General features: G+C 67.2%; 54 protein-coding genes, 1 tRNA gene and 4 pseudogenes (1 of these 59 only partly in view). 38 read left to right on the top strand and 21 right to left on the bottom strand.

The window, feature by feature from the left end:
• On the top strand, positions 1-258 hold the 3' portion of the coding sequence (locus tag NKF06_RS03295; RefSeq protein ID WP_058827728.1) for an N-acetyltransferase. The gene continues 159 nt to the left of window position 1, outside the view; 258 of the gene's 417 nt are visible here — the last part of the coding sequence; its start codon lies beyond the left edge, outside the window; its stop codon occupies positions 256-258.
• A gap of 33 nt (positions 259-291) precedes the next feature.
• Here the strand turns inward: NKF06_RS03295 and dnaG are convergent.
• Together dnaG and NKF06_RS03285 are read right to left on the bottom strand one after the other, a co-directional pair.
• Positions 292-1,697: pseudogene (gene dnaG, locus NKF06_RS03290) on the bottom strand (DNA primase DnaG).
• A 213-nt stretch (positions 1,698-1,910) separates the two neighbouring features.
• A complete protein-coding gene (locus NKF06_RS03285; RefSeq protein ID WP_253244510.1) occupies positions 1,911-2,660 on the bottom strand; it encodes a sugar phosphate isomerase/epimerase in 750 nt (249 codons plus the stop codon).
• Between the two features lie 211 nt (positions 2,661-2,871).
• Between NKF06_RS03285 and NKF06_RS03280 the strand changes: the two genes are divergently transcribed.
• From NKF06_RS03280 to NKF06_RS03235, 10 genes and pseudogenes are all read left to right on the top strand, one after another.
• On the top strand, positions 2,872-3,087 hold the full coding sequence (locus NKF06_RS03280; protein WP_004042215.1) for a DUF3311 domain-containing protein: 216 nt from the start codon (positions 2,872-2,874) through the stop codon (positions 3,085-3,087).
• The gene (locus tag NKF06_RS03275) at positions 3,087-4,586 is read left to right on the top strand and encodes a sodium:solute symporter family protein (RefSeq protein WP_253244509.1); all 1,500 of its coding nucleotides are present in this window, start codon (positions 3,087-3,089) and stop codon (positions 4,584-4,586) included. The genes NKF06_RS03280 and NKF06_RS03275 overlap by 1 nt, the downstream gene beginning before the upstream one ends.
• A 77-nt stretch (positions 4,587-4,663) precedes the next feature.
• Complete coding sequence (locus NKF06_RS03270) at positions 4,664-4,948, top strand: amphi-Trp domain-containing protein (protein ID WP_253244508.1); 285 nt, start codon at positions 4,664-4,666, stop codon at positions 4,946-4,948.
• 108 nt (positions 4,949-5,056) lie between these two features.
• Positions 5,057-5,566, top strand: a complete 510-nt coding sequence (locus NKF06_RS03265; RefSeq protein WP_253244507.1) for a GNAT family N-acetyltransferase — start codon at positions 5,057-5,059, stop codon at positions 5,564-5,566.
• A gap of 116 nt (positions 5,567-5,682) precedes the next feature.
• A pseudogene (locus NKF06_RS03260) lies at positions 5,683-6,479 on the top strand (YqcI/YcgG family protein).
• A 28-nt stretch (positions 6,480-6,507) separates the two neighbouring features.
• Complete coding sequence (locus tag NKF06_RS03255; protein ID WP_253244506.1) at positions 6,508-7,074, top strand: cysteine hydrolase family protein; 567 nt, start codon at positions 6,508-6,510, stop codon at positions 7,072-7,074.
• Between the two features lie 90 nt (positions 7,075-7,164).
• The gene (locus NKF06_RS03250) at positions 7,165-7,548 is read left to right on the top strand and encodes a hypothetical protein (RefSeq protein ID WP_253244505.1); all 384 of its coding nucleotides are present in this window, start codon (positions 7,165-7,167) and stop codon (positions 7,546-7,548) included.
• Positions 7,549-7,662: 114 nt separating this feature from the next.
• A complete protein-coding gene (locus NKF06_RS03245; protein ID WP_253244504.1) occupies positions 7,663-8,787 on the top strand; it encodes a putative sulfate/molybdate transporter in 1,125 nt (374 codons plus the stop codon).
• Between the two features lie 51 nt (positions 8,788-8,838).
• Positions 8,839-9,783: a DUF6293 family protein gene (locus NKF06_RS03240; protein WP_058827719.1), complete on the top strand. Its 945-nt coding sequence runs from the start codon at positions 8,839-8,841 to the stop codon at positions 9,781-9,783.
• Positions 9,784-10,001: 218 nt separating this feature from the next.
• Positions 10,002-10,250: a DUF4242 domain-containing protein gene (locus NKF06_RS03235; protein ID WP_253244503.1), complete on the top strand. Its 249-nt coding sequence runs from the start codon at positions 10,002-10,004 to the stop codon at positions 10,248-10,250.
• A 52-nt stretch (positions 10,251-10,302) separates the two neighbouring features.
• Here NKF06_RS03235 and NKF06_RS03230 read toward each other — a convergent pair whose 3' ends face one another.
• Complete coding sequence (locus NKF06_RS03230; protein ID WP_253244502.1) at positions 10,303-11,358, bottom strand: hypothetical protein; 1,056 nt, start codon at positions 11,356-11,358, stop codon at positions 10,303-10,305.
• Positions 11,359-11,427: 69 nt separating this feature from the next.
• Positions 11,428-12,147, bottom strand: coding sequence for a DUF1405 domain-containing protein (locus tag NKF06_RS03225; RefSeq protein WP_253244501.1), 720 nt, complete (start codon positions 12,145-12,147; stop codon positions 11,428-11,430).
• A gap of 149 nt (positions 12,148-12,296) precedes the next feature.
• Between NKF06_RS03225 and pdxS the strand changes: the two genes are divergently transcribed.
• Positions 12,297-13,205 carry a pyridoxal 5'-phosphate synthase lyase subunit PdxS gene (gene pdxS, locus NKF06_RS03220; RefSeq protein ID WP_058827715.1) on the top strand — a complete coding sequence of 303 codons (909 nt, stop codon included), beginning with the start codon at positions 12,297-12,299 and terminating at the stop codon, positions 13,203-13,205.
• A 73-nt stretch (positions 13,206-13,278) separates the two neighbouring features.
• Here the strand turns inward: pdxS and NKF06_RS03215 are convergent, their stop codons facing one another.
• The 3 genes and pseudogenes from NKF06_RS03215 to NKF06_RS03205 all read right to left on the bottom strand — a co-directional run bounded on the left by NKF06_RS03215 (position 13,279) and on the right by NKF06_RS03205 (position 16,629).
• On the bottom strand, positions 13,279-13,770 hold the full coding sequence (locus NKF06_RS03215) for a universal stress protein (protein WP_253244500.1): 492 nt from the start codon (positions 13,768-13,770) through the stop codon (positions 13,279-13,281).
• Between the two features lie 133 nt (positions 13,771-13,903).
• Positions 13,904-14,784: pseudogene (locus NKF06_RS03210) on the bottom strand (homoserine kinase).
• Positions 14,785-14,850: 66 nt separating this feature from the next.
• On the bottom strand, positions 14,851-16,629 hold the full coding sequence (locus tag NKF06_RS03205) for a histidine kinase N-terminal 7TM domain-containing protein (protein ID WP_253244499.1): 1,779 nt from the start codon (positions 16,627-16,629) through the stop codon (positions 14,851-14,853).
• A 97-nt stretch (positions 16,630-16,726) separates the two neighbouring features.
• On the opposite strand from NKF06_RS03205, the gene NKF06_RS03200 reads away from it, so the two are divergent.
• The 3 genes from NKF06_RS03200 to NKF06_RS03190 all read left to right on the top strand — a co-directional run bounded on the left by NKF06_RS03200 (position 16,727) and on the right by NKF06_RS03190 (position 20,341).
• Positions 16,727-18,040 (top strand): NAD(P)/FAD-dependent oxidoreductase, encoded by a 1,314-nt coding sequence (locus NKF06_RS03200; protein WP_253244498.1) that lies wholly within the window; start codon positions 16,727-16,729, stop codon positions 18,038-18,040.
• Positions 18,041-18,200: 160 nt separating this feature from the next.
• Positions 18,201-18,860 carry a TetR/AcrR family transcriptional regulator gene (locus NKF06_RS03195; protein ID WP_058827710.1) on the top strand — a complete coding sequence of 220 codons (660 nt, stop codon included), beginning with the start codon at positions 18,201-18,203 and terminating at the stop codon, positions 18,858-18,860.
• Positions 18,857-20,341, top strand: coding sequence for an MATE family efflux transporter (locus tag NKF06_RS03190; protein ID WP_058827709.1), 1,485 nt, complete (start codon positions 18,857-18,859; stop codon positions 20,339-20,341). Before NKF06_RS03195 ends, NKF06_RS03190 begins: the two co-directional genes overlap by 4 nt.
• Positions 20,342-20,368: 27 nt before the next feature.
• On the opposite strand, the gene NKF06_RS03185 is transcribed toward NKF06_RS03190, so the two are convergent.
• A complete protein-coding gene (locus tag NKF06_RS03185) occupies positions 20,369-20,971 on the bottom strand; it encodes a DUF6149 family protein (protein WP_253244497.1) in 603 nt (200 codons plus the stop codon).
• A 147-nt stretch (positions 20,972-21,118) separates the two neighbouring features.
• Between NKF06_RS03185 and NKF06_RS03180 the strand changes: the two genes are divergently transcribed.
• The 6 genes from NKF06_RS03180 to mptA all read left to right on the top strand — a co-directional run bounded on the left by NKF06_RS03180 (position 21,119) and on the right by mptA (position 25,846).
• Positions 21,119-22,027 (top strand): winged helix-turn-helix domain-containing protein, encoded by a 909-nt coding sequence (locus NKF06_RS03180; RefSeq protein ID WP_253244496.1) that lies wholly within the window; start codon positions 21,119-21,121, stop codon positions 22,025-22,027.
• 88 nt (positions 22,028-22,115) lie between these two features.
• Positions 22,116-22,502 (top strand): hypothetical protein, encoded by a 387-nt coding sequence (locus tag NKF06_RS03175; protein ID WP_253244495.1) that lies wholly within the window; start codon positions 22,116-22,118, stop codon positions 22,500-22,502.
• A gap of 107 nt (positions 22,503-22,609) precedes the next feature.
• On the top strand, positions 22,610-23,851 hold the full coding sequence (locus tag NKF06_RS03170; RefSeq protein WP_253244494.1) for an FAD-dependent oxidoreductase: 1,242 nt from the start codon (positions 22,610-22,612) through the stop codon (positions 23,849-23,851).
• A gap of 198 nt (positions 23,852-24,049) precedes the next feature.
• The gene (locus tag NKF06_RS03165; RefSeq protein WP_253244493.1) at positions 24,050-24,289 is read left to right on the top strand and encodes a hypothetical protein; all 240 of its coding nucleotides are present in this window, start codon (positions 24,050-24,052) and stop codon (positions 24,287-24,289) included.
• Positions 24,290-24,442: 153 nt separating this feature from the next.
• A complete protein-coding gene (locus tag NKF06_RS03160; RefSeq protein WP_004975410.1) occupies positions 24,443-24,838 on the top strand; it encodes a hypothetical protein in 396 nt (131 codons plus the stop codon).
• 81 nt (positions 24,839-24,919) lie between these two features.
• The gene (mptA, locus tag NKF06_RS03155; protein ID WP_253244492.1) at positions 24,920-25,846 is read left to right on the top strand and encodes a GTP cyclohydrolase MptA; all 927 of its coding nucleotides are present in this window, start codon (positions 24,920-24,922) and stop codon (positions 25,844-25,846) included.
• Positions 25,847-25,897: 51 nt separating this feature from the next.
• On the opposite strand, the gene NKF06_RS03150 is transcribed toward mptA, so the two are convergent.
• Both NKF06_RS03150 and NKF06_RS03145 read right to left on the bottom strand, forming a co-directional pair.
• Entirely contained in the window at positions 25,898-26,701 is an 804-nt protein-coding gene (locus NKF06_RS03150) for a TrmB family transcriptional regulator (RefSeq protein ID WP_253244491.1), read from the bottom strand.
• A 74-nt stretch (positions 26,702-26,775) separates the two neighbouring features.
• Positions 26,776-28,434, bottom strand: coding sequence for a DUF255 domain-containing protein (locus NKF06_RS03145; protein ID WP_058827702.1), 1,659 nt, complete (start codon positions 28,432-28,434; stop codon positions 26,776-26,778).
• 172 nt (positions 28,435-28,606) lie between these two features.
• Here NKF06_RS03145 and NKF06_RS03140 point away from each other — a divergent pair, with 172 nt between their 5' ends.
• From NKF06_RS03140 to NKF06_RS03125, 5 genes are all read left to right on the top strand, one after another.
• Positions 28,607-29,206 (top strand): FxsA family protein, encoded by a 600-nt coding sequence (locus NKF06_RS03140; RefSeq protein WP_058827701.1) that lies wholly within the window; start codon positions 28,607-28,609, stop codon positions 29,204-29,206.
• A 183-nt stretch (positions 29,207-29,389) separates the two neighbouring features.
• Positions 29,390-29,463: transfer RNA gene (locus NKF06_RS03135), tRNA-Ile, on the top strand.
• A 326-nt stretch (positions 29,464-29,789) separates the two neighbouring features.
• The gene (locus NKF06_RS03130; protein WP_058827700.1) at positions 29,790-29,978 is read left to right on the top strand and encodes a hypothetical protein; all 189 of its coding nucleotides are present in this window, start codon (positions 29,790-29,792) and stop codon (positions 29,976-29,978) included.
• 182 nt (positions 29,979-30,160) lie between these two features.
• On the top strand, positions 30,161-30,289 hold the full coding sequence (locus NKF06_RS20970; RefSeq protein WP_004042243.1) for a hypothetical protein: 129 nt from the start codon (positions 30,161-30,163) through the stop codon (positions 30,287-30,289).
• Positions 30,290-30,472: 183 nt separating this feature from the next.
• Entirely contained in the window at positions 30,473-32,155 is a 1,683-nt protein-coding gene (locus NKF06_RS03125) for a DUF3604 domain-containing protein (RefSeq protein WP_253244490.1), read from the top strand.
• A gap of 40 nt (positions 32,156-32,195) precedes the next feature.
• Here the strand turns inward: NKF06_RS03125 and NKF06_RS03120 are convergent, their stop codons facing one another.
• Positions 32,196-33,218 (bottom strand): sodium:calcium antiporter, encoded by a 1,023-nt coding sequence (locus NKF06_RS03120; protein WP_058827698.1) that lies wholly within the window; start codon positions 33,216-33,218, stop codon positions 32,196-32,198.
• 76 nt (positions 33,219-33,294) lie between these two features.
• Complete coding sequence (locus NKF06_RS03115) at positions 33,295-34,518, bottom strand: GNAT family N-acetyltransferase (protein ID WP_253244489.1); 1,224 nt, start codon at positions 34,516-34,518, stop codon at positions 33,295-33,297.
• Between the two features lie 170 nt (positions 34,519-34,688).
• Between NKF06_RS03115 and NKF06_RS03110 the strand changes: the two genes are divergently transcribed.
• The 3 genes from NKF06_RS03110 to NKF06_RS03100 all read left to right on the top strand — a co-directional run bounded on the left by NKF06_RS03110 (position 34,689) and on the right by NKF06_RS03100 (position 36,014).
• A complete protein-coding gene (locus NKF06_RS03110; protein WP_058827696.1) occupies positions 34,689-34,910 on the top strand; it encodes a hypothetical protein in 222 nt (73 codons plus the stop codon).
• 164 nt (positions 34,911-35,074) lie between these two features.
• Positions 35,075-35,326, top strand: coding sequence for a hypothetical protein (locus tag NKF06_RS03105; protein WP_004975390.1), 252 nt, complete (start codon positions 35,075-35,077; stop codon positions 35,324-35,326).
• Positions 35,327-35,483: 157 nt separating this feature from the next.
• Complete coding sequence (locus NKF06_RS03100; RefSeq protein WP_008095664.1) at positions 35,484-36,014, top strand: DUF5815 family protein; 531 nt, start codon at positions 35,484-35,486, stop codon at positions 36,012-36,014.
• Between the two features lie 22 nt (positions 36,015-36,036).
• Here NKF06_RS03100 and NKF06_RS03095 read toward each other — a convergent pair whose 3' ends face one another.
• Entirely contained in the window at positions 36,037-37,059 is a 1,023-nt protein-coding gene (locus NKF06_RS03095) for a S66 peptidase family protein (protein WP_253244488.1), read from the bottom strand.
• Between the two features lie 144 nt (positions 37,060-37,203).
• On the opposite strand from NKF06_RS03095, the gene carB reads away from it, so the two are divergent.
• Together carB and NKF06_RS03085 are read left to right on the top strand one after the other, a co-directional pair.
• On the top strand, positions 37,204-40,452 hold the full coding sequence (gene carB, locus NKF06_RS03090; protein ID WP_253244487.1) for a carbamoyl-phosphate synthase large subunit: 3,249 nt from the start codon (positions 37,204-37,206) through the stop codon (positions 40,450-40,452).
• A 147-nt stretch (positions 40,453-40,599) separates the two neighbouring features.
• Positions 40,600-41,352, top strand: a complete 753-nt coding sequence (locus NKF06_RS03085; protein WP_058827693.1) for an SDR family oxidoreductase — start codon at positions 40,600-40,602, stop codon at positions 41,350-41,352.
• 18 nt (positions 41,353-41,370) lie between these two features.
• On the opposite strand, the gene NKF06_RS03080 is transcribed toward NKF06_RS03085, so the two are convergent.
• Positions 41,371-42,192 (bottom strand): NAD(+)/NADH kinase, encoded by an 822-nt coding sequence (locus NKF06_RS03080; RefSeq protein WP_058827692.1) that lies wholly within the window; start codon positions 42,190-42,192, stop codon positions 41,371-41,373.
• 173 nt (positions 42,193-42,365) lie between these two features.
• On the opposite strand from NKF06_RS03080, the gene NKF06_RS03075 reads away from it, so the two are divergent.
• Positions 42,366-43,475, top strand: a complete 1,110-nt coding sequence (locus NKF06_RS03075; RefSeq protein ID WP_253244486.1) for a KaiC domain-containing protein — start codon at positions 42,366-42,368, stop codon at positions 43,473-43,475.
• A gap of 93 nt (positions 43,476-43,568) precedes the next feature.
• Here the strand turns inward: NKF06_RS03075 and NKF06_RS03070 are convergent, their stop codons facing one another.
• The 3 genes from NKF06_RS03070 to NKF06_RS03060 form a co-directional block, all read right to left on the bottom strand.
• On the bottom strand, positions 43,569-44,240 hold the full coding sequence (locus NKF06_RS03070; protein WP_253244485.1) for a nitroreductase family protein: 672 nt from the start codon (positions 44,238-44,240) through the stop codon (positions 43,569-43,571).
• A 161-nt stretch (positions 44,241-44,401) separates the two neighbouring features.
• Complete coding sequence (locus tag NKF06_RS03065; RefSeq protein ID WP_253244484.1) at positions 44,402-44,833, bottom strand: universal stress protein; 432 nt, start codon at positions 44,831-44,833, stop codon at positions 44,402-44,404.
• A 104-nt stretch (positions 44,834-44,937) separates the two neighbouring features.
• The gene (locus tag NKF06_RS03060; protein ID WP_253244483.1) at positions 44,938-46,908 is read right to left on the bottom strand and encodes an ATP-binding protein; all 1,971 of its coding nucleotides are present in this window, start codon (positions 46,906-46,908) and stop codon (positions 44,938-44,940) included.
• A gap of 135 nt (positions 46,909-47,043) precedes the next feature.
• Here NKF06_RS03060 and NKF06_RS03055 point away from each other — a divergent pair, with 135 nt between their 5' ends.
• Positions 47,044-47,457 (top strand): hypothetical protein, encoded by a 414-nt coding sequence (locus tag NKF06_RS03055; RefSeq protein WP_058827686.1) that lies wholly within the window; start codon positions 47,044-47,046, stop codon positions 47,455-47,457.
• A 40-nt stretch (positions 47,458-47,497) separates the two neighbouring features.
• Here the strand turns inward: NKF06_RS03055 and NKF06_RS03050 are convergent, their stop codons facing one another.
• Positions 47,498-48,772: a DNA double-strand break repair nuclease NurA gene (locus NKF06_RS03050; RefSeq protein ID WP_058827685.1), complete on the bottom strand. Its 1,275-nt coding sequence runs from the start codon at positions 48,770-48,772 to the stop codon at positions 47,498-47,500.
• A 150-nt stretch (positions 48,773-48,922) separates the two neighbouring features.
• On the opposite strand from NKF06_RS03050, the gene NKF06_RS03045 reads away from it, so the two are divergent.
• Positions 48,923-49,582: an HAD family hydrolase gene (locus NKF06_RS03045; protein WP_058566797.1), complete on the top strand. Its 660-nt coding sequence runs from the start codon at positions 48,923-48,925 to the stop codon at positions 49,580-49,582.
• Between the two features lie 20 nt (positions 49,583-49,602).
• On the opposite strand, the gene NKF06_RS03040 is transcribed toward NKF06_RS03045, so the two are convergent.
• Both NKF06_RS03040 and NKF06_RS03035 read right to left on the bottom strand, forming a co-directional pair.
• Positions 49,603-50,007, bottom strand: a complete 405-nt coding sequence (locus NKF06_RS03040; protein ID WP_058827683.1) for a hypothetical protein — start codon at positions 50,005-50,007, stop codon at positions 49,603-49,605.
• 80 nt (positions 50,008-50,087) lie between these two features.
• Positions 50,088-50,534: a DUF2240 family protein gene (locus NKF06_RS03035; protein ID WP_058566799.1), complete on the bottom strand. Its 447-nt coding sequence runs from the start codon at positions 50,532-50,534 to the stop codon at positions 50,088-50,090.
• 129 nt (positions 50,535-50,663) lie between these two features.
• Between NKF06_RS03035 and NKF06_RS03030 the strand changes: the two genes are divergently transcribed.
• Positions 50,664-51,041 carry a 30S ribosomal protein S8e gene (locus NKF06_RS03030; protein ID WP_253244482.1) on the top strand — a complete coding sequence of 126 codons (378 nt, stop codon included), beginning with the start codon at positions 50,664-50,666 and terminating at the stop codon, positions 51,039-51,041.
• A gap of 163 nt (positions 51,042-51,204) precedes the next feature.
• Here the strand turns inward: NKF06_RS03030 and NKF06_RS03025 are convergent, their stop codons facing one another.
• Positions 51,205-52,206, bottom strand: coding sequence for a phosphate uptake regulator PhoU (locus tag NKF06_RS03025; protein WP_042662126.1), 1,002 nt, complete (start codon positions 52,204-52,206; stop codon positions 51,205-51,207).
• Between the two features lie 346 nt (positions 52,207-52,552).
• Between NKF06_RS03025 and NKF06_RS03020 the strand changes: the two genes are divergently transcribed.
• The 3 genes and pseudogenes from NKF06_RS03020 to NKF06_RS03010 form a co-directional block, all read left to right on the top strand.
• Positions 52,553-53,590, top strand: coding sequence for a PstS family phosphate ABC transporter substrate-binding protein (locus tag NKF06_RS03020; RefSeq protein WP_253244481.1), 1,038 nt, complete (start codon positions 52,553-52,555; stop codon positions 53,588-53,590).
• Between the two features lie 63 nt (positions 53,591-53,653).
• The gene (pstC, locus tag NKF06_RS03015; RefSeq protein WP_042662128.1) at positions 53,654-54,613 is read left to right on the top strand and encodes a phosphate ABC transporter permease subunit PstC; all 960 of its coding nucleotides are present in this window, start codon (positions 53,654-53,656) and stop codon (positions 54,611-54,613) included.
• Between the two features lies 1 nt (position 54,614).
• Positions 54,615-55,437, top strand: a pseudogene (locus NKF06_RS03010) (phosphate ABC transporter, permease protein PstA); the annotation flags it as partial.

Below are 55,437 nucleotides of genomic sequence, written 5' to 3'. Positions count from 1 at the left end.
CTTGCCGTCGGCGCGCACCTGACCGAACTCGCGGTTTCCCCCGACCACCGGCGCGAGGGGCGCGCCACCGCGCTCGTCGAAGCGTACCAAGACTCCCGGCCAGCGTCAGACGCGCCGCTCACGTTGCTGGTCCATCCGGAGAACGACGGCGCGCGTGCCTGTTACGAGGCGCTCGGATTCCGCCGTGACGCCCGCATTCCGGACGCGTTCGACGGCGACGACGGGCTACGGTTCGTCCTCGAATCGAGCGAGGGCTGACCGTCTCGGCCGGCGTCGGGCCGCGTCCGGTCCTCAGTCGAGGAACTGGTCCGCGGTTCTGACGCGGACGCTGACGGGCTTTTTGACGTACTCGCCGCCGAGCGCGCCACGACGTGTCCGACGCCGCGCTGGGCCGCGATATCGACGAGTTTCTGGCTCGCCTCGCCGTCGACGACGACGAGCGCCGGGGCGGGGTCGGCGTACTCGACGGCGTCGTACACCTTCTCGACCGCGACCTCGTCGTCGATGCCGAGGTCGTCGTCCAAGAGGCGGGCCATGCCGCTCTCGTCGGCGATGACCTCGCGCACGTGGTCGGCGAGCGAGGGCCGCTGGTCGGTCGGTTCGACCGCCTCGGCGACGGCTTCGACCTCGGACTCGGTGAGCACCCCGCCGTTCGCGTCGGCGTCGGCATCGGCATCCGCGCTCGTTTCGGTGGGCTTTTCGACCGCGACGGTGCCCCCGCTGCCGCCCTCGGCGGGCGCTTCGCTGACCGCATCGGCCGATCTGTTCGCGGGGCCGTCTGCGGCTGGAGTCGACGACGCGTCAGTCGTCGGCGACTCCGTGCGAGGGTCCGTCGGAACGTCTCCCGTCCCGTTGGCGGCGGCGACGGCGGCCCGGAAGTCACCGTCGCCGTCGTCCGGGAGCGACGAGAGCGGGACCTTGTTCCTGAGAGCGCGGACGACCGACGCACGGTCGAGGTCCTCGACCGACCGGCCGTCGGGCGCGAAGGCGACGTAGTCCACGTCGCCGACTTGCGAGAGTTCGCGCAGGATGAGCTCGCCGCCGCGGTCGCCGTCGAGGAACGCTGTGACGGTCCGGTCTTGGGTGAGCCCCGCGACCGCGTCGGGGACGTTCGTCCCCTCGACTGCGACGGCGTTTTTGATGCCGTAGCGGAGGAGCGTGAGGACGTCGGCGCGCCCCTCGACGACGATGATGGCGTCCGAGTCGGCGACGCGAGGGCCGGCCGGGAGGCCCTTGTACTCGGTGATGTCCTCGACGCGGACGCTCTCTTTGACCGCTTCGAGGATCTCGGTCGAGCTCATCACGGTGTCGTCGAACGACTCCGAGAGGAGTTCCTTGGCGCGCTCGACGACCATCCGTCGCTTGGCCTCGCGCACGTCCTCGATGTTCGTGACCTCGATGACGGCCTGACAGGGGCCGACGCGGGTCAGCGTCTCCAGCGAGGCCGCGAGGATGGCCGTCTCGACCTTGTCGAGGCTGCTGGCGATGGTCATCTGGCCGAACGAGTGGCCGTTTTCCGAGTCTATCTGTACGTCTATCCGACCGACCTTGGAGGACTGTTGGAGGTCGCGGAGGTCGAGTTCGTCGCCGAGGAGGCCCTCGGTCTGGCCGAAGACGGCCCCGACGACGTCGCTCCGTTCGACGACCCCGTCGGCGGAGATGGAAGCGTGAATGAGATATTTTGCAGTGTCGTCCATTGGTGAAGTCACCCCGTTGGGGGTGGTGATGTGATGATTGTGATGCTGTCATGGGCCGGACCCACGAACGTCATTATATAAGTTGCGCCCGAGGGAAATATCTATCGTGGCCGACGATTCGAACGCTCGCGGACCGTTCGACTCCGACTCCGTGTCCCGCGAAACGCCGACGAATCGTCGCTCTCCCGCCGTTTTGTCCGACCGTGTAATTTGTCACGCCCCCTCGTCGGTTCGGTGCACCGAGACGAACTCGCCGGCGTCCCGGCAGAACGCCGCCGGGTCCTCGGGGAAGTCGTGTTCGGCGACGGCCCATTCGACGAACCCGTCGCGGGCGGCTGCGAGACAGCGGTCGATGTCGAGTTCTCCCTCGCCGAGCGACACGGGTCGGCCGCCGCGCTCCGCGTCGGCGTCGCAGACGACGTCCTTCAGGTGGACGACCGGGGTCCGATCGGCGTAGCGGTCGAGGTACGCGACGGGGTCGTAGCCGGCGGCGAGAACCCACGCGAGGTCGAGTTCGAAACCGACGCCGGACTCCTCGGCCAACCGGTCGAGCGCGGGTTCGCCTTCGACCGTGACGAACTCGTGGTCGTGGTTGTGGTAGAGCAGTCTGATGCCCCGGTCGTCGCACTTCGCGGTCAGGTCGTCCAGTCGGTGTGCGGTCTCGTCTACCGCGTCGGCGTCGGCGAACGCCTCGGGCGGCAGATACGGCACCACGAGCGTCTCGACGCCGAGCGCGCCGTATCGCTCGCAGACCGCGTCGAGGTCGGCTTCGAGGTCCTCGATGGGGACGTGGGCCGCGGGCGCACCGACCCCGGTCTCGTCGAGGGCCGCGCGGACCGACGCCGCGTCGTCGACGCCCGCGAACTCCACGCCGTCGAAGCCGGCGTCCGCGGCGCGGCGGACGAGCGCCGACGTCGGTTCGTCGAGGTCGCGAAGCGAGTAGAGCTGAATACCGAAGTCCATGTCTCCACGGTCGCACGCGCCGCTGGAAACTGTTCCGGCGGTCGATTCACCCGCGGACGACCCACCTTCCGCGTCGGCGCTGCCGTGTGCGCGTCCGTGGGTGGTTCCTGTCGTTCGACCGCACCTGTTGAAGAAAATAGTTCTTCAATGAGGGGCAACGTAGGTCGATAGAGTAAGATTTACGCCTCATTGTCGATTATCATTCCTACGAATGACGCGAGTGCGCATCGACTACCGCTGGGTTGCCGTCTTCGCAATCCTCGTGACGTTCGCCGTTCCGTGGTTCCTCTGGGGCGACAGCAGGGTCTTCGCCGGCTTGCCGCTGTGGCTCTGGTGGCACATCGGCTGGATGGGGCTGACCGCAGTCGTCTTCCACCTGTTCACCCGGACGGCGTGGGACCGCGGTATCGTCGGGGAGGGTCGCTGATGGTCTCGGCGCTCGGTATCCAACTCGGCGTCGTCGGCGCGTACCTCGTGGTCGCGCTCGCGGTCGGCCTCCTCGCCTACCGCCTGACCAGCCGCGACGCCGAGGACTACTACCTCGCCGGTCGCTCCATCGGGACCGTCGTTCTCCTGTTTACGACCTTCGCGACGCTGCTCTCTGCCTTCACGTTCTTCGGCGGCCCCGACCTCGCCTACCGTGCCGGCCCCGAGTGGATTCTCGTGATGGGCGTCATGGACGGCGTGTTGTTCGCCATCCTCTGGTACGTCGTCGGCTACAAGCAGTGGCTCGTCGGCCGCGCCCACGGCTACGTCACCCTCGGCGAGATGCTCGGCGACCGCTTCGGTTCGACCCGCCTGCGCGCCGTCGTCGCCGGTATCAGCCTGTTTTGGCTGTTCCCGTACGTGATGCTCCAGCAGATGGGCGCGGGCGAGGCCATCGTCGGCCTGACGAACGGAATCGTCCCGTACTGGGCCGGCGCGGCTGGCATCACGGTGTTCATGATTGCCTACGTCGTCATCGCGGGCCTCCGGGGCGTCGCGTGGACTGACACCCTCCAGGGGCTGTTCATGCTCGGCGTCGTCTGGCTCGCGGTCGGCTGGGTCGCCACCGCGGCCGGCGGCCCCACGGCGCTGTCGAACGCCCTCGCGACCAACAAACCCGAGTTCCTCGCCCTCGGCGGCGGCCTCTACTCGCCGCAGTTCATCATCTCGTCGGCCGTCACCATCGCCTTCGGCGTGGCGATGTTCCCGCAGATAAACCAGCGCTTCTTCGTCGCCAAGTCGGGCGCGGTCCTCAAGCGCTCGTTCGCCCTGTGGCCCGTCCTCGTCGTCCTGCTGTTCGTGCCCGCGTTCATCCTCGGCACGTGGGCCGCCGGCCTCGGTATCACCGTGCCCGAGGGCGCGAACGTCCTTCCCGTCCTCCTCAACGAGTACACGCCGGTGTGGTTCGCCGCGCTCGTCATCGCCGGCGCGATGGCCGCGATGATGTCGTCGTCGGACTCGATGCTCCTCTCGGGGTCGTCGTACTTCACCCGCGACCTCTACCGGCCGTTCGTCAACCCCGACGCGAGCGAGGCCCGCGAGGCGTGGCTGGCCCGTATCGGCGTCGCCCTGTTCGCCACGCTCACCTTCGTCGCCAGCCTGTTCCGCCCCGGCACGCTCGTCTCGGTCGGCGACACCGCCTTCGGCGGGTTCGCCCAGATGGCGCTGCCAGTCATCGTCGCGCTCTACTGGACAAAGACGACCCGGACAGGCATGTTCGCCGGCATCCTCGGCTCGCAGGCGTTCTACCTCGCACACGTGTTCGTTCCGGCAATCGAAGTCGGGTCGATGACGCTGTTCGGCGCGACCTACCTCACGTGGGACTACGCCCTCTGGGGAATGGCGCTGTCCGCGGTCCTGACCGTCGGCGTCTCCGCGATGACCGCTGCCGCGCCCGAGGAGAACCAGTCCCGCTTCACCGACGGCCTCCGGGCCGACTGAACCGTCGGCGCTGTCTCTCCCGTCGGTTTTCGTCACCGCAACGAAGCTTAACCCCCTGCAGGTGTAACCTACAGTCCATGCCCGAAGAAGTGCTCTTCAAATCCGAGAACCGACAGGCGCGAGCGGAAATCGCGTCGTATCTCCGAACCGTCGCCGACAAGCTCGACGCGGACGAACCGATTACGCTGAAGTCCGGCGACCAGACGGTCACGATGGAGCCGCCCGCGTCGCCGACGTTCGAGGTGAAAGCGGAACGCGAGGGCCCCGCTGGCGGTCCCTACGAACTGAGCATCGAGTTCGAACTGGAGTGGGACGAGGGCGCGGACGACGGAGCCGACGCCGGCGGCCTCGAAATCGAGTGAGGCGCTCGCAGCGGTCGCGCCCCGGGCCGAGTGGGGTCGGCACGACGAACCGCGCCGACCGCTCAATACAGTTACTCTTTTGACACCGCCGCGAGTCGTTGGTGACTCATGCAGATTCGACCGCTTCGGGCCGACGAGGTGGACGCGCTGGTTGACGACCTGTGGCTCCCGTTCGCCGAGGAGATGGGTGACATCGACGACTACGACGCGCTGGCCGAGGACGCGGACGTGCGGGCCGAGGCGCTCGACTACCGGACCGAGCAGGTGGACGCGGAGGACACCCGGACGTTCGTCGCCGTCGCGGCCGCGGAGGAGTCGGCCTCGGGGCCGAACCCCGACGAGGGATCGCTTGCCGGCTACGTCACGGTCGTCGACTCCGAGTCGCCGCCGGTGTTCGCTCGCGGGTCGGTCGCCAAGGTGAAAGACTTCTACGTCGCACCCGCGACGCGGGGCGAGGGTGTCGGCACAGCTCTCCTCGAACGGGCCCACGAGTGGGGCCGCGACCGCGGGTGCGAGCGGACCGCGCTGAGTGTCCACGCCGATAACGACGCCGCCCGGTCGTGTTACGAGTCGATGGGGTACGAGACGCGGTACCTGAAACTCGACCGCCCGCTCTGAGAGCGGGGACGACGGTGGCTTCGCGGATGACGACAAGGGTCGTCGCCCGCCGTTTCGGGGGTCGAGTTCGGCCCCCGAACCCGAACTCTCAAAGTCGCTGACTCCAATTGACGCGCATGAACGAGTCGGGTCACCAAGTGCTCATGGAGCAGGACGTGCTCCGCCGCCGCTCGACGACGGCGACCTCCCCGACTGGGCGAGAAAGCACTACGAGACGTTCCGCGAGACGATGCTCGGCGACCGCGACGGCGCGCCGTTCCCGTGTTACTTCGGCATCGAGTCCGAGCGAAACGGCGACGCCCTCTACACCTTCGTCGACTCGATGACCGACAAGGACGCGCTGTTGGCGCTCCGCGACACACTCCTCGAATATCTCGACGTCTACCCGGATTACTCCGAGGCGTGCTCGCTCGTCGCGTTCTTCAAGCCGCCGGCGGAGGACCTCGCCGAGGCCGACTACCACGAACACCTCTGGCACGTCCTCCAGTTCCTCCACGTCAACGACCCCGAGCCGTGGCCGGCGGACATCCCGACCGACCCCGACGACCCGAAGTGGGAGTTTTCCTTCGGCGGCGAACCCATGTTCCCGACGACCCGCGCACCGTTCTACGACGAGCGCGTCAGTCGCTACTGCCCGTGGGGGCTCGAAATCACCTTCCAGCCGCGCGCGCTGTTCGACGGCATCACCGCCGACACCGAGGCCGGCCAGAAGGCCCGCGAAGTCATCCAGAACCGCATCGAGGAGTACGACAGCGTCTGCCCGCACGCCGACCTCGGCGACTGGGGCGTCGAAGGCGACCGCGAGTGGCCGCAGTACATGTTCTCGTCCGACGAGTCCCAAGCGCCCGACGAGTGTCCGATTCGCATCACGCGCGAGCATCCGAAGGTGCCGATGACTCCGGCGGACGACTGATGACGAGGACCATTTCGAGGGCCGGCCGATGACCGCCGCCGACCTCCCCGACGACGCCGTCCTCGTCTGTATCGACATGCAGGTCGGCTTCGACGACCCGGCGTGGGGCGACCGCAACAACCCCGAGATGGAGGCGCGCGTCGCCGATCTGCTCGCGGCGTGGCGCGCGGCCGACCGCCCGGTGGTCCACGTCCGCCACGACTCCACCGAACCCGATTCGCCGCTCCGGAGCGACGGCGAGGGCTTCGCGTGGAAGCCCGAGGCGGAACCCGCCGACGGCGAACCGGTGTTCACGAAGCGCGTCAACAGCGGCTTCATCGGGACCGACCTCGAAGCGTGGCTCCGCGAGCGCGACTGCTCGACGCTCGTCGTCTGCGGTCTCACGACCGACCACTGCGTCTCGACGACCACCCGGATGGCCGAGAACCTCGGCTTCGACGTGTATCTCCCCGCTGACGCGACCGCGACGTTCGACCGCGAGGGCCACGACGGCGAGCGCTTTTCGGCCGACGAGATGCACCGCACCGCGCTGGCGCACCTGAACCGGGAGTTCGCAACCGTCGTTTCCGCGGCCGACCTGTCGATGACGCGGTAAGCGGTCTGCTGACTGTCGGCCGTCGCCGGTCGCCATCGTCGCCCGCGAAGATGTAGGTGGTTTTTCACGTCTGCACCGAGACCGGCGCACATGGACCGTCGATTTCTCTCCGTCATCGGGGTGTTCGACCTGCTCATCGCGGGCGGCCTCGCGTTTCTCGGTGCGTTCGCTCACCCACTTTCGTTCGCCCGGTTCGCGCTGTTTACCGCCGCCGGCGTGCTGTTGGTCGTCGCGGGTGTCCGCGAGTCGGTCGCGCTCGGGTCGACGACGCTCCGGTGGCACGTCGTCGCGGGCGCGGGCTACGTCTGCTTCGGGTTGGCCATACTCGTGAACGGCCTCTCGTCTGTCCTCGACGCCCACGGCGACGCCCTCTTCGGCGGCCTGTTCGCGCTCCTGCTCGCCCCCGTGATGCTGTTCATGGGTGTCGATTACCTCCGCGGCGGCGTCCATTTCGATCTCTCGACGTTCGAGTGACCGTGGGGTTCGCCCGCGGCCGCACGTAACCTAATTAGATTTCTCAAGACTACCACCGTTCCGGTTCCCGGTTACGCAAATACATTTCCCCGTCGACGCGGAATCACCATCCAAATGGGCGTCTCCTTCCCGTACGGCGACGAACTCGCGGTGGGCTTCGAGTGGCACGAGTTCACCGGCGCGGTAGGAGATTCGGTTACGGTTCTTCCGATCGTCGTCGCCGTCGCCCGCCTGACCGACCTCTCGCTGGCCGTCGTGCTCGTCTGGTTCGGCGTGTTTCAGGTCGTCTGGGGGCTGTACTACGCGGCCCCGCTGTCGGTCGAACCGATGAAAGCACTGGCCGCGCTCGTCCTCGCCGAGACGGTCACGACCGGCGAGGCGCTCCTCGCCGGGTTCGGCCTCGGCGTCGTCCTCCTCGCTATCGGTCGCACCCGCTCGCTCGGTCGCGTGAGTCGCTATATCGGCGCGCCGGTCGTCCGCGGCGTCCAGTTCGGCGTCGCGCTCGTCCTCCTCTCGACGGGTCTCGAACTCGGCGCGGGTGACCTCCCGCTCGCCGGTCTTGCGGTCGCCGTCGCCGCCGTCGCCCTCCTCACCAGACGCTCGAACGTGAGCGCCCTCGCGGTCCTCGCGGTCGGTGGCGCGGTCGCCTTCGCCGACGTGGGACACCTGTCGCTCACCGTCCCGTCGGTCGGCAACGCCCGACTGCTCTCGCTCGACAACCTCTCGTTTTCGGCCGCCGAGGCCGCGGTCGCCCAGTTGGCGATGACCGTCGGCAACGCCGCGCTCGCCACGTCAGTCCTGCTCGCGGACTACTTCGACCGCGACATCTCCGCCGACGAACTCGCCACCAGCATGGGCGCGATGAACCTCCTCGCGGTCCCCTTCGGCGGGTTTCCCATGTGCCACGGCAGCGGCGGCGTCGCCGGCAAGTACGCCTTCGGCGCGCGGACCGCCGGCGCGAACGTGATTCTCGGCGTCGGTTACGTCCTCGTCGCCCTGTTCGCCGCGAACGTGGTCGCCGCCTACCCGGTCGCCATGCTCGGCGTCATCCTGGCGATTATCGGCCTGCAACTGGCGCGGACGAGTCTGACCAGTCTGACCCGCGCGGACGGCTACCCCCTCGTGGTCGCTATCGGCGTCGTCGGTGTCGCGGTGAATCTGGGCGTCGCGTTCGTCGGCGGCGTGGTGGCGTGGGTGGTGTGGGAGCGCTGGGGGCGTGCGGTGTGGGACGGGATGTGATAGTCGGGTCAGTTGGTCGGTTTCATAACCAACCCCTCCCACGTACCACGTATGCAGACGCACATCGTTCCCGTCGGGTTCGACTACGACCGACTCATCGCGCCGCTCATCCGCGATCAGTTGGACGTGGACCGCGTCATCCTCCTCGAGGGGGCCGTCGGGAGCGAGGCGAACGTCGAGTACTCGCGGAACCTCTCGGGCAAACTCGGCAAGGACTTCGAGAACCTCCTCGGCGCGGAGACCGAGCGCGTCATCGTCGACGACGTGTACGACTACGACGCGGCGTTCGAGCAGGCATACGACCTCATCAACGCCGAACTCGACGCCGATGACGAACTCCGCGGCGACGACGACGAACCCGGCGAGGTGTGGGTCAACGTGAGCGCGATGCCCCGGCCGGTCTCCTTTGCCTTCGCCACCGCCGCCCACTCCATCATGGTCGAGCGACAGGCCGACCGCGAGCGCATCCACACCTACTACACGGCCCCCGAGAAGTACCTCGAAACCGAACTCGCCGAGGAGCTGCGAACCGAGCGCGCGCTCCTGCAGGACCTCCTCGAATCCGGCGAAATCGACGCCGACCGCATCCGCGAGCGTCTCGACGCCACCTCCGACCTGCTGTCGGAGTTCGACGAGCGCGGCACGACCATCGGCGCGAAGCAGATTGACGGCCGCCACATCGTCGAACTCCCGGTGGCCTCCTTCTCCAACGTCAAGCCGTTCGAGGAGGTCATCCTGTTCAAACTCGGCGAACACGGCGAGTTCGGGTCTGTCTCCGAACTCGCGGAGGCACTCGCCCGCGAGATGAACGAGGAGTACACCGACTCCTTCCGGTCGAAGGTCATCTACAACGTCGACCGCCTCGGCCCCGGCGGCAAGGGCTACATCGAACAGGAGGAACGCGGGAAGTCTTACCGGACGCGCCTCTCCCGAATCGGCCAGCTGTGGGTCCGCGCCCACGCCGACAGCGACGAATTTCGGACGAACGACGACTGAACTGACGCAGCGGGTGACCGTGGAGAACCCGATTCGGGCCGACTCGCCCGGACGCCACGGTCGTTGCGGCGGTGCCCGACTGACAATAGTTTGATATCTTCTTTTGTAAGTTTCCCCAGAGATAGATCGATTGGGAAACTGTCTGACAATTGTATCAGAATATTCTGGTAAATACTCAAGAACGATTATCCGCTCTGGCGTGCTATCTTCTAGCACCCATGCCGCTATACATGGACGTACACCGGAACGTAGAGGGAAGTGCGAAAGACGTCGCCGAAGCCCACCGTGCAGACCTCGAGACGCAGGACAAGTACGGGGTGAACTACAAGCACTACTGGGTAGACGAGACGGACGGCGCGGTCTTCTGCCTCTTCGAGGCACCAAACAAAGAGGCCGGGGCGAAAGTCCACGAAGAGGCCCACGGCCTCGTCGCCGACGAGATATTCGAAGTGCAGCAAGGCGAGTAAGCGCGGCAAGCGCACCCCTCGGCGCGTCTTTTGTGCGGTCGGGTTTCGGTTCTTAGAAGTCTATACCTGACGGGTCATCGCCCGGTTCGAGCGGGCTCGTCGGCAGGCTCGCCGGCGGGTCGGGGAGGTTGTACTCGCGGGGGGCCACGTCGTTCGGGCCGTCGGGGTAGAACACCGACGCGAGCAGTTGGATGTGGTCGCGACCCACGTCGAGTTCGAACTGCCCGCCGCCGTACAGCGACATCCCGCGGTCGTCGGCGTACTCGATGGTGTCGAACAGCGACTCGACCGTGCCGAACCGCGAGGGTTTGATATTCAGCCACGACGGCTCAAACGGCAGGTTTTCGACGGATTCGACGCCGGTAATTGGCGCGTCCCACGAGACGCGGTTTTCGTGGCCGTCGAACAGCGGGCGCGTCTCGTCGGTGAACGCCGGGTCCTCCACGACCGCGTCGGGGAAGCCCGACAGGACGCGCTCGTAGAGTTCGGGGTCGGGTTCCTGGTCCACCTCGGTTCCCTCGTACTGGCCCTTGAGGTCGAGGATGCGGACGCGGTCGTGGGCGGCGAGCGACGACACAAGCTCGTCATGCCAATCTGTTGTCGGGTCGAGTTTGAACTCGCAGTCGGGATCGCGACCGAGGAGCATCTCGACGCGGTCGGCCGACGGCGGGTCACCGAGGCGGGTGCTCACGACGAACCGGAGCGGGTCACGCTCGCGGTCGACGGCGGACGCGAGGTCGGTGCCGGCCTGCCGGAGCGCGAGGTCGAGGCCGGCGGATTCGAGCGCCCAGCGCCGGTAGTGTTCGGCCGTCTCGCGTTCGGGTTCCTTCGTCGGAAACAGGTCGACCCCGTCGAGCGCCGCGGAGAAGTCGGCGAAGGAGTCGTAGCTTCCGGCGAGGTCGAAGGCGTCCTCGGGGGCGTCGGCGAGGGCGTCGTGGTCCTCCGTGTCGTACGTCACGTCCTCGCCGCGGCCGACCGCGCCGTCGCCAGCGAGCGAGAACACCGTCGTCTTGCGGAGAAAGCCGCTCGACGTGTCGCTCTCGAAGCGGTCGCGGGAGACGGACTCGACGGTCACCGGCAGGTCGGCCACGCGGTCGAAGAGGCGCATGGCCTGTCGGTTCGGTGCGCCGGAACAAAAGGCTACGTCCGAGTCGGCCGACGGGTCGTCGGTTCTCGGTCAGTCGATGCCGCCGCGTTCGAGCTTCGCGACCCGCGTCGCGAGCGCGAGGAACGTCGCCGCGACGGTCAGGAGGACCGCGCCCGCCGCGGCGTACTCGTGGGCGGGCGAGACGTGCTGGACGACCCCATCGACGATTGGCTCGGCCGGAATGAGCGTGTGGTGGGGCGTGCCCACGATGGGAACGAAGTAGTCTACGAGGTCGTTGAGACCGTACCAGCCGACCGCGACGAGGACGGCCAGAGACGGAAACTCGGCGTACCGCTGGATGAGGAAGGCCTCGACGACCATGGCGAGGTGGCTCCAGAAGAGGAAGTTGTACATCGCCCAGTGGAGGTACGAGAAGTCACTTTTGAACACGAGGAGGACGTACGGCGTCCACAGCCCGAGTTTGAGACAGCCGAAGAACGCGAGGGCGTTGACGTACTCGTTGGACCGTCCGAGTTTCCAGAGCGCGAGCGACAGCGCGATGAACAGCGTGGCGACGGGGCTGTCGGGGACGAGCGGCCACATCGCGGTCGGTTCGATGCTGAACTGGTAGCCGTAGTACCAGAAGCCGAAGGCGGTCCCGACGAGGTTGATGACGACCACGAGCCACGCGATGTTGAGGCCGAAGTTCTCCAGCCACTCCGGCAGGGGTGCGAGCCACCGCGGGAGGTCGGTTCCCGCCGGGAGGCCGTCGTCGTCGAGCAGTCGGCGCAGTCGGGTCGCCGCGTCCATACCCACGCCGAAGCGGGGGGATGCAAAAGTGATGCCGGTCTCGGTGACCGCGGCCGGAGTCGCCCACCGCGAAACACGTCCTGTGTGGAATGCGAACTGTTGACGGATGGAAGCGACCGCTTAAGTAAACCCAGTCGCAAGCGACGGATATGCCAGAGGAGACCGACCTGGAGGAGCTTCGGCGCGGGACCGAACTCGTCAAGCGCGGGTTCGCCCAGATGCAGAAGGGCGGCGTCATCATGGACGTCGTCAACGCAGAGCAAGCGAAAATCGCGGAAGAAGCCGGCGCGGTCGCCGTCATGGCGCTCGAAGCCGTCCCGGCCGACATCCGCAAGCGCGGCGGAGTCTCCCGGATGGCCGACCCCGAGACGGTCAAGGAGATTATCGACGCCGTCTCCATCCCGGTGATGGGGAAGGCCCGTATCGGCCACTATACCGAGGCGCAGATTCTCGAATCAATCGGCGTCGACATGATAGACGAGAGCGAGGTGCTCACCCCGGCGGACAACGACTACCACATCGACAAGCGCGAGTTCACCTCGCCGTTCGTCTGCGGCGCGCGCAACCTCCCCGAGGCGCTCCGCCGCATCAACGAGGGCGCGGCGATGATTCGCACCAAGGGCGAGGCCGGCACCGGCGACGTGAACCAGGCGGTCACGCACCAGCGCACCATCAAACACCAGATTCGCAGCCTGACGGGACTCAACTTCGACGAGCGCGAGAAGTGGGCCCGCGAGCACGAAGCGCCCGCCGAACTCGTCCACGAGACGGCCGAGATGGGTCGCCTGCCCGTCGTCAACTTCGCGGCCGGCGGCATCGCCACGCCCGCGGACGCCGCGCTCATGATGTACCACGAGTGCGACGGTATCTTCGTGGGCTCCGGCATCTTCGGCGCGGAGGACCCAGAACAGATGGGCGAGGCCATCGTCGAGGCCGTCAACAACTGGGACGACCCCGACACGCTCGCCGACATCGCCTCCGGCATCGGCAAGGGCATGAAAGGCGAGGCGAACGTCGGCATGGCCGACGAGGACAAGCTGCAGGGCCGCGGCGTCTAACCGGCGAAACCCGTCGACGACCGGCCGTCTCGGTTTTCGATTCGATTTTTTCCGACTCGGCGCGCCGCCCGCTTCAGGCGAGGAGTCCCGACTTACCCTTCGCGTCGTCCGACGACTCCTCGCCGAGGAGGACGGTGACCGGGCCGTCGAAGTTGAGCATGACCGACTGCGTCAGGTCTCGGGAGATGAGCTTGCCGGCGGGCGAGCGGCGGCGACCGGAGATGAAGAGATGGTCGCAGCCCTCCCAGCGGGCCGTTTCGAGGATGGTGTCGGCTTCGGGACCGATGTCGGCGACGATGCGGTAGTCGAGGTCCAGGCCCTCGAACGCCTCGCGGGCGACGCGCTTGGCCCGACGGGTGGCCGATTCGACAGCCTGGTCGATGCCGTAGACGACGTCAGAGGAGCCGACGCTGGCGAGCGCCGAGCGGGTCTGTTCGAACTCCTCGTCCGGGAGGACGGTGAGGACGATGAGTTCCGCGCCGCTGCCGGCGGCCAGTTCGCCGGCCTCGCGGAGGATTCGTTGCGACCGTTCTTCGGGGGAGACGACGACGAGTGCTCGTTCCATGGTTCGAATATATCGTGATAGTGAGAAAAGTCTTCTCGGAATCGTGTTACCACCGACCGCGACAACGCGTTACAGTGGCTCAGGAGCGGAAAGAGGCGAGAATAGCGTGTGCGAGTGGTTCTCTCTGTACAACTCAGAGTTCGAATACTTCAGCGCCGCGACCGACCCGCGTCTTGTAGGCGCGGGCGGCCACGTCCGCTTCGTCGAACGCTTCGAGCATCGCCCCGGCGACGCGGGTGCGGTCGGCCGCTTGGCAGACGCCGAGGACCGAGGGACCGGCACCGGAGACGGTGACGCCGGACGCGCCCGCGTCCAGGGCGGCCTCGCGGACCGCGTGGTAGCCGTTGATGAGTTCCGCCGCGCGGGCGTGACGACGCGGTCGTCCATCCCCGCACCGACGAGGTCGGCGTCGCGGCGGCACATCCCGACCGCGAGGGTCGCCGCTCGGCCGACGGTGTGGACCATGTCCTCGATGCTGGCGTCGCTCGGGACGACTCGTCGGGCGTCGCGGGTCGAGACCGCGATTTCGGGGAGGCAGGCGACGAGCGGGATGTCGGCGTCGACGGTCGTGACACCCTCGTCGGTCGCGACGGTGAACCCACCGAGGAGCGCGGGCGCGACGTTGTCAGCGTGGGCCTCGCCGGAGACGACCGCCTCGCCCTCGGCGGCGACGGGGACGAGTTCCTCGCGCGAGAGGCCGCGGTCGTACAGCTCGTTCAGTGCGACGGCGGCGGCGGCCGAGCTCGCCGCCGACGAGCCGAGTCCGGACGACGGGCGGACGCCCTTGTCGATGCGGATGTGTGCGGGGGCGTCGAGCGCCTCCGCGACCGCGCCGACGACGTTCCGGTCGGGGTCGGTCGGGATGTACTGGCTGCCGACGCCGGTCACTTCGATTGTCGTCCGGTCCGCCCGTTCGACGTGAACGATGTCGGCGGGGCGGTCGAGAGCCACGCCGAAAACATCGAACCCACTTCCGAGGTTGGCGCTCGTGGCGGGTGCGCGGACCGTAACCATGCCCCGCTGTTGCCTTATCGCAGATAAAAATGTGGCGAACGTCGCAACCGACCCCTCGCCGCGCGCTCAGTCGCTCGTCGACTGCTCCGCGTTCGCGGGCTCGGGGTCGCTCTCGACGCCGGTGAACTCGAACCGCGCCCCGCCGGCGTCCGACTCGCCGAGGCTGACCGACCAGCCGTGGGCGTCCGCAATCGTCTTGACGATGGGCAGGCCGAAGCCGGTTCCGTTCTCGTGGGTCGTGTACCCCCGCTCGAACACGTCCGCTCGCTCGGACTCCGGAATGCCCGACCCGTCGTCTTCGACGTAGAAGCCGTCGTCGAGCGCGCCGATGGTGACGGTGAGCGCGTCGTCGTCTTCGCCGCCGTGTTCCACAGCGTCGTCGGGAGCATCCCGGCGGCCCGTCGAGCCGTGCTCGACGGCGTTCCGAAACAGGTTCTCGAACAGCTGTCGGAGTCGGCCTCGGTCGGCGGCGATAGTGCGGTCGACCTGAACGTCGAGGGCCGCGTCGCCGACGACCGTGCCGTCCCACGCCTCCTGTGCGACCGTTCGCAGCGCGACCGGCGTCACGTCGGTGAGCGTCTCGCCCTCCCGAGCCAGCGTGAGCAGGTCCTCGATGATGTTCTCCATCCGGTCGTGGGCCTCCTCGATTCGCTCGAAGTACTCCTCGTCGCCGGTCTCGGCTGCGAGTTCGAGGTAGCCGCGGGCGACGGTGAGCGGATTCCGCAGGTCGTGGGAGACGACCGACGCGAACTCGTCGAGCCGCTCGTTTTGGCGTTCGAGCCGCCGCTCGCGTTCGACCCGTTCGGTCACGTCGCGGACGAGGACGAGCGTCCCGGTCATGTTCGACTCGTCGCCCAGCGGCGTCGTCTCCACGAGGAGGGCGCGCTCGCCGTCGTCCGTCGGGACCGTCGTCTCCACCTCCGCGTCGGACTCCGGAACGCCGTCGAGCGCGTCGACGAGTTCCGCGGGGAGAACGCGCACGACGGACTGTCCGTAGGCGTCCGAGAGGGGAAGCGAGAGGAACTGCTCGCCCGCGGGGTTGACGTCGATGACGCGCCCGTCATTGTCGAGGACGAGCGCGGCGTCGTGCATCGATTCGACGGCCGACTCCCACGCGACGGGGACGAGCGTGAACAGCCGGTGTCGGAAGACGCTCCAGGCGACTGCCCCCGAGGCGACCGAAAAGGCCAGCACGGGGATGTTGAGTCCCGGGGTCGGACTCAACCCGGTGACGTACACCAGACCCCCGACCGCGGGGATCAGGCCGCCGCCGAGGAGACCGAGCGTCTGTTTCCGGTACACGCCGTCGGACCGAAAAGACGTCTGGACGAGCGCACCACAGCCGAGCAGGATGAGCACGTAGGCGTAGACCATGAAGCCGGCGAACGCGACCCCGTGTTCGTTCACGAGGACGACGAACCCGTGGTCGGCGTTGAGCCAGAGGTCGGTCCAGATGAGGCCGTGCCACGGGTTCGTCAGCACGAGCGCGACGACGGCGACCGGCACGGACCCGAGCGCCGCCCACGCGACTCGGGACTCCAGTTTCACGCCCGCGTGGCGCACCACGTAGGCGAACCACAGGAGCGGGAGCGGCGCAATGCCGAAGTAGCCGAGTTGGTTCAACAGCACCTTCACCGAGAAGTCCGTGACGGACAGTTCGAGCGCGTACGTTCCCATCCAGAATCCAGACGCGAACAACAGAACCGCGCCGAGGGTCGCACCGGGGACGAGTCGGCGCGCCGTCCGGCGGCGAAAGAGGTAGGCGGCGAGAACGACGAAGATGACCGCACCGACCCCGATAGGGATCGTGTATGGCGTCGCCTGCCAGTACGGAGCGCCGTGCATGCCCGGTGTTCAGTCGAGCGGGGTTAAAAACACCACCCGTCATTTCCGAAGCCGGCTAATCAGAAAGGACTTTCAGCCGGACCTCGAACGTCCGAGCATGATAGGCATCGTCGGCGGCGGCATCGCGGGCCTCGCCGCGGCGTACCGACTCCAGAACCGGGGTCACGACGTTCGAGTCTTCGAGGCGGCCGACTCCCTCGGCGGCCTCGCCGCAACCTACGACACGAAGGGCGACGACATCGAGAAGTTCTACCACCACCTCTCGAAGTCCGAAGAAACCATCGTCGAACTCGCCGCGGAACTCGGCCTCGAAGACGACCTTGAGTGGCGCATTGGCAAGAACGCCTACTACGTCGACGGCGTCGTCCACCCGCTCGACACCGCGTGGCAGATCGCCGCCTACCCCCACATGAGCCTCTACGACAAGTTCCGCCTCGGGATGCTCACCCTCGGCGTCGACGTGCGCGGGGGTATCCCCGACTTCGACGCCTACGAGGAACTCGCCGAGTACGAACACACGCCCATCGAGGAGTTCGTCGTCGAGCACACCACCCGCGGCGTCTACGACAACTTCGTCGACCCGCTCTTGGACGGGAAATTCGGCGAGCGCAAACACGACGTGTCGGCGTCGTGGTTCCTCGGACGCGTTCGCTTCCGCGGCGAGCGCGACCTGCTGCGCGGCGAGAAACTCGGCTACTTCGACGGCGGCTTCGCCCCCTTCATCGACGCGCTGGTCGAGGCAGTCGGCCGCGAGCACATCGAGACCGGCGCGCGCGTGACCGAACTCGACACCGACGGCGAGGCGGTCTCGACGCTGACGGTCGACACCGACGACGGGACCGAGACACACGAGGTCGAGTCGGTCGTCGTGGCGACGATGCCGAACGTGCTCGAAGACCTCACGGGCTTCCCCTGCGACATCGACTTCCAAGGCGCGGTCTGCGGACTGGCGACCATGTCGGAGTCGCTGATGGACACCTACTGGCTCAACATCGCCCACGACGCCCCGTTCGGGTCGCTCATCGAGCACACGAACTTCGTGCCGAAAGAGCGCTACGGCGGCGACCACCTGCTGTACGTCGCGAGCTACGTGCAGGGGCCGCACGAAGAGCTCTGGCAGATGAGCGACGAGGAGGTCGAAGACGTGTGGTTCGACGAGATAGTGGACATGTTCCCCGAGTTCGACCGCTCGGCGGTCGAGGAGTTCGAAATCGCCCGCAATCCGCGGGCCGGGCCGGTGTACGAGCGGGGCTACCTCGACCTCGTGGTGCCGTACGACCTCGGCGACGACGTGGCCGAAGGTGTCTACTACGCGGGGATGGCGTCGGAAGCGCAGTACCCCGAACGGTCGCTCAACGGCGGCATCGTCGCCGGCTACGAGGTCGCTGACCGTATCGACCGCAGCCTGTAGCGCGACCGTACCGCCGACTCTCTCGGACTCTTTTCTGACTTCTCGCGGTGGGTCGTCCCACAGCGTGCCGTCGCGTCTCGTGGCTCCCCATCGCACACTTACCGGCAACTTGTTTCTCGTTCGCAACTTCTTTTTAAGTAGCTGACTGACTAGTCAGTTAGTGAGTGCAGACGAAACGCCGGACCAGTCGGTCCCCGACGAGGTCCACGAAGAACTGATGGCCGCGACCTACCGGGCGCTGTGCGCCCACGGCTACGCGGACCTGACGATGCAACGAATCGCCGACGAGGCCGGAAAGAGCAAGTCCCTCCTCCACTACCACTACGGGACGAAACAGGAACTGCTCGTCGCGTTCCTCGGCTACCTGTTCGACCGCTTCGAAGAGCGGGTCGCCGCGACCGAGGGCGACGCCCCCGAGACCCGCCTCCGGGTCCTCCTCGATAAGATGGTCCCCGACGGCGACGACGACGGCGACTACGACCGCTTCGGGCTCGCCCTCAACGAACTGCGGACGCAAGCCCCCTACGTCGAGGCCTACCGCGAGCAGGTCGCCCGCAACGAGGCGGTCATCCGTCGCCGGCTCGCCGACATCATCCGTGAGGGTGTCGAGAAAGGACACTTCCGCGAGGTCGACGCCGACCGAACCGCGTCGCTCCTCTTCGCCGCACTCGACGGCGCGCGCCTCCAGCGCGTCGCCGTGACCGACCCCTCGGGAACCGAGACGGCGAGTCAGTCCGCGTTCGACGCGCCCATCGAAGTCCGCGCCGCGCTCGACGAGTTCGTCGTCGAGAACCTCGTGCGCGAGGAGGGCGACGAATGAGCGCGAAGGCCAAGGACGTCAACCTCGTCGACGGCGACCTCGTCAAGCCGATGTTGGTGCTGTCGCTCCCACTCGTCTTCTCGCAGATCATGCAGGTGGCGTACAACCTCGCCGACACGTTCTGGGTCGGCCGCGTCGGCTCCGAGGCCGTCTCGGCGCTGTCCTTTTCGTGGCCGCTCGTGTTCCTCATGATCTCGTTCGGCGGCGGGTTCACCGTCGCGGGGACGGTCCTCGTCGCCCAGAACAAGGGCGCGGGCAACCACGACGAGGTCGACCACGCCGCCGGCCAGACCCTCGGGTTCGTCATCCTGCTTTCGGCCGGGTTCGCGCTCATCGGCTATCTGCTGACGCCGATACTGCTCCCGCTCATCGGGACGACGCCCGGCACCGAGGTCCACCAGTTGGCGGTCGACTACACGCGCACCATCTTCCTCGGCGTCGCGTTCATGTTCGGCTTTTTCATCTTCCAGGCGCTGCTCCGCGGGTGGGGCGACACTAAGACGCCGATGTACCTGATGGGTCTCGGCGTCGTCATCAACGTCTTCCTCGACCCGTTCCTCATCCTCGGGTTCAACGCGAACCCGATATTCGGCCTCGTCGGTCTCGAAGGCCTCGGACAATCGCTGTTCGCCGCCACCGGCTTCACCGGCTTCGGCGTGCAGGGTGCGGCCATCGCCACGGTGTTCTCCCGCGGCGTCGGCGCGCTCGTCGGGTTCTGGCTCCTACTGTCGGGCCGGGTCGGCATCAGCCTCTCGCCGCGCGACCTGATTCCGGAGCGCGAGATGGTCGAACGCATCGTCCGCATCGGCGCGCCGTCGAGCATCGAGCAGTCGACCCGCGCGCTCGGCGTGACCGCCCTCACGGCGCTCGTCGCCTACGCCGCCGTCAACGCTGGCGGGGCCAGCACTGAGACCGCGGTCGCCGCGTTCGGTATCGGTAACCGTCTCAACTCCCTCGTGTTCCTGCCGGCCATCGGACTCGCGCAGGGCACCTCGACGGTCGTCGGGCAGAACCTCGGCGCCGACCAGGCCGAGCGCGCCGAACGGGCGGTGTTCTGGGGCGTCGGTATCATCGTCACCGCGCTGGTGTTCGTCTCCGCCGCCGCCTACCTGTTCGCCGAACCCATCGTCGCGGTGTTCATCCCCGGCGAGGAGGCAGTCATCGCCATCGGCGTGGACTACCTCCGCATCATCGGCCCGACGTTCCTGTTCCTCGGGGCGTTCAACGTCGTCAACGGCGGGTTCCGCGGGAGCGGGTCCACCCGGACGGCGATGGTGTTCTCGCTCATCTCGCTGTGGGTGCTGCGCATCCCGGCGGCGTTCGTGCTCGTGGAGTTCTTCTCCATGGGCCCGACCGGCGTCTGGTACGGTATCGCCTTCTCGAACGTCGGGGTGGCGCTGCTCGCGTTCGCGTGGTTCACCCGCGGGACGTGGAAAAACAGCGTCGTCGATGTCGGTCCCGCCGTGCCGACCGACGATTAGAATCGACCCGACTTCGCGCGGCTTCTTTTATGCGGTCTTCTCGTCGGTGCCGTCGACGTCCTGCATCCCCGGCGCGGCCGACACGTCCACGTCCTCGGGTTCGTCGGCCCCGCCGACTTCGACCTCGCCCGAGTCGTCTTCGACGTACACGTCGTCGGCGAAGCCGCCCTCCGCGTGGGGGTGGTCCGGGTCGTCCAGCTTGTCGAGCGTCGCGGGGGCGTCCGGGATATCGATGGTCCGGAACTCGCCGAGCGGGTCCGCGATGTCGATGCTGTGGCGCTCGAAGAACTCCTCGTAGCGCTCGTAGTGGGCCTCGATTTCGTCGACCGGAATCTCCATCATCTCCGTCCAGCCGTGGTTGTAGAAGTCGAAGTTGGCCTGCACGTGGGTTATCTCGCGGGCCTCGGCCTCGGGGAAGCCGGCGTCGAGCGCCGCGAGGTAGGTGTCGAACGTGCACTCGAAGAACGCCGCCATGTGGGCTTCGCGCTCCTCTCTGCGGTCGGGGTCCGCGCGCTCGCCGAAGATGCGAACGTGGAGGTCCACCATCTTCTCGGTGGCGATGTCGCCGATGACCGGCATGGTGAGGGCCTTCTTCGTCGCGAAGTGGCGGATGTTCTGACGAATCTTCATTTCGTCGTTCGCTTCGGGTCGGATACACCTAAAGACCACGTCTCCGGGGGCGGCGGCGCGCGGTCCGGGCGCAGTCGCGATGCGCGCTGGGGTACTGAACGAGTCTTGACGACGTGATTTAATGCGGTTCGCCCGCATGTGGGTGGTATGAGCGACTCCGCATCCGTCCGCGAGGACTCGGTCCTCGAGTGCGACGACTGCATCTCGCCGGCCGAAGCGTTCGGCATCGTCGCCGACGAGACCCGACTCACCATCCTCGAAGCGCTCTGGGAGTCACCCGACCGACCCGTCCCCTTCTCCGAACTCCGCCGACGGGTCGGCGTTGACGACAGCGCGCGGTTCAACTACCACCTCGGGAAGCTCCGCGGCCAGTTCGTCCGCAAGACCGACGACGGCTACGACTTCCGCCACGCCGGCGAGAAGGTCGTCCGCGCCGTGCTCGCTGGGACGTTCAACGAGGACCCCGTCCTCCCCGCCTTTTCGGCACCCGGTTCCTGCGTCGCCTGCGGCGGGTCGCTCGAAGCCGACTACGGCGACGAGAAACTCACCATCTCCTGTGCGGACTGCGCGCGGACCCACGCCCGCGAGGAGTTCCCGCCCGGCGGCCTCGAAGGGCGCACCACGGAGGCGCTCCTATCCGCGTTCGACCAGCGCGTGCGACACCTCCACTGCCTCGCCGCCGACGGCGTCTGCCCCGAGTGCGGCGGGACGACGAGCACCTCGCTGTCCCGCGACGCCGACCCGTTCGACCTCGACGTGGTCGTGACCCACCGCTGCGGTCAGTGCGCCTACGAGGCCGTCTCGCCCGTCGGGCTGGTCCTGCTCGACGAGTCGACCGTCCTCGGCTTCCTCTCCTCGCGGGGGCAGGACGTGTGCGGAACGCCCTTCTGGCGGTTCCCGTGGGTCGTCGGCGACGAGGCACTCACCGTGGTCTCGGAGGAGCCGTGGCGCGTCCGCGTCCGCATCGAACACGGAGACGAGGCGCTCGTCGTCGACCTCGACGACGAACTCTCGGTCGTCGACTCCGCGGTCGAAGCTGTCGAGAAGATTGCATAAGCGCGCTACGGTAAGCCCGCTTACAGAAATGTAATTCAGATTATCCTTTTGGTGTCGGCGGTCGTCTCTCCAAACGAGGAGAACGACCATGTTCGACGATATCCACTTCGGCCGCGGCGACGTACGAGAGACGGTCCCGAGCCGGTTCAGAACGCTCTCAGAGACGGGGCTCGTCGCGGTCGCGGCGGTCCTCGGCGTCGTCGTGGCCACCGCGGTCGCGACGCTCGTCGCCCCGCTCGCGCCCGGTCTCGGTCTCGTGGCGCTGTTCTTGGGCTGGCCGCTCGGTTTCGCCGCCGGCGTGGCCGGCGTTCGCGGAGCCGTCCGCATCGCCGCCACCAGTAGCGTTTCCGGTCGCGTCCGCGGCTTTGCCCGCGCCGCGTTCGCTCGCGGCGACGACGACGCGGAGCCGGCACCCTCGGAGTGCCCGGCCGCCGCCGACGGCGGCTTCGCCGAGCGGTTCGGTGAGACGCAGTAACAGCCGCGATTCGGCTCCCGTCTCCTTATCTCGCCCCGATTTCCGGCTGCAAAACAATCATGAGGGAGATAGCAATCCACATTAACCCCGAATACAAACGTCGGGTCATGAGCCAATCGTACGTGATCGTCGGCGACGGTATCGCCGGGGCCTCAGCGGCTGAGACACTCCGCGAAGAGGAACCCGACGCCGACATCACCATCATCACGGACGAGGGCGAACCGCTGTACAACCGCATTCTCATCAAGGAATTCGCCAAGGGCAAACTGCCCGAGGCACCCATCTCAATCCACGACGAGTCGTGGTACGACGACCGCGACGTCGACCTCGAACTCAACACGCTCGTCACGGACATCGACCCCGAGGGTCACACCATCACCGCCCACGACGGCACCGAGTACGACTACGACAAACTGCTTCTCGCCATCGGCGGCACGCCGACCCAGCTCCCCGTCGAGAACTCTGACGCCGAGGGCATCCACCACTTCTGGACGTTCCAGGACGCCCGCGACATCAAGGAACACATCGAGGGCGCGGACAACTCCGTCGTCATCGGCGCGGGCCTGCTCGGCATCGACCTCGCGGCCATCACGGCCGCCCAGGAGGTCGAGGGCAAGTACCTCATGCGCGGTAAGGCGTGGTGGCGCTACGCGCTCTCCGAGGAAGGCGCTGAAATCATCCACGAGGCGCTCCGCGAGCGCAACGTCGAACCCGTGTTCGACTCCGGCGTCGACCACTTCGAGGTCGACGACGACGACCGCGTCACGACCGCCGTCGACCCCAACGGCGACCACTACGACGCCGACTTCGTCGGCATCGCCATCGGGCTGAACTTCAACACGGAGATTCTCGGTGGCACCGACATCGAGTACGACAACGGCATCTACACGGACGAGTTCATGCGGACGAACCACGACGACATCTTCGCGGCCGGTGACATCACCGAGTTCCACGACCTCATCCTCGGCGACCGCGCCCAGAACGGTGCGTGGGGCTCCGCCAAAGAGCAGGGCACCATCGCGGCCAAGAACATGGTCGACTACGGCTCCGAGGAGTTCCGCTGGGTCTCGTCGTACTCCATCACCCACTTCGACTTCCCGTTCCTCTCGTTCGGCCACCCGACGCTCGGAGACGACCACGTCGAGGCCAAGTACTCCGACACCGAGTGGCGGCGGCTCGCCATCAAGGACGGCAAAATCGTCGGCGGCGTCCTCATCGGCGACCTCTCGCCGCAGACGAAGTACAAGAAGCTCATGCGCGAGCAGGTCGACGTCAGCGGCCAGAAGGAGGTCCTCGTGAAGCAGGACTTCCAGCTCGACGACCTCGAAGGCGCGGCGGCCGAACAGTAACTCGGGACCCGCTCCCGCTGTTTTCACCCGGCCAGCCGCGTCTGCGCGCGGCCGCCCGACCCGGCCTCGGCTCGCCGAGCGCTCGCCCGCGTTCGCGGTTCGCCCCCTCGTTCTTGGCTCTCTTTCGCCCGTCGTTACGCGCCCGCCAGTCGTCCCGCCGGCCAAACATTTATCTCCACACATGGTGTGTGTTACCACATGTCATCAAAAGACGGACAGTCGCCGTCTTCCCCAGCAGTCACCGCGCCGCCGACCGTCGTACCCGTTACCGACGTGCCGCCGGGCGCCCGGGTCCACCACTTCGACGAGTTGAGCGAGCGAACCCAACACGCGCTTGCGACCGCCAGTCCCGCCGGCCGGCTCGACATCGATACGACCACCTCGCGGCTCTCGCGAGGCGATATCGTGGTGTTCACCGACTACGTCCGTATTCAGTAATCTCTCTGCGCGCGTCCCGTCGCTCGCGTTCTCCGCCCGACCCGGTCGCCCCCGAGCCGACGGCCTCCCGCTCGCGGACGACCGGGACCGAAGTCGTTTTCCACGCGTCGCCGCCTATCGCCGGGTATGGCAACAGGTGGCGGCCAAGGAACGATGACGCTCGCGTTCGAACTCTCCGCGCTCAAGCAGCTCGGCGACCCGAACGCGGCGTTCTCGGACGCCCGGACGTGGACGAAGTACATCGGCGTGGTGAGCGAGAAGCCGACGTACGTCGTGACGAACTTCACCCGGAAAGAGCGCATCCGGCAGGACTTCTTCTCCGGACCGCGCGGCGTCAAAGAGAGCCTCGAAAACGTGATGCGCCAGTTCGACACCGACCGGCACGTCTTCGTCGGCACGTCCGACGAGGACCGCGCGGTGGCCGAGGAGACCGGCTGGGAGTACCTCCCCGTCGAGGACGCCGCCGAGGCCGCCGAGTGGGTGCTCGCCGGCGACGACGACGCCCCCGCGGACCCCTTCGAGGACGAGGGGCGCGACGACTGGCCGTAGTCGGAGCACAGCGGGGCGTTCGCCCGCGATTCTGTTCCCCTATCGAAAGCACTAATCAGCAACGGCACTTTTTATCCTTCGATGAGTCACCAGTTGCCTGACGTACAGGCCTCCCAGCCGGACGTGACCGTCGGGCTGAGCCAGGTCGGCGTCACAGGCGTCGAGAAGCTCGTCAAGATCGCCCGCGACGGGAAGCGACCCCTCGTCTTGATGGCTGAGTTCGAGGTCTTCGTCGACCTCCCCGGCGGCCGCAAGGGCATCGACATGAGCCGAAATATGCAGGTCATCGACGAGGTCCTCGAAGCCGCCGTCTCCGAGCCGGCCTACCGCGTCGAGGACATGTGCGGCGACGCCGCCGAGCGCCTCCTCGCGAAGCACGAGTACACGACGACCGCCGAGGTCAGCATGACCGCCGAACTCGTCGTCCGCGAGGACACCCCCGCCAGCGGACTCTCCACCCAGAGCACCGCACAGATTATCGCCAGCGCCACCGCGACCGACGAGGGAACCCGCGAGGAAATCGGCGCGGAAGTGGTCGGCATGACCGTCTGTCCCTGCTCGCAGGGCATGTCCGCCTCCCGCGCCCGCGACGTGTTGCAGGACCTCTCGGTCGACGACGACACCATCGAGGAGTTCCTCGACAAGGTGCCCCAGCCGGGGCACTCCCAGCGCGGTCACGCCACGCTCACCGTCGAGACGCAGGGCTCGCCCGAGGTCGACCTCATGGACCTCATCGACATCGCCCGCGACTCGATGTCGGCGCGCATCTACAACCTCGCCAAGCGCCCCGACGAGGACCACATGACCTACCACGCCCACGCGAACGCGAAGTTCGTCGAGGACTGCGTCCGCTCGATGGCCGAGATGTCCATCGACGCGCTCGAGCACCTCGACGACGACGCGGTGGTCCACATGAAACAGTCGAACGACGAGTCGATTCACCAGCACAACGCGCACGCCGAGCGCGAGGTGACGCTGGGACAGCTCCGCGACGAACTCGACGCCTGAACGGTCTCCACACCCGGAGACGACCGTTTACCGTTTTCTCTCTCCGAATCCCTACAGCGGGAGCGGTGCCGCTTCCTCCCAGCGCGGGTCGAACGTCTCTCGGAGGTCGGCGGCGAACTCGGGGTCTTTCAGGTCAATCATGGCGAACGCCTGTCCGGGGTCGAGGGGGTTCGGGACCTCGATGCAGACCTCCACGTCGTCGATGAGATTGAACACGCCCGTGACGTTCTCGGCAGTTCGCACGTGGAAATTGTCCGCGGTCGACAGCCGGTTCATGTAGCTCTGGCCGACGCTCTCGGGGAGGCTATCGACGAGGTCCGGCGACATGAGCATCGAGACATCGACCCCGCGGTCGAGCGCGGCCTCCAGTTCGTCGACGACGAGGTCGCCGACGGCGTCGAGGTCGAACTGCGGCGAGGGCGTCCCGGCGACCATCACGAGCGAGTCGTCGGCCGCCGCGAGGCGCTCGACGAGCAGGTCGATGGTCTCGTCCGCGCCGACGGCGGCCGTCCAGAACTGGTCGTGGACGGGCTCCGCGGCGTCGAGTTCGTCGGTCAACTCGGCGACGACGTTCTCGTACTGCTCGGCCTTCTCGGCCAACTCCTGACGCTTCGATTCGAGCAGGCGGTCGAGCGCCGTGTCGGGTTCGACGGCGACGTACTTCTTCGGCCGGCTAGCCGCCTGACTCCGGATGAGGTGGTACTGTTCGAGGCTGTTCAGCACGTCGTAGACGCGGCCCATGGGGACGTCGCTGGCGCGCGATAACTCCTTGGCCGTCGTCGCGCCCGTCCGCAGGAGCGCGCGGTAGGCACGGGCCTCGTACTCGGACAACCCGAGGTCTCGCAGACTGGTCATGCACCGTCCGTCACGTTTCTCCTTGATAAACAAACCGGATGTTTACACCCGCTTTCGGTTGCCGCCGGTCGCGGTCAGGCGTCGGGCGTGACTGAGGAGACCGCCTGCATCAACTCCTCTGGAGTGGTTGCTTCTACCGTCGTCTCGCCGGCGCTGACGCGCGCGGTCCCGGCGGCGAGGTCGTCGGCGTCAGCCTCGGGAACCACGAGCGCCTCGTGGTCCGCGACGCGGAGCGCCGCCCGGTGGAGGTCGGAGCCGACGCCGTCGTTGAGTTCCACGACAAGCGGGTCGCGGAGCAGACGTGCCGCCGCGGTCCCGTAGGCGGCAATCTGTACGCCGATTCGGTCCCACGCACCCGCGAACGCGCCGATGGTCTCCTGTGCCACCTCGCGGTAGCGCTCGTCGCCGGTGAGCGCCGCGAGGTCGAGCAGCGCGTTCGACATCTCCACGTTCCCGTCGAGCGGGCGCAGCGGCGACGACAGGAGCGCCTCGCCGCTCGCAGGGCCGTCGAGGAACGAGCCCTCGTCGAATAGTTCGTCGATGGTGGCGTCGGCGACATCGGCGGCGAAGTCGAGAAGCGGGTCGCCCGCCACCGACTCGTCGCCGAGCACCTGCCGGGCGCGGCAGGCGGCGGCGACCACGCGCGCCTGGTCTTCGAGCAGGAGCGTCTCGCCCACGTCACCGCCGGACCGGAAGTGAGTCACGACGCCGTCGTCCACGAGGTCCTCGGCAACGCGAGCGAGCGCGCGAGAGCCGAACTCGCGGGCCCGCTCGTCGTCGGTGAGCCCCGCCAGCACCAACAGCGCGTCCGCGGCGAGGGCGTTGCCGCCGGCGTAGACGGTGAGGTCGGTCCGCGGGCCGGGAGCGTTGTCGCGGCCCTCCTTGCCGAGGAGGTAGTAGTCAGTCCCCGCAGCGGGACCCATGCTCCCGGCGAAGCCGGTTCCCGTCCACAGCGAGTCGACGAGGAACTCGGCAGTTCCCGCGGCCGGGTCGAGATAAGCGTCCTCGCCGGTGTAGCGGTAGCCGTTGGCGAACGCCCGCAGGAGCGCGGCGTTCGATTCGAGCGTCTTCTCGCGGTTCGGCTTCGACCACGCGGCGTCGTCGGCGTAGCGGAAGAAGCCGCCTTCGACGGGGTCGTACAGGCCGTCGCGAATCGCGTCGAGCGACCGGAGCGCCCGGCTTCGGTCGCGCTTCAGCGCGAACTCGACGGTCCGCGGGAGCGGGAACTTCGCGGCGTCGCCCCAGCCACCGTGAGCCTCGTCGAAGGCGACTTCCAACTGGCCGGCGAGGTGCGACTCGATTCGGGGCGAGACCTCTCCCGCCGGCGGGAGGTCACCTTTGAGCGCCCGCGGGAGCCGGCCGGCGTCGGCGCCCTTCTTCTCCCACACCTCGCGCACGCGGTCGATGACCTGCCGCATGCCGTCGGGGCCGATGAACGTCGCGCCCGTGATGGGGTGGCCGTCGGGCGCGAGGAAGACGGTCGAGGGGAAGCCGCCCATGTTGTATCGCTCGCGGATGCGCGGCTGGCGGTCCACGTTCACCCGAATCGGGACGAAGTCGTCGTTGAGATTCGCCGCGATTCGCGGCTCCGCGTACGTCTCGGCGTCCATCTCGTGACAGTCCTCGCACCACGTCGCCGACAGCGACAGCAGGATTGGCTTGTCCGCCGCTCGCGCCTCGGCGAACGCGTCGGAGCCCCACTCTCGCCATTCGACGCGCGTCTCGTCGGTCATATCCACCCATCCGCGGTGGACGCGGGTAAGCGCTTCGAGCCCTCGTGACACGACCGGTCACAGTCGCCGGGTCACGCGGGTTCCTCGACGGTCGCCGCGTCCGGGGATCGAGAGACCGGCGCGCCGCGGGCGGGACAAAAGGGCTATGGGCCGCGACCCGGTAGTGTCGCCCATGCGAACGCGCACGCTGATGGCGCTCTTGCTCCTCATCCCCCTCTCCGACGCGTTGTTACTCGTGGTCGTCGCGCAGTACATCGACCTCGTGCCGACCGTCGCGCTCGTCGTCCTGACCGGGCTCGTCGGGATGCTCATCGTCCGCGCCGAGGGGCGACACACCCTCAGAAGCCTCCAGTCGAAGTTCGCTGGGGGCGACCTCCCGACGAACGAGGTCATGGACGGCGGCCTGCTCATCGCCGCGGGCGCGTTCCTCCTCACGCCGGGGCTCGTCACCGACACCATCGGCTTCCTGCTCGCCATCCCGGTGACTCGGTACCCCATCCGCGAGGTGCTCAAGCGCTTCGTCGTCAAGCCGTACCTCGACAAGCGCGCCGACGGCTTTGTCACCGGCAACGTCTGGACGACGGGCTTCCCGCAGGGCGACTTCGGTCCCGGCGGTCCCGGTGGCCCCGGTGGCTCGCCCGGCCCGAGCGGTGGAAGCGGTTCGGGCGGAAGCAGCGGGACCGGCAGTAGCGGGAGTAGCGGCGGTGACGGCGTCTACGACGCCGACCCCGACTCCTACCGGTTCGACGGCGACGGCAACGACTCCAAGTAGCGCGTCGGGTCTCTTCTCGTATCGGTTCTCGTCGGCGGGTTGCACGCACGTAGCCGCGCGATTTGCTCGCGTTTCCGGTCCCGCAATCGACCGACGACGCCGACATTCACTAACACGCACCAACGCGCCTCCGAAAAGAAAGTCTTAAAATCAACAGCGCACAACGAGTGAATGCGCTTACCTGGGCCAATAGCTCAGTCAGGTTGAGCGCTCGGCTGATAACCGGGAGGCCCGCGGTTCAAATCCGCGTTGGCCCACTCCCGTTGGCAACGATTCGTTGCCGATGCGAGTTAGGGGCTCAAACTCCCCGGCCACCCAACTTCTGCGGATACTACTGACCGAGAGAACGCCCGGTCTATCGTTCGTGTCGTCGGGACGAATCAGCGGTGAACACTCGACAGCCTCGACCGAGCACGACTGCCCCGACATAGTAGATAACTAATGTTTAACTCAAATACCTGATTGTTCCGTACAAACACACACTTGTTTGCACATACTCGTCCGAATTCATTACCACTCGGCTGGTTGGGCGGACGAATACGGAGAAAGCTATATCACGCAATAGATTGTGGTACCGAATAACATGGAATACGAACTCACCTGTCTGTACGGGTGCGGCCACACCTCCACGGCCGACTCCCGCGAGAACGTCGGCGTTCTCGTGATGGAACACATGGACGACGAACACGACACGCCCGTCGACCCGCTCGAAGCGGGGGAACTCGCGTTGAAGCGCTTCGACGGCGCGTCGCTCCGGCAGGCGCGGCAGTAGCCGACTACTCGAACTTCCGTCAGGTCTTCGAACCCGAGTTTCTCTCGAGTGTCACCATCTCGCTCGTTCGAGTGGCCGCGCTGTCTGTCGATTCCGCGGTTCGGCGAGCGACCTATCCGAACAAATTTACTCAGTTCTGTATCCCAGTAGTATTAAACCCGTACACGCCATACGTGTTGGTGATGCCAACCATCGACGTCTCCGAACACCTGTACCGCCAGATTGAGTCCGCCGCCGACGGTGAGGACCTCGACGCGGCGATGTGGAAGATGGTCGGCCGGTACCAGCGCGGTAACACGCCCGGCGACTGACAGGATTCGGACCTCCCTCGACCCCTGACCGCGCGTGCGGTCATCATCAACCCCGCTCGCCGCAACTTGCCCTGTTTGCGGCGAGTCCGTTTTCCGTTTTCTGAGCGACTGTGCCCGTGAGTGGTTTCGCCGCCGTACTCGTCGCCCTCGTCCTTCTTTAGCGACGCGTCCGTAGCCTCTCGCGTGTTCGACGCCGAACCCACCGGAACCCTCGGGAAGTTCGCGGAGACGATGCGCGTCTTCGCCGAGCGGCGGCCGTCCATCCGCGACCTGTTGCACAGTCGAACCGGGTCGTTCGACCGCGCCCACGCGGTCCTGCCGTCGACCGTCGCGGCCGGCGAATCCCTCGACCTCACGGTGCAGGTGTGGGACGAGTACGAGCGGCTGCACAGCGCGTACGACGGCGACCTGCGGGTGTCTGCGACCGACGATAGCGCGACGTATCCAGACCGCATCTCCCTCGCCGGCGACGACGAGGGATACGTCAGGCTCGCCGACGCCGTCTCCTTCGAGTCGCCCGGCGTCCACTACCTGACCTTCTCGCGGCCCGGATTCGACGAACGGTACGTCTCGAACCCCGTTTCCGTCTCCGCCGACTCCCCCGACGAGCGCGTCTACTGGGGCGATATCCACCTGCACTCGCGACTCTCGGACGGCACGGGGAACTTGAAGAAGGGGTATCGGTTCGGCCGCGACGCGATGGCTCTCGACGTCGTCGCCTACACCGACCACGACACGATGGGGTTTTTCATCCCGCCGTCGCTCCAGCGCGCCCTCATGCACGGGTGGTACTTCGACCGGTCGCGCCGCGTCGCCGACCGGTTTTACGACCCAGACGAGTTCGTGACGCTCGTCGGCTACGAGTGGACGAAACAGCCCAACTGCGGCGGCCACGTCAACGTCTACTTCGAGGACGCCGACGACGCCGTCCTTCTGGACTCTCGCGGCGGGACGACGGACACCTACGAGAAGCTCTGGAGTCGCCTCCGCGAGTTCGAGTCGACCCGCGACTCGCGGGTCGTGACGATCCCGCACCACCCGACGGAACGCATGTACCCCTTCGACTTCTCGGCCGTCGAGTACGACGACGAGCTTGCGCCGCTCGTCGAGGTGTACTCGCAGTGGGGGTCCGGCGAACGCCCGGGCGACGAGGGGAACCCGTTCCCGCTGGCGATGGGGCGCGGCGAGACCGACGAGCCGGGTCACTTCGTCCGCGACGCCCTCTCGATGGGCCATCGAGTCGGTCTCGTCGCGGGCGCGGACTACCACGGCCCGCACCCCGGCCACTCGCTCATCCACGCCGACCCGCACCTCCCTTCCGTCCGCGAGTGGGTCGAAGACGGCGTCGGCTGGTCGAGCATCTGGCGCGTCTGGAACGAACGGAGCTACCCCGGCGGCCTCTCGGCGTTCCGCGCGCCCGAACTCACCCGCGAGGCGGTGTTCGAGAGCCTCCGGAGCCGCCGCGTCTACGGGACGACCCAGCCGCACCGCATCCTCGCGTCCCTCTCCGTCGGCGGCGTCGAACCCGGCGAGAACGACAGTTCACTCCGCCTCGATGCCCGCGACGACCCCCGCGAGGTCGACGTCGAGGTCGCGGGGACCGCCCCGCTCGAACGCGTCGAGGTCGTCAAAAACGGCGAGACGTGGCGGTCGCAGGCGATTACTTCGGACCCCGACGCGCCGCTTTCGGCGTACACGACGGCTGTCTCCTGGACCGACGACGACCCGGTCGAGGGGACGGTCTGGGACGACGACCGGCGCTCGGCGGCCGACGCGTACTATCTCCGGGTCACGCAGGTCCCGCGTGACTGCGAGTTCCCCGGGACCGCGTGGGCGGGCCCGGTCTGGGTCGATCCGCCGGACTGAGCCGACGTCGCGGCGGTCGCGCTCGCGACCGGTCGGCCTCTCAGCCGAGGACGCTCGTCACGCCGAGGCTTTCTGCGACCAGCCACGCGACGAACAGCGCGTAGGTTCCGAGGAGAAGGTACGACTCGCCGCGCGTCAACGCCATCTCGGTCCGGAGGACGGCGAAGAAGACGACCGACGCGCCCGTGAGGAAGCTCATCATCGGGACGACCTCCTCGAAGGCGATGACCGCGCCCCCGGCGACGAGGATGCCGACCGGGAGCGCGACGAGGAGCGCGAACACGTTGCTCCCGAAGACGTTTGCGAGGCTCATCGACGCGTTGCCCTGCCGGGCGGCCGCGACGCTGACGAACGTGTCCGGCAGGCTCGTCCCGGCGGCGACGACCGTCAGCCCCCAGAGGAACGGCGACGTGCCGAAGGCGTCGCCGAGACCGACCGCCGCGCGGACGAGCAGTTCGGCTCCGACGAGGATAACCGCGAGCGACGCCACGAGAGCGACCCATTCGCGTTTCGGGTTCACGTCGTTGACGACCGCGGTGAGTCCGGCGCGGTGCTCCAGCGTGTCGTGGTACTGCATGAACAGGTACAGGCCGTACAGCGATAGCGGGATGAGCGCGAGCGCGGGGCTCACGAACCCGTCGAGGCTCGCGGTGTCCACGGCGGGTCGGTAGATGACCGCGAGCGAGAAGGTGAGCACGAGAACGGCGATAGAAAGCAGGTAGAACTGCGCCTCCTTGTAGACGAGGTCGCGGTTCGAGGCGAGCCGTCCGCCCTCGCCGACCATCGCCGACACCGACGGGATGATGAGGATGTTGTAGACGGCCGACCCGACGACCGCGCCGACGCCGATGTCGAACGACTGGTACCGGACCGTCGCGATGACGATGCTCGATAGCTCGGGGAAACTCGACCCCACGGCGGCGATGATGGCTCCCTGCACGATGGCGGGGAGTCCGTAGTACGCGCCCAAACGGTCCGAGGCCTGCACGAGCATGTCGCCGCCCTTCCACGCGAGAATCGCACCGGCGGCTGTGAACGCGACGAGAACCGGAACTGATGCCACGCCCGCACTTCGGCGGCCGGTGGGAAAAAACCGACCCGACTGGCTGCGTCGGCTGATTTCGGCTCGACCCGTCCGCTCAGAACCCCTCGCGCAGGTAGCGGTCCCGTTCCGTGAACACCGAGGCGAGGGCGTCGGCCGCCTCCTCTCCGGCGACCGAGAGGTGGTCGGTGCGGGCGAGCGCCTCGACGGTCCGCGCGCCGACGAGGAGTTGCGAGAGCGCCCCGATTTCGACGGTCGCGTCCGGATTGATGTCGCCACCAACTGATTCGACGCTCGCCGCGCCGTCGACGACGGTGACCCGGAACGACCCGTCGTTCCAGTCGCAGCGGTCGTCGTCGACCGCGAGAACGAGGTCGCAGGCGGCGTCGCCGAGGAACGAGACGGCTTCGAGGGCCGCCGGCACCTCCACGATGCGGACCATCGGGCCGGGCTTGAGTTCGACTGTCGCCGCCCGCGGGTCGGTCAGGTCGTCGATGAGCCGGGTCGACTCGTGTTCCGACGAGAGGACGACCTCGTCGACCTGCGAGTCGTGGTCCCGCAGGAACCGAAACAGCTGTGCGCGGGCCTCGGCGTCGACCGCGACGAGTTCGCCCACGGACAGCGTCCGCGACTCCCAGTCGCCACTCACGTCGTAGACGACGTAGCCGCGGAGGTCGCCGTCCCGTTCCCAGCCGTAGACGAACGGGTCGCCGTCCCAGCCGCGGAACAGTCGGTGACGAATCCAGCCCTCGTTTCGGTCTACCGCGAGGTCTTCCGTCGCCGCGGTCGCGTACACGTTCTTGACCCGGGCCCAGTCGTCGGTGTCGAGGCGGACGAACTCCCCGGCCGGGTCGGCGGCGACCGCCCCGAGTTCGTCGGGCGGCACCGTCGTCTTCGCGTAGTTGTTCGCCGTCGCCCAGCCGAACCGGCGGTAGAAGGCGTACTCGAACGGCCAGAGCGCCGAGAGATATCGGCCGGTGTCGCGGAACTCCGCGAGGAGGTCGTCGAGCATCGCGCCGACGTGGCCCTGTCGGCGCGCCTCCGGCGGCGACGCGACCGCTGAGATACCGGGGAGCGGGTGCCACTCGCCGCGGACGCGAGCCGTGAAGTCGTAGAAGGCACACACCGTCCGCAGGTCGGCCGCGTCGAGGTCCTCGACGGGCGCGTCGGGTGGGGCGTCGTAGAACCCCCGCGGGCGGTAGCTCTCCGGGTCGGGCAGTCGCTCGTCCGACCAGTCGGGGCCGTTCTCGGGGCGAAAGGCGTAGTTGAGGAACTCGCGGTACGTCTCGCGGTGCTCCTCGGGGAGGGGACGGAGGTTCATACCCGCGGTGCGTCGGGGGACCGTATATGTTTTCGGTGCCGCGGGCTCGGAAGCGGTCGATTACGATGCGATAACACCGACGGCGGAGACCGACGGCGCGACGAAAACTTCCTTCGTGGGCCGCTTCCCGAACCGTACGATTCACGTCGCCTCGGTCCCGAGCCCTGCACATGAGTGAGACGAAGCAGTCGTTGGTATCGCGGGGGAACCTCCTCCTCGCGGCCGTCGTGACGCTCGGCATCGTCATCCCGGGCGTGGCGCGCCGCCTCCTCGGCGAGGCGGGCTACAACGACCTCGGAATGGTCGTGTTTGTCCTCGGCTACGCGGGCATGGTCTTCGTCGTCTGGTACGGGTGGATTCGACCGCTCGACATCACCGGCCCGTCCGAGTAGCGCGCGCCGACCATCGGAGGCCGCTCCGTGCCGACAGCGGTTCAGACCCCGGGGGGAACCGCCCCGACAGCCCGGTCGCCCCAATATCGGGGGGTCCGACCGCTGGTTTCCAACGAGAATAACGGAACTTTGATAGTCGATTCGAACCGACCGAGAAAACAAGAATGCTTCCCCTTCAGCTCGTAGACACCTTCCTGCTCGACTACAACATCGGGCAGGCGCTGTTGCTCGTGTTCATCCTGTCGACGGTTGGAACGCTGCCGCTGAAGTCCCGGCACGTCCTCGGTATCAACACCACGGTGTTCGGGCTCATCTTCCTTCTGACCCCGGTGTCGCTGGGCAAGGCTCACTACCTGTTCCTCGGGATTGCGCTCCTCATCGTCGGCCCCATCGTCTACGTCTCGGGCCGTCGCTGAGGGGACGCCGACGGGCGGTTTCGCCCGACTCACCGCCGTTTTTCGCCGACAGTACGACGGACCGACTGACCGCAACCGACGGTCCGCGACTCGTTTTTCGCTCGCGACGATTCCGAAGAACGCGACGTTTAAACGGAGAGAACCGCAACCCACGGGTATGTCTGAACCGAGCGTTCCCGGCGGCCGCGGGGCCGTCTTGGACCTCCCCTGCGGCGAGACGAAGCGCGTCCGGGAACTCGACTTGGGCAAACGGGAGTTCGACTGTCCGTGCGGCGACAGCCACGCTGTCGTCATGGACGTTCACCCGCCCGACCGTTTCCTCCCGGAGTTCCTCGTCGAAATCCTTCAGGAGACCATCGAGACCACGAGCGACGACATGCCCGAGTTCGGGACGGCCCACCTCATGGGCATCGTCCTCGAGGAGTTCCCCGAGGCCGTCGTCTCCGAGGACGTCTCGGAGGACGGCGAACTCGGCGCGGGCATCGTCTGGGTGACCGATTTCGATTCTCGACGGCTCCACGAGATAATCGTCGAACTCGTCGTGGAACTGATGGAACACGCCGTCAGCCACGCCGACGACGACGAGGTCGTCTCGGAGTTCGAGTCGAAGATGCTCCAGTTCGACGTGAGCGAGTTCGTCGACCAGTACCGCGCCCAGCGCGACCTCGACCCCGAACCGTACATGTAGCGCGCGGACCGAGCGCCCGTTTTCAATCGATTCGAAGCCGCTCTACCGTCGGGTCCAGCGTCGCCTTCGCGCCGAGCGGAAGCGGCACCGTCGGATCGGCGTGGCCGAACTCCACGTCGAACACCGCGGTCGCGTCGGGATTGTATGCGTCGAGGACCGACAGCACCTCCGCGCGGAGCTGCGAGCCGTAGTCGGCCGGCGGCTCCCACTCCAGTCCGGGCGAGTACGTTCGCGGGCGACCGACCACGACGCCGTCGAATCGTTCTAACAGCCCGCGTTCGCCCATCGCCCGCAGGGTGTACCGGACTTCTCGGGGCAGCGGCACGTCCTCCGAAGTTTCGAGCGCGAGCACTGTCCCGTCTAGTTCCTCGGGGTCGGGGAGATAGCGACCGGTCTGGAGATGCCACTTCAGGATGCTGAAGTTGCCGCCCCAGAGCCGACCCGTCACGCGGTCGTCGCCCCGCCACGTCCGACCCGGGTTGTCGTGCCACTCTCTCGGCTCTTCGGTGTCGAAGTCGAACCAGTCGTCGGTCCACTCCGGCGCGGGTTCGACGACGCCGATGGAGCGCTCGAAGAACGCTTGCCGAAGGTACCGCTCGACGTACGGGTGTAGTTCGGGGTCCACGGTAAGCGTCGGGTGGAGCGTCGCGCCGTAGCTCACGACGCCGTGGTTCCAGAGGAACAGCCGGAGGTTGTCGTTGTCGCTGAAGCCGAAGAAGCGCGTCGGCGACGCGGTCAACCGCGCCGGGTCGAAGTGCGGGAGGATTCGAAGCTGGTCGTCGCCGCCGGTGACGGCGATGACGCCGCGTATCGACGGGTCCTCGAAGGCCGCCATCACGTCCTCCGCGCGCGCCGCCGGGTTGTCCCGGAGCCACTCCCAGTCGCGGCGGGCCGACTCGAAGACAACGGGGTCGAGCGAGAACACGTCGCGGAGTCGCTCGCACGCGCGGTCCAAGTGCGATTCGTCGATGGGGCGCGACGGCGCGACGACCGCGACCCGGCTCCCGGAGTCGAGCGGCGGCGGCGTCGTGAATACCGCGGGCATGCGTAGCCGGTACTCGGATACCCGTCAAAAGCCTTCCCCGGCCGCGACAGCGGCGTTCGGCAACATTTTCGAAATTCGCAATCGAGTTTCGGACCTCGTAATTTTTCGCCGGACTTATTACGATGTGCGGATTGGATTCCGACGATGACTGACGAGGACACCTCGACCGGACCTCAGCAAGGCACGGAGGACCGGACGATTTTGCTCATCGGAAGCGGCCCAATCCAGATCGGACAGGCGGCGGAATTCGACTACTCCGGCGCGCAGGCCTGCCGCGCGCTCCGAGAGGAAGGCGCGCGAGTTGTCCTCGTCAACTCGAACCCCGCGACCATCATGACCGACCCCGAGATGGCCGACAAGGTCTACATCGAACCCATCACGACCGAGGCCATCTCCGAGATTATCGAACGCGAGCGCCCCGACGGCGTCATCGCCGGACTGGGCGGTCAGACCGGACTCAACGTCACGGCCGAACTCGCAGAGGAAGGCGTCCTCGAGGAGTTCGACGTGGACATCATGGGCACGCCGCTCGACACCATCTACGCGACGGAGGACCGCGACCTCTTCCGCCAGCGCATGGAGAAGATTGGCCAGCCCGTCCCGAAATCGACGACCATCTCGCTGGAGGAAGGCGAGGCGGTCGAGAACATCACCGAGGAGGCCCTCGAAGAGCGCGTCGAGGCGTCCGTCGACGCCGTCGGCGGCCTGCCGGTCATCTCGCGGACGACCTACACGCTCGGCGGCTCCGGTTCCGGCGTCGTCCACGAGATGGACGAACTCGTCTCTCGCGTCCGCAAGGGCCTCCGCCTCTCGCGCAACAGCGAGGTGCTCATCACGGAGTCCATCTCCGGGTGGGTCGAACTCGAATACGAGGTGATGCGCGACGCCGACGACTCGTGTATCATCATCTGCAACATGGAGAACATCGACCCGATGGGGATTCACACCGGCGAGTCCACCGTCGTCACGCCCTCGCAGGTCATCCCCGACGAGGGTCACCAGGAGATGCGCGACGCCGCGCTCGGAGTCATCCGCGAACTCGGTATTCAGGGCGGCTGTAACATCCAGTTCGCGTGGCACGACGACGGCACTCCCGGCGGCGAGTACCGCGTCGTCGAGGTGAACCCGCGCGTCTCGCGGTCGTCCGCGCTCGCCTCGAAGGCGACCGGCTATCCCATCGCCCGCGTCACGGCGAAGGTCGCACTCGGCAAGCGCCTCCACGAGATTACCAACGAAATCACCGGCGAGACCACCGCCGCCTTCGAACCCGCAATCGACTACGTGGTCACGAAGGTCCCGCGGTGGCCCAAGGACAAGTTCACCGACGTGGACTTCGAGCTCTCGACGGCCATGAAGTCCACCGGCGAGGCGATGTCCATCGGTCGCACCTTCGAGGAGTCGCTGTTGAAGGCGCTCCGCTCGTCCGAGTACGACCCCGCCGCCGACTGGGACGAGGTGTCCGACGAGGAACTCGAAGCCGAGTACCTCGAAACGCCGACGCCCGACCGCCCGTACGCCATCTTCGAGGCGTTCGAGCGCGGCTACACCACGGAGGACGTGGTCGAACTGACCGACATCCACGAGTGGTACGTCGAGCGCTTCGGCCGCGTCGTCGAGGCGGTCGAGGCCGCCTCCGACGGCGACTTCGCCGCCGCCGCCTCCGCCGGCCACACCAACGCCAGCATCGCCGCGGCGACCGGCACGAGCGTCGGCGAGGTCGAACAGAACGTCCCCGGTCGCACCTACAAGCAGGTCGACACCTGCGCCGGCGAGTTCGCCGCGCAGACGCCGTACTACTACTCCGCGCGCAAGCCCGAGTTCTTCCGCGGCCCCTTCGAGGGCGACTCGGCGGGTAACGAACTCCGCGTCGACCGCGACATGGAGAGCGTCGTCGTCGTCGGCGGCGGTCCCATCCGCATCGGGCAGGGCGTCGAGTTCGACTACTGTTCGGTCCACGCGGTGCAGGCGCTCCGCGACATGGGCATCGACGCGCACGTCGTCAACAACAACCCCGAGACGGTGTCGACCGACTACGACACCTCCGACGGCCTCTTTTTCGAGCCCATCACGGCAGAAGAGGTCGCCGACGTCATCGAGGCCATCGACGCCGACGGCGTCATGCTCCAGTTCGGCGGGCAGACCTCGGTCAACATCGGTCACCCGCTCGAATCGGAACTCAAGCGCCGCGGCGTCGACTGCGAGATTCTCGGCACGACCATCGACGCGATGGACCTCGCCGAGGACCGCGACCGCTTCAACCGCCTGATGGACGACCTCGGCATCCTCCAGCCCGAAGGCGGCTCCGCGACCAGCGAGAAAGAGGCGCTCGACCTCGCCAACGACCTCGGCTACCCCGTGCTCGTTCGCCCGTCGTACGTCCTCGGCGGTCGCGCGATGGAAATCGTCCACTCCGACGCGGACCTCAAGGAGTACATCGAGGAGGCCGTTCGCGTCTCCCCCGACAAGCCCATCCTCATCGACGAGTTCCTCGCCGACGGCGTCGAACTCGACGTGGACGCCGTCTCCGACGGCGAAAACGTCCTCATCGGCGGCGTGATGGAACACGTCGAGGCCGCCGGCGTCCACTCCGGCGACTCCGCGTGTATGATTCCGCCGCGCTCGCTTGACGACGAGACGATGGCCCGCGTCCGCGAGGTCACGGAGGACATCGCCAGCGCCCTCGACACGGTCGGCCTGATGAACGTCCAACTCGCGGTCAAGCAGAACGAGGAGGGCTCGAACGACGTGTACGTCCTCGAAGCCAACCCGCGTTCCTCGCGCACCGTCCCGTTCGTCTCGAAGGCGACGGGCGTCCCGATCGCCAAGCTCGCGGCGAAGGTCATGGCCGGCAACTCGCTTGCCGACCTCGACGTGAGCGAGCAGATTCCCGAGCAGGTGTCGGTCAAGGAGGTCGTCCTCCCGTTCGATCGCCTGCCGGGTTCGGACCCGCGTCTCGGCCCGGAGATGAAGTCCACCGGCGAGGTCATGGGCACCGCGACCTCGTTCGGCAAGGCCTACGAGAAGGCTCAGTCGGCGGCTAACGACCCGATTCCGGCCGACGGCACCATCTACGTCGACCTCGCGGACCCCGAGTTCCCCGACGCCGACAGCGAGGCCGGACAGGAACTGCTCGACGCCTTCGGGGAGTACTACGAGGTGCTCACGCCCGAGGACGTCGACGACTTCCTCACGATGCTCCGTGAGGATAACTTCGACTTCGTCGTCTCCCGCGACCGCGAGACGCTCATCGACTGCGTCGAAGAGGAGGTCAGCTACTTCTCGACGTACGCCTCCGCGAAAGCGGCCCTCGAAGCCCGCGGCGCGGCCGACGAGGACATCGACGTGCTCCCGGTCGGCGAGCGCCCGCGCGTCGTCGCCAACTGGGGCCAGTAAGGAACCAGTACGGCGCGCGACCCACCCGACCCGATTCTTCGACTCACCGCCGACTCGACCCGTCTGTGCTCCCGACTGGCGGCCGACGCCGACCCGGACTTTTGACGCGTTCCCGAAGGTTATTGAGCCCCGCACCCATGCGCGGGTATGGCACGCAATCGCGGTCGCGTCCTCCTCGCCGGTGCGACGGGTCGGACCGGCCGACACGTCCTCGACGCGTTGGCGGACACTCCCCTCGTCGTCAGGGCGCTGACCCGCGACGCCGACGCCGAATCCGACCTCCGAGCGCGCGGTGCGGACGAGGTCGTCGTCGGCGACCTCCTCGACCCCGACGACGCCCGGCGGGCGGTTCTCGACGCCGACGCCGTCGTCTCCGCAGTCGGCGTCTCGGCGGGGCTCGAAACCATCCGCGGCGACCTCGTCGACGGCGCGGGCGTCGTCAACCTCGTGGACGCCGCGACCGCCTCCGGCGCACAGCGGTTCGTTCTCATGTCCTCCATCGGCGTCGGCGACTCGAAGGGCGGACTCCCGCTGTCGCTCCGCGCGCTTCTTACCGCGTCGGGCGTCCTTTCAGCGAAGGAACGAAGCGAGAATCGGCTTCGAGACGCGCCGCTCGACCACACGATTATCAGGCCCGGCGCGCTCACCGACGCCCCCGCGACCGCCGACGTGGTCGTCGGCGAGGGCGGCGACTCGGTCTGCGGAAGCGTCCCCCGTGCCGACGTGGCGAACGTCCTCGCGCACTCGCTTTTCACCCGCGAGACCGAAAACCGGACGTTCGAGGTCGTCTCTCGGCCAGGGCTCCGCGGGCGGGCGGACAACGTGGTCGACATCGACTGGACGCCGCTCCCCCGCGCTGAGGCGTCGGGCGACGAGGGCAAACGAGAACTCGCGGAGTAGCCGACCGCGGCAGCGCGGTCAGTCGAGTTTTCCGAGCGCTTCAAAGAAGTCGGAGGTCGGACCGGCGAGTCGGACCGGCGAGTCGGACCGCTCGATGTGAATTTCCGTCGGCGGCGACACCGTCCGTCGGGTCCGGCCGTCGCCGACGACGACCGACGACGGCGCGCCGGTGACGCTGACGGTCACCGCAGCATCCAACGGGACGACGAGCGGCGGCATCCCCGCGTCGGCGGCCATCTCGGTGATGACGAGTCCCTCGACGCCGGGGTGGACGAGCGGCCCGCCCTCGCTGAGGTTGTAGGCGGAGCTCCCCGCGGGCGTCGTGACGAGCACGCCGTCGGCGTGGCCGCCGGAGTACACGGAGCCGTTCACGCGGACTTCCAAGTCCGCGCCGCCGCCGTGACCCCGGCGCGGGCCGTGGACGACGACCTCGTTCATCGACGGGTCCATCTCCCAGCCGTCGCCGCTGGCGACGATTCTGGGGACCTCCCGAATCGATTGGTTCCCCTCGCGGAACGCGGCGACCTCGGCCAGCACCTCGTCGATGGCGTCGTCGGGCGAGACGGCGTTCAGGAAGCCGACCTCGCCGAGATTGACGCCGAGAATTGGGACGCCGTCGGCACCGCGGGCGGCGTAGAGAAACGTTCCGTCGCCGCCGATGCTCACCACGAGGTCGCAGTCGTCCAGCGACTCGACGGGGACGCCCTCGACGCCCAGCTTCTCGGCGGTCGCCGCGTCGACGACCGCCTCGGCGTCGACTTCGGCGAGCGCCTCGCTCGCGTCCGCGGCGAGGTACGCGGCCCGGCTGTTGCCCTTCTGTGCGACGATGCCGACCTTCATGCACCGCGATTTGGCGTCCCCGGGCAAAAGCCCACCGTCACGTCGCCCGGCCCGTCTCCGCTCGACGCCGCGCGGTAGCTCCGCGCACGGGAAACGTTCATCACGACGCCTGCCTACCTTGAGGTGATGGCAGGCACGGACGCCGGCCGCGCTGTCGTTCGGTGGTGGCTCCCGTGAGTGACGACGACTGGTTCGAGCGGGCACTCCGCGAGCGCGACGACGGCGAGACCGACGCAGACGACGCGGACCCGGACGAAAGCGAGCAGCGCGGCGATGGTGAGACCGACGGGTCTCCCGAGAGCGATGCGGTCGCGGACCCCGCGGACGAACCGTCGGAAGACGACACCGAGACCGGGGACAGCGGCGGAGAGTCGCTGTCGTTCGAGAACGGCGACCCGTTCGACGGCGGCGACTCCTTCGACGACGACCCCTTTTCGACCGACTTCGCCACGGCGTTCGAGAACGCGCCGATGCCCGACCCGGGCGGCGGCTTCGGCGACGAGCAGTCCGGCGACGAGTTCGGATTCAGCTCCGACCCGGGAGAGTCGGAGCCGCCGGCGTTCGACGACGAGGAGTTCGATTCCGATATCGACCGCATCGACATCGGTATCGAAGGTCTCGACGACATGATTCTCGGCGGCGTCCCGGACCGGTCGCTCATGGTCACTATCGGGAGCGCCGGGACCGGCAAGACGACGTTCGGCCTGCAGTTCCTCCGGAAGGCGCTCGAAGACGGCGACAGCGGCGTCTACATTACGCTCGAAGAGAGTCGCGAGCGCATCCTCGACACCGCCGACGAGAAGGGGTGGGACTTTTCGAAACACGAGGCCGAGGGGCGACTGTCCGTCGTGGACCTCGACCCCGTGGAGATGGCGAACAGCCTGTCGAGCATCCGAAACGACCTCCCGCGGCTGGTCGAGGAGTTCGGTGCCGACCGACTCGTCCTCGACTCCGTCTCGCTTTTGGAGATGATGTACGACCACCCCTCGAAGCGCCGCAGCGAGGTGTTCAACTTCACGCGGGCGCTGAAGGACGCGGGTGTGACGACGATGCTCACCTCCGAGGCGGACCAGTCCAACCCCTACGTCTCCAGACACGGTATCGTCGAGTACCTCTCCGACGCCGTGTTCGTTCTCCAGTACGTCCGAAACGACGACTTCCGCGAGACGCGGCTCGCAATCGAGATTCAGAAGATACGCGACGCCAACCACTCCCGCGAGACCAAGCCCTACGAACTCACGAACGAGGGCATCAGCGTCTACCAGCAGGCGAATATTTTCTGAGCCCGCGTTTCGCCGCGCGGCTCACGGAGGGTCTGTGTCCGACTGTATCGTTCCCGTGAGAGGGCTAAACGCGATTCGTCAGTTACGGCCGTCTCAGTCGTCGGCGGGCGCCGGTTCGGCCGACTGTTCGGACTCGAAGCCCTCGAAGTGGACGACCTCGTCGACGGGGCGGCGGTACTTGCGCTCCGCCTGCAACTCGCCGGCGTCGTCGGCGGGGATGCCCATCGTCAGGAGCATCACGGGCTCGTATTGCTCGCCGTCGATGTCGAACGCGTCGAGAACGGCGTCGGCGTCGAAGCCACCGATGGGACAGGTGGCCACGCCCTCGTCCCACGCGGCGTACATGAGCGACATGGCGACGAGCGACGTCGAGCGAACGGTCCAGACGCGGCGCTCCTGTTCGGGGAGGTCGGCCATGCCGGCGATGTTCTCGAGGATGCCGTCGCGGACCTCCTCGTTCGGCAGGTAGCCCTTCTCCAGCATGTCGTCGGTGACGGTCTCGGCGTGGGCCTCGGGGTCTTTGTTGCCAAGTACGATGACCGACGCGGCGGCACCGGTGACGTGTTCTTGGTCGTAGGCCGCCTCGCGGAGCGCCTGCTGTGTCTCGTCTTCCCGCAGCACGACGAACTCCCACGGCTGGAGATTGTAGCTCGACGGGGCCTGCACGGCGTTTTCGAATATCGTCTGGAGGGTCTCGTCGTCGAGCGACTCGTCGGCGTAGTCGTGGACCGAGCGACGGGTCGTCGCGACTTCCGTGAATTCCATTGGTTCCCACGAGGGGCGGCACGGAAATAGGGCGTTGCAATCCGGGTGAATCGGCCGATTCCGGTGTGTTCGCAGTGCTCGTATCATCACGCTACTGGGTGACGTCCGTGTCACCGCGAGGTCGGAGACACGGTTCTGTGGCGGCGTCCCCTCGTCGCGACTCACCTGACGATGGTCACGGGCACGGGCGACCGCCGGAGGACCTCCTCGGCGACGCTCCCGAGCAGGATGCGCGAGACGCCGGTTCGGCCGTGGCTCCCCATCACGACGTGGTCGTAACCGGCGTCGTCGTCCAGCACCTCGACGATGACTTTCTGTGGGCTGCCGACCTCGATGCGGTCGGTGATCGTCCTGTCGGTGTCGACGAGCCCCACCTCGGCTTTCACCTCGGCGAACGTCTCTCTCGCCTTCCGTTTCTCCGCTTGAAACCACTCTTCGGAGCCGCTGAGCGCCCGTTCTCGATAGTCGGCGTCGGCGGGGTTGATGACGTTCAAAAGCGTGAGTTCCGCGTCCGGCCACTCCGTGGCGGCGAAGCGGACCGCGGCGACTGACTGCGGCGACCCGTCGGTCGGAACGAGCACGTGTTCGGCCATATTTCGGCCTACTCGGCCGCGGGCTAAAAATCCGCCCGGCGGGTGCGCCCCCGAACAGCCGCGACCCGGTCCCTGCGACGGACGGCGCGGGGCGTTCCGGGTACTCAGTCGCCGTGTCGCGTCACGCAGGTCGAAAGCCCCGTCAGCTCGACGGGTTCGGAGTTGTCGGGCGAGTAGACGACCATCTGGCCCTTCTCCATGTACGGCACCTTGTCTTCGAGGTTCGGCGGGATGTTGACGCTCTTGATGGCGTCCTCGTCGCCGAGGTTGAGCACGACCTTGGTGTTCACCTGCTTGAACACCGGATCGGCGATGTCCTGTGGGTCCTGCGTGATGAGAAACAGGCCGAGTCGCTCCTTTCGGCCCTGCTTGGCCGCCTCAGTGAACTTCTGGATGACCTTCCGCGCCTGTACGGTGTCGGCGTCGGTGAGGAAGTTGTGCGCCTCGTCCATCCCGAGGACGACCGGCGTCTCCTTGATGCGGTCGCTCGCGGGGTCGTTCGAGAGCTTGTCGTCGATGAGTAACGCCGACACCGCGAGGACGAACAGCTCTTTCGCCCGGCTCGACGAGAGGTGGTAGGTCGGCACGACCGTCAGCCCGCCGGGGCGGACGAGCTGGTGGTCGAGTTCGGTTATCGGGCGGGCGTCCTGGTCGAACACGCCGCTCGGCACGCCGCGGACCCGACGTTTCACCGCGTCGAAGGTCGCCTCGTGGACCCGCCCCGACTCGTGGAGTTCCTCTTTCAGCGCCGGGTCGTCGAGGAACTGGAGGAACTGCTTGTACGTCCCCGAGTCGCCGTAATTCCGGAAGAAGCGGTTCAGGAGTTCGGTGAGCGCCGGGTACTGGTTGTCGTTGAGGCTGCTGCCGGCGACGAGCCACGGGAGGTCCCGCGCCATCGAGAAGGGGATGGTGAACTCTAACTGCTCGGCGCGGTGGTTCGCACCGGGGTACGACGACCCGGCCATCTTCGGGACGAGCGCGACGGTGTCGTCGTGGCCGCCGTGAGCGACGCCCTCGCGCTCGTAGCGCCGGGCCGTCTCGTCGTCCATGTCCGGGTTGTCGTCGTGCATCTGGGCGTACTCGTCCTGCGGGTCGAACTGGACGACCGCGGTCTGGACTTCACGGCCGTCGTCCATCTCGTAGCTCCGCTCCTCCGAGAGGTACTGCCGGAGGATGTTCTTCGAGGCGTGGGTCTTGCCAGACCCGGTGCCGCCGGCGACGAGCGTGTGGCGGAACACGAGCGGGTCGCCGTCGGTGTAGTCGTCGTTCAGTCGGTAGTCGATGGTTGGCGGCCGTGCCGCGGTTCGGACCTTCTCGCCGCCGACGGAGAGGTGGCCGAGGAAGACGCCCTCCTCGGGAATCTTCAGCCCGGTCTTAATCTGGGTCGCGTCGGTGGCCTCACCGACCGTCGCCTGTGGTTTCGGCACGCGGTCGACCATCCGGCGCTTGAGTTCGCCGCGGTCCGAAAACAGGACGGCGATGGGTTCGAGTTCGGCCATGAACTTGAAATCGCGCTCCTCGAACTCGTCTGCGGGGCGGCGCATCGCCCGGCGGGCGTGAATCTCAGTCGCGTCGTCGGCCTGAAACTCCTGGGCGTACTCCAGGCCGACGATGCGGCAGAACAGCAGTTCGTCGTCCGGGTAGGGGACGATGAGGTACTTGCCGAGGCGGACGCGCTCACGATTTCCCGCGGTCACGAACGCCCGAAGCGCCGTCCGCTCGGGGTCTTCCGACACGCGCAGGCCCTGCGAGACCGCAATCGCGCCGACGCCCCGCTCGTCGCCGACGGGGTCGGCGTCGTACTCGTCGAACTGCAGGTCGTCCGCCTCGTCGGTCGGGCCGGTCGCATCGGTCGAATCGCCGCCGTCGCGGTCGTCGCGCCCGTCGCGGTCGATATCGACGGCGTCGCCGTCGGCTGAACTCGCGGCGGTCGCGCTCTCAGTTTCCGAGACGGATTCAGAACGCGCGGAGCGCCCGTTTCCGGTGGCGTCAGCGGTCGGCTCGTCTCGGTCCGCGTCGGACGAGTCGTCGGGGTCGTCGCCGGCGAAGTCGCTGAAATCCCCCAAATCGGTCATGTTCCAACGCTTGCGGGCGGCGAGTAAAAAGCCACGCGTCGGCGACGGTGCGCGGTTCCCCTGTCGAACGGTCCCAGATGACGCGCTCTCGGGCCGTCGCGTACGACTTTTCCGTGTCGCGCACCTAGCCCGGCTATGTTATTGGTCCGCGGTCACGGCGGCGGCACGGCACTCACCGGTACGATATTCGAACGGGGGGAGCAAGCGCCGACCTACCGCGGCGCGCCGGACGAGGACGCGCCCTACGTCTGGGTCTGCGACGAGTTCTACGAGGTCGAAAGCGGCGGCTCGGAGACCGAAATCGACGGGCGGACGATTCGCGTCGCCTTCGACACGCCGCTTCCCCGCGGCTTCGACACCCGTGAGCAGGCGCTGTCGGCGGCCAAAGAACACGTCAGGACGCAGTTCGCGCGGGTCGGCGTCCCAGCCGACGATGTGCGGGTCGAGGTCGTCAGACCCGAAGAGGAGGGGACGCCGGAGGACGAACAGCCGGATGCGGCGGACCGCTCCGCGGACGAGGGCTCTCCCGAGGGCGACGCGTCGCTCTGAGGGAGGTCGGTCGCCGGGGCGCGCTTCGGTCGGGCCGCTCTTACTCGTCGGCGTCGACCCAGCGGATGTTGTCGTAGCTCTTCATCTGGTCAGAGTCGAGTTTCTCCGAGAGCTTCCGCCTGAGCGCGGCCTTCTCGCCGACGCTCACCCGCGCGAGTTCGTCGGCCTTCTCGACCGCCAGCGGCGGCCCGCGCGTGGCGGCCACGTCGCGGACGACGTGGTGCATCAGGTCGGCGCGTCGGTCGGGGTCCTTCGTGAACGCGTAGGGCGCTTCGACCCGGTAGCACACGTCGGTTCGGGGGTCGTACAGCACGAAGAACGTCACCGTGTACGCCTCGGGGTCGAGCGTTCGCTCGATGCCGAACGCCTCGCCCTCGGCGCTCAGTTGGCGGTCCGACCCGCCGCGCGAGACGAACCAGCTCGTGAACGTGAGCTCCTCGGTGCGGCGCTCGTCGCCGTCGGGGCCCTCCCGGCGTTCGAGCAGGTTGACGAAAAAGGCGGCGTCGTCGACCCACGGCCGCCTGCCGGCGTCGGTCCCGTCGAGCTGTTTTCTGACCGTGCGGACGACGTGTTTCGCGCCGGGGTTCTTCACGAAGCCGGCGAGGGGCACGTCGCGCTCGACGAATCGCTCGACGAGGCGGATGTAGTTCTCCACGACGGCCTTCGGCTTCGCGTCGCGCGCGAGGTCTTTCAGTTCGGCGTCGCGGTCGCGCCAGTTCAGGAGTTCCTTCGGGTACACCGGCCCGTCGAGAATGAGCAGGTCGGAGACGGCGTCGGCGTGTTCGAGCGCGTGGGCGCTCTCGGCGAGGTAAAGCGCGAGCGCGTGGACGACGCCCTCGGCGTAGCGGTTGACTCGCGGGACGCTCAGGACGCGCCGGCGGCCGTAGCCCTCGTCGGACTGGAGCCACTCGTCCGTGTCGAAAAACTGGACCGGATCGTGGGTGTGGGCCGCCATGACGATAGAGCGGTGTCGGTGGAGGTCGAGGTCGGACGGCTCGGACGCCATCGCGGCGTGAGCCACGTCGAGGACGAGCCCGTTTTTGAACGTCGTCGGGTTGATGGTCCCCGAGTCGAGGCCGTGGACGGTCGGAAACGGCGACTCCGTGAGCGCGACGTCGTCGATGGCGGCGGCGTGGAGGCGCTGTTCGCCGAGCGGCTCGACGATTGGGAGTCCTCCGTCGGGCGATTCGAGGGGATCCAGCCACGATTCCCAGACCGTCCGCGCGAGGTCGTCGTAGTCGGCGTCGTCGACCGAGTCAGCGATGGAACTCGCCATGGACGCGATGTCGTCCACGTGGACGGGGTCGAGGGTCATATCTCGGCGTCGTCGCCGACGGGTATAGTGGTTGTCGTCGTCGGTGGGCGGTCGTTTGGACTGGCCCGCGGCGAGCCGACGCGCGACGGGTCGCCCCCTCGACAGGTCCCGGCACGCTCATACCGCTCCGTTGCCAACGCTTCACCGACGATGTCTGTCAGCGCGGTCGGGTTCGACCTCGACTACACACTCGCCGTCCCGACGCGGGACCGCGAGACGATTCTCTCGGAGGCGGCGGCGGCGGCGGGCGCGCCCCCGCTGACCCGAGAGGCGTATCTCCGGGCACACCAAGAGAACCTCACGCGCGAGACCCGCGCGCCCATCTTCGAGACGCTCCTCGACGAGCACGGCTCTCCCGTCGACCCGGAGCGCGTCGCGACGGCGTACAGAGAGCGAATCACCGACGCGGTCGTCCCCGTCGAGGGCGTCGAGGCGATGCTCGCCGGCCTGCGGACGACCTACCGCGTCGGCCTCCTCACCAACGGGCCGGTCGTGGCCCAGGAGGCGAAAATCGACAAACTCGGGTGGCGCGACCACTTCGACACGGCCCTCGTGACCGGGGCGCTCCCCGCCGGAAAGCCGGACGAGCGGGCGTTCCGCGCCCTCCTCGACGATCTTGGGACCGAACCCGAGGAGACCGTCTACGTCGGCGACAGCGTCCACCACGACATCGCCGGCGCGCACGACGCCGGGATGCTCCCGGTGCAGGTGCTCGGCGAGGGCTGTGACGACCCCGACCCGCGGGCGGTCGCCCACATCCACCACGACGACCTGCCGACGGCGCTTCCTGAACTCGTCGCGGACCTCTGAGTCGGTCGCGCGACGAGCGTCTATTCTTCGTCTCGGTCTCGGTCTCCGGCTTCGAGCGCCGCGACCAGCGCGCGGAACGCCGGGAGCGTCCACTTCACCTGCGCGCCGTCCTCGACGAACACGAGCGTCCGCGGCGGGCGGACCGCCTTCGGGCGCACGCGAAGTCCCTCCTCGGACGCGGCCTCGGCGGTCACGTCGGGGTGGGCGATGAACTCGACGCGGGCGCGGTCCGGTTGGACGTACACCTCGGCGACGCGTTCGCCGTCGGCGGCGACGGCGTAGGCGAGCGCGCCGTCGTCGGTCGGTTCCACGTCGGGGTTGGAATCGACGATGGAGAGAACAGAAAAGGCGTCCTCGTGGCCCGTGACCTCCGAGGCGAGCAGTTGAGCGATGCGTGTCCCGTCGGAGAGCGAATCGACGACCATGCCGGACGTTCGCGCCCGGACGGTTTCGGGGTGTCGCTTCGCTGGCGAGCAGAGGGGCGAAGGGGAAAGGCGGGAGGACGCTACTCGGCCAGCGACCGCTTTGCTTTCTCGGCCGCGTCGTCTACGTTCACGTCGTTCGCGCGCGCGAAGAGGACCGCGGCGGCCTCGGCGGTGACGCCGAGGCGGGACTGTCGCTCGTTGATGCCGGCGACGGCGGCCTGTTTTTCGATGCCGGCGGCGACGCAGGCGTCGAGAATCTGCTCGAACGCCGACTGCTCGCGGAGGACGGAGGCGTCGGGTTCGAACTCCTCGGGAATCTGTACGCCGGCGGGGTCGAACGTCGCGACGACCTCGCCGTCGTCGCGTTCGACGAGGCCGCGGCCCGCCGCGAGGTCGATGAGGCGCTTCGCCTGGTCCGGGGAGAACCAGTCGCGGTCGAGCGACAGGGCGACGACGAACTCGCCCTCGCCGAGGCGGGTCGAGCCGTGTTGCCGGAAGGGGACGGCGACGGTAACGTCGAGACTCATCGGTTCGACGGCGGGCGCGGGCGAACTAAACGGTTTGCGTTGCTATCGCGCCCGAGAGGCGTGGTGGCACCCGCCTCCGCGGAGCACCGATTCGAGCGATTCAAGTAGTCACCGAGGTTTTTACCCCGTATGAAGGACCAAGGACGCTCCAAGCGGAAGCGGACCGGCGGTCGGCGCAAGCCGTCCCGAAACAAGAAGCGCTACCAGCTGGGCCGCGAACCCGCCGCCACGACGGTCGGCGAGCCCCGGTTCCAGATCATCGACTCCCGCGGGAACAACGAGAAGGTCCGCGCCCTCTCGACGAACGTCGCGCAGGTCGCCGACGGCTCCGACGTGACGCAGGCCGACATCGAAGGCGTCGTCGACAACCCGTCGAACGTCAACTACGCCCGCCGGAACATCATCACGAAGGGCTCCATCATCGAGACGAGCGCCGGCCGCGCCCGCGTCACCTCCCGCCCCGGTCAGGACGGGCAGGTCAACGCCGTCGTCGTCGACGAGGAGTAAGTTTCTCTCCCCGCGTCGCCGTTTCGGCGCGGTCCGACTGTTTTACGCCGGTGAGCCCCGCGGCCGTCGCTCGCGGACGTGGTACGGTCGAAGTCGAAAACGAGACTGGACGATACTGAATCGAACCGTGCGACGAGCCGCTGTCAGCGAGTAGGCTGACCGGTCAGGGCGTCGGTGCGGCCTTCTGAAGCGCCGTCTCGGCGATGTTGCCGCCGTAGTCGGCGCTCCGGGAGACGGAGTCGACGATGAGGCCGAGCAGTTGCGCGCGGGCCGGGTCGAGGCCGCGGAGGAGCTCGTCGATGCCGCGGGCACTCGTGTCGATGGCCTGGACGGCCTCGCGGGACTCGTTGGCGAGGCGGCTCGCCTCGTCGCTCTCCTCGGCGAACAGCGCGTCCATGCCGCCGTTGACGACGGCCTTCGCCTCCTCGAACAGCTCCTGAATCGCCTCGACGATTTCGTCGTCGACCGGCTCCTCGAAGTTCAACGAGAGGTGGGCGATTTTGGTCGCGTGGTCGCCGATGCGCTCCAGTTGCCGGGCGGCGGACTGGTAGTCGAAGCAGATTTCGCGGGGCAGACCGAGTTCCTCGGCGGCCTTCGGGGTCCGGAGCGTCGCGCGGAAGATGCGGGAGACGACCATCCAGAGGCGGTCGACGTCGTCGTCGCGCTGGATGACGTCGCGGGCCATGTCGTCGTCCTGCTCGGCGATAGCCGCGATAGCGTCTTCGAGCATCGAAAGCGAGATGAGTCGCATCCGGGTGACCGCGTTGTGGATGGATAGCTCGGAGGAGTCGAGCAGGTCGCGGATGACGACCCGGTCGCGCGTCTCTTCGAGCACTTCGAGGCCGACGAGGCTCTGGGTCGCCTCGCGGATGGTCCGTCGCTGGTCGGTCGTGATGCGTGAACTCTCCAGCGCGATGATGTCGAACCCGCTCACGTACATCGTCATGACGGCGCGCGTGAGTTCGTCGCCTTCGAGGGTCGCGATGTCGAGGGTACCCTCAGTGCGTTCTTCTTCCGAGCGGGGCGTCAAGAACAGCGAGTCGCCCTCCGGATAGAATTCGACTTCGCTCCCCGCCGAGACGCCGTTGTCCGTCGCCCAGTCTTTGGGAATCGAGACGGTGTAGGTGGAACCACCCGTCACCTGCACCTTTCGGGTTTCGACCATGTCCGTGGGTGGTTCTCAATACACAATAAAACTGTCCATCTCTATATATTGAAGCCATATTTTATGTGATGGACGCGGACGAACGTGTTACGTTCTGATTCTGGCTCGAAACTTCGTCCACTCCGTAGTTATTTTGCACCGTGCCTGTCGGCCGGTGTCCCCCACGTTTTCTGACACGCCGGAAAAAGTACCCGTACGAGACGGCATCGAATGGGACAATCCGCTTCTTTCGTCGGTCTCACGCCGTTCTTGTTACATGTTAGCAATCATTGTGGACATACCGGAATGTATCACTATATAGTTGTCATAGCAGGGTATTTACGCGAAAATCGGCTCGTCAAAATCGATGACGCGTAACTCGGACAGCGGTCTTTCGCGGCGTAAGTTCCTGATTGCCTCGGGCACGGCCGGTCTCGCTGGACTCGCCGGGTGTACGGAGAACAACACCGACAACGGTGACTCCGGCGGCGACTCCGAGGGAGAGGACTCGTCGGGCGACGGGAGCAACGAGCTCTCGGGAACCATCGACATCGCCGGCTCCTCGACGGTGTTCCCGCTCGCAACCGCGATGGGTGAGCGCTTCCAGACCGAGCACTCCGAGGTCAACATCAACCTCCAGTCCACCGGCTCCGGTGGCGGCTTCGCGAACTACTTCTGTACGGGCCAGACCGACTTCAACAACGCCTCGCGCCCCATCAAGGGCGAAGAAGAGACGCAGTGTGAGGACAACGACGTGACCCCCGTCGAACTCAAGGTCGCCACCGACGCGCTGACGGTCATCGTCAACAACGACAACGACTTCATCGGCGAGGGCCTCACCGTCGAACAGCTCCGGACCATCTTCTCGGCCGAGTCGACGCCGACGACGTGGTCCGACGTCAATTCCGAGTGGCCCGACGAGGAAATCGAAATCTACGGCCCCACCGACGCCTCCGGTACGTACGACTACTTCATCGAGGCCATCCTCGGCGAGGAAGGTCCGGGCCACCGCCAGGACTACTCCGCGACCGAGCAGGACCGCACCATCATCCAAGGCGTCGAGGGGTCCGAGTACGCCATCGGCTACCTCGGCTTCGCGTACTACAGCGAGAACACCGACGCCGTGCAGGCGGTCGCCATCGAGAACGACGCCGGCGAATTCGTCGAACCGTCGCTCGACACGGCCCTGTCCGGCGAGTACAACCCGCTTTCCCGCCCGCTTTTCACCTACCCCGCCCGCGAGTCGCTCGCGGAGAACCACGTCGCCGAGTTCGCTCGCTACTGGATTGACAACGCCACCAGCCGCGAAATCGTCGCCGAAGAGGTCGGCTACGTCCCGCTCAGCGAGGACGAGCAACAGGAGATGCTCGACACGCTCAACGCGGCCATCGAGGAAGCCAACTAGCCGCTCTCCCGACAGAATCAGCTAACGAAGCGCTTTTTCATATACCACGATTCAATCCAACCAATGAGCACAGATGACCTCGAAACCGACCTCACGCGGAACACGGAGAATTCGCCGCGTGAGCTACTGACGCGGTCGTTCTTCTTCCTGTGCGCGGCGTTGTCCGTCGTGACGACCCTCAGTATCGTCGGCCTTCTCATCACGGAGGCGTCCAAGTTCTTCACGCTGACAGCCCCGCTGATGGGAGTCGCGGGGGAGACGGCGTCCATCGTCGACTTCCTCACCGGAACCACGTGGCAGATACACAGCCAAGAGTTCGGCGTGCTGGCGCTCGTGTCGGCGACGCTGATGGTCACCATCGGGTCGGCCGTCATCGCGCTCCCGCTCGGCGTCGCCACCGCCATCTACCTCAGCGAGTACGCGAGCGCACAGGCGCGCTCGATTCTCAAACCCGCGCTGGAAATCCTCGCTGGCGTCCCGACCGTCGTCTACGGCTTCTTCGCGCTCATCTACATCACGCCGGCGCTGGAAGTCGTCTTCCCCAGCATCGGGACGTTCAACATGCTCTCTGCGAGCATCGTCGTCGGCATCATGATCATCCCGATGGTCGCCTCCATCAGCGAGGACGCGATGTCCGCCGTCCCCGACGAACTCCGACAGGCGGGCTACGGCATGGGCGCGACGAAGTTCGACGTGTCGACCGGCATCGTCGTCCCCGCCGCGCTCTCCGGTATCTTCTCCTCTTTCATCCTCGCGCTCTCGCGCGCCATCGGCGAGACGATGGCCGTCACCGTCGCCGCGGGCGCGCAGGCGAAGTTCCTCAATCCGCTGAACCCCGCGTCGTATCTCGAAGGCGCGCTGCCCATGACCGCCGCGATGGTCCAGCTTCTCACCGGTGACATCACCGGTGGCGGGCTGGCCTACCGCAGTCTGTTCGCAATCGGCCTCGTGCTCTTCGTCATCACGCTCATCATGAACGTCATCAGCGACTACGTCTCGCGGCGCTACCGGGAGGCATACTGAAATGGCGACCGACACCGACTCCGGCTACATCGACAGCTTCGGACAGGTCAGCCGAACCACCGGGACGGTCTTCCGGTACCTGCTGTTGGCCGCGACGATGTTCGGCATCGTCACCCTCGCCGTCCTCCTCGTCTACGTCGCCAACGACGCGATTCGCCCGCTCACCGCCGACCTCGGCTGGCATCTCACCTTCTTCCTGACGCTCGTCGTCCCCACGACGGTCGTCGGCGGCTACCTCGCCCGGCGCAACGTGCCGGCGCTCAAACTCGGCGGCATGGTCGTCGGGATGCTCGCGGTGTTCCTGCTGTTCAGCGGAGGCGTCGCCATCGTCTTCGTCGACATCATTCCGCCGCTGACCGGTCTCTCGTACGTCGTCGGCCTTCTCGTTCCGGCGGCGCTCGTCGTCGTCCTGACGAAGTACGAACAGCAGATTCCGTTTACCCTTCGCGTCGCCGTGACCGGTGCCGCGTTCATCCTGTCGCTCGTCGGCGTTCCGGGGTACTTCCACAGCATCCCCGAAATCATCCGCCAACTCCCCGTGGTCCCGGCCGACTGGATGATTCTGACGCTCGTCCTCGGCGGCGTGGCCGCGGTCGTCGTCGGTCAGTACGTCGCCCGCATCCGCGAAGACACCACCGCGGGACTCGCGGCGGGCGCGTCGGCGCTCGTCTTGACCGGTCTCGCGGCCGTCGTCGGCCCGATGCTCGGCGTCGACGCCAACGCCGCCGCCGTCGTCACGTCGGTCGCGTTCGTTCCCACGGTGGCCTACGCCGGCGGTGCGGCGGTCACCCGTGAACAGGAGCGAATCGGCCTCCTGCTCGCGG

It is taken from the genome of Haloferax sp. AB510, assembly GCF_024136985.1.
In the GTDB taxonomy this organism is placed as follows: Archaea; Halobacteriota; Halobacteria; order Halobacteriales; family Haloferacaceae; genus Haloferax.
Note: the sequence above shows the minus strand (reverse complement) of the source record. Positions and strands in the feature narration are given on the sequence as shown.

Excerpts from the sequence above, each read along its gene's own strand:
- NKF06_RS03285 (WP_253244510.1), bottom strand. The coding sequence starts at position 2,660 with ATGGACTTCGGTATTCAGCTCTACTCGCTTCGCGACCTCGACGAACCG.
- NKF06_RS03280 (WP_004042215.1), top strand. The coding sequence starts at position 2,872 with ATGACGCGAGTGCGCATCGACTACCGCTGGGTTGCCGTCTTCGCAATC.
- NKF06_RS03275 (WP_253244509.1), top strand. The coding sequence starts at position 3,087 with ATGGTCTCGGCGCTCGGTATCCAACTCGGCGTCGTCGGCGCGTACCTC.
- NKF06_RS03270 (WP_253244508.1), top strand. The coding sequence starts at position 4,664 with ATGCCCGAAGAAGTGCTCTTCAAATCCGAGAACCGACAGGCGCGAGCG.
- NKF06_RS03265 (WP_253244507.1), top strand. The coding sequence starts at position 5,057 with ATGCAGATTCGACCGCTTCGGGCCGACGAGGTGGACGCGCTGGTTGAC.
- NKF06_RS03255 (WP_253244506.1), top strand. The coding sequence starts at position 6,508 with ATGACCGCCGCCGACCTCCCCGACGACGCCGTCCTCGTCTGTATCGAC.
- NKF06_RS03250 (WP_253244505.1), top strand. The coding sequence starts at position 7,165 with ATGGACCGTCGATTTCTCTCCGTCATCGGGGTGTTCGACCTGCTCATC.
- NKF06_RS03245 (WP_253244504.1), top strand. The coding sequence starts at position 7,663 with ATGGGCGTCTCCTTCCCGTACGGCGACGAACTCGCGGTGGGCTTCGAG.
- NKF06_RS03240 (WP_058827719.1), top strand. The coding sequence starts at position 8,839 with ATGCAGACGCACATCGTTCCCGTCGGGTTCGACTACGACCGACTCATC.
- NKF06_RS03235 (WP_253244503.1), top strand. The coding sequence starts at position 10,002 with ATGCCGCTATACATGGACGTACACCGGAACGTAGAGGGAAGTGCGAAA.
- NKF06_RS03230 (WP_253244502.1), bottom strand. The coding sequence starts at position 11,358 with ATGCGCCTCTTCGACCGCGTGGCCGACCTGCCGGTGACCGTCGAGTCC.
- NKF06_RS03225 (WP_253244501.1), bottom strand. The coding sequence starts at position 12,147 with ATGGACGCGGCGACCCGACTGCGCCGACTGCTCGACGACGACGGCCTC.
- pdxS (WP_058827715.1), top strand. The coding sequence starts at position 12,297 with ATGCCAGAGGAGACCGACCTGGAGGAGCTTCGGCGCGGGACCGAACTC.
- NKF06_RS03215 (WP_253244500.1), bottom strand. The coding sequence starts at position 13,770 with ATGGAACGAGCACTCGTCGTCGTCTCCCCCGAAGAACGGTCGCAACGA.
- NKF06_RS03205 (WP_253244499.1), bottom strand. The coding sequence starts at position 16,629 with ATGCACGGCGCTCCGTACTGGCAGGCGACGCCATACACGATCCCTATC.
- NKF06_RS03200 (WP_253244498.1), top strand. The coding sequence starts at position 16,727 with ATGATAGGCATCGTCGGCGGCGGCATCGCGGGCCTCGCCGCGGCGTAC.
- NKF06_RS03190 (WP_058827709.1), top strand. The coding sequence starts at position 18,857 with ATGAGCGCGAAGGCCAAGGACGTCAACCTCGTCGACGGCGACCTCGTC.
- NKF06_RS03185 (WP_253244497.1), bottom strand. The coding sequence starts at position 20,971 with ATGAAGATTCGTCAGAACATCCGCCACTTCGCGACGAAGAAGGCCCTC.
- NKF06_RS03180 (WP_253244496.1), top strand. The coding sequence starts at position 21,119 with ATGAGCGACTCCGCATCCGTCCGCGAGGACTCGGTCCTCGAGTGCGAC.
- NKF06_RS03175 (WP_253244495.1), top strand. The coding sequence starts at position 22,116 with ATGTTCGACGATATCCACTTCGGCCGCGGCGACGTACGAGAGACGGTC.
- NKF06_RS03170 (WP_253244494.1), top strand. The coding sequence starts at position 22,610 with ATGAGCCAATCGTACGTGATCGTCGGCGACGGTATCGCCGGGGCCTCA.
- NKF06_RS03165 (WP_253244493.1), top strand. The coding sequence starts at position 24,050 with ATGTCATCAAAAGACGGACAGTCGCCGTCTTCCCCAGCAGTCACCGCG.
- NKF06_RS03160 (WP_004975410.1), top strand. The coding sequence starts at position 24,443 with ATGACGCTCGCGTTCGAACTCTCCGCGCTCAAGCAGCTCGGCGACCCG.
- mptA (WP_253244492.1), top strand. The coding sequence starts at position 24,920 with ATGAGTCACCAGTTGCCTGACGTACAGGCCTCCCAGCCGGACGTGACC.
- NKF06_RS03150 (WP_253244491.1), bottom strand. The coding sequence starts at position 26,701 with ATGACCAGTCTGCGAGACCTCGGGTTGTCCGAGTACGAGGCCCGTGCC.
- NKF06_RS03145 (WP_058827702.1), bottom strand. The coding sequence starts at position 28,434 with ATGACCGACGAGACGCGCGTCGAATGGCGAGAGTGGGGCTCCGACGCG.
- NKF06_RS03140 (WP_058827701.1), top strand. The coding sequence starts at position 28,607 with ATGCGAACGCGCACGCTGATGGCGCTCTTGCTCCTCATCCCCCTCTCC.
- NKF06_RS03130 (WP_058827700.1), top strand. The coding sequence starts at position 29,790 with ATGGAATACGAACTCACCTGTCTGTACGGGTGCGGCCACACCTCCACG.
- NKF06_RS20970 (WP_004042243.1), top strand. The coding sequence starts at position 30,161 with ATGCCAACCATCGACGTCTCCGAACACCTGTACCGCCAGATTGAGTCC.
- NKF06_RS03115 (WP_253244489.1), bottom strand. The coding sequence starts at position 34,518 with ATGAACCTCCGTCCCCTCCCCGAGGAGCACCGCGAGACGTACCGCGAG.
- NKF06_RS03110 (WP_058827696.1), top strand. The coding sequence starts at position 34,689 with ATGAGTGAGACGAAGCAGTCGTTGGTATCGCGGGGGAACCTCCTCCTC.
- NKF06_RS03105 (WP_004975390.1), top strand. The coding sequence starts at position 35,075 with ATGCTTCCCCTTCAGCTCGTAGACACCTTCCTGCTCGACTACAACATC.
- NKF06_RS03100 (WP_008095664.1), top strand. The coding sequence starts at position 35,484 with ATGTCTGAACCGAGCGTTCCCGGCGGCCGCGGGGCCGTCTTGGACCTC.
- NKF06_RS03095 (WP_253244488.1), bottom strand. The coding sequence starts at position 37,059 with ATGCCCGCGGTATTCACGACGCCGCCGCCGCTCGACTCCGGGAGCCGG.
- carB (WP_253244487.1), top strand. The coding sequence starts at position 37,204 with ATGACTGACGAGGACACCTCGACCGGACCTCAGCAAGGCACGGAGGAC.
- NKF06_RS03085 (WP_058827693.1), top strand. The coding sequence starts at position 40,600 with ATGGCACGCAATCGCGGTCGCGTCCTCCTCGCCGGTGCGACGGGTCGG.
- NKF06_RS03080 (WP_058827692.1), bottom strand. The coding sequence starts at position 42,192 with ATGAAGGTCGGCATCGTCGCACAGAAGGGCAACAGCCGGGCCGCGTAC.
- NKF06_RS03070 (WP_253244485.1), bottom strand. The coding sequence starts at position 44,240 with ATGGAATTCACGGAAGTCGCGACGACCCGTCGCTCGGTCCACGACTAC.
- NKF06_RS03065 (WP_253244484.1), bottom strand. The coding sequence starts at position 44,833 with ATGGCCGAACACGTGCTCGTTCCGACCGACGGGTCGCCGCAGTCAGTC.
- NKF06_RS03060 (WP_253244483.1), bottom strand. The coding sequence starts at position 46,908 with ATGACCGATTTGGGGGATTTCAGCGACTTCGCCGGCGACGACCCCGAC.
- NKF06_RS03055 (WP_058827686.1), top strand. The coding sequence starts at position 47,044 with ATGTTATTGGTCCGCGGTCACGGCGGCGGCACGGCACTCACCGGTACG.
- NKF06_RS03050 (WP_058827685.1), bottom strand. The coding sequence starts at position 48,772 with ATGACCCTCGACCCCGTCCACGTGGACGACATCGCGTCCATGGCGAGT.
- NKF06_RS03045 (WP_058566797.1), top strand. The coding sequence starts at position 48,923 with ATGTCTGTCAGCGCGGTCGGGTTCGACCTCGACTACACACTCGCCGTC.
- NKF06_RS03040 (WP_058827683.1), bottom strand. The coding sequence starts at position 50,007 with ATGGTCGTCGATTCGCTCTCCGACGGGACACGCATCGCTCAACTGCTC.
- NKF06_RS03035 (WP_058566799.1), bottom strand. The coding sequence starts at position 50,534 with ATGAGTCTCGACGTTACCGTCGCCGTCCCCTTCCGGCAACACGGCTCG.
- NKF06_RS03030 (WP_253244482.1), top strand. The coding sequence starts at position 50,664 with ATGAAGGACCAAGGACGCTCCAAGCGGAAGCGGACCGGCGGTCGGCGC.
- NKF06_RS03025 (WP_042662126.1), bottom strand. The coding sequence starts at position 52,206 with ATGGTCGAAACCCGAAAGGTGCAGGTGACGGGTGGTTCCACCTACACC.
- NKF06_RS03020 (WP_253244481.1), top strand. The coding sequence starts at position 52,553 with ATGACGCGTAACTCGGACAGCGGTCTTTCGCGGCGTAAGTTCCTGATT.
- pstC (WP_042662128.1), top strand. The coding sequence starts at position 53,654 with ATGAGCACAGATGACCTCGAAACCGACCTCACGCGGAACACGGAGAAT.